The sequence below is a fragment of the Nocardioides sp. Z21_20 genome (assembly GCF_059766585.1).
Genome location: NZ_JCBAJX010000003.1, coordinates 112,349 through 167,576, shown reverse-complemented (window position 1 = coordinate 167,576; position 55,228 = coordinate 112,349). Strand labels below are relative to the sequence as shown.

The window sequence follows — 55,228 nt, the reverse complement described above, 5'->3', positions numbered from 1 at the left end:
CAGCGACTACGCGCTGGCGATCGCCGACACCGCCGGTGTCACCGACACCACCAAGATGCTCTACGTCCAGATCCCCAGCGCCCTGCGCTCCGGGTGGGGCCTGAAGACCAACCCCGCCCTGTTGGGGCGCCAGATCGACGTGACCGGCGCGCTCGCGGCGTACTTCTCGCGCCCGGGCCTGACCAGCGCGACGGCGTTCGCCTTCGCTGGCGGCACCGGTGGGGACGGCGGCTCCGGCGGTGGGCAGACGCCTCCGCCGGCCACCGGCGGCTCGACGGACTACGACGCCACCTACTACGCCTCCGCGCTCGGCAAGAGCGGCGCGGCGCTGGAGTCGGCGCTGCACACCATCATCTCCCGCGGCGTCACCAAGCTCTCCTACGACGCGGTGTGGAACGCCCTCAAGGTCACCGACCAGGATCCGTCGAACTCGGCCAACATCCGCACCCTCTACAGCGGGCTCTCGATGGCGAAGTCCAACAACGGCGGCGGGGTCGCCCAGTGGAACCGCGAGCACGTCTGGGCCAAGTCCCACGGCGACTTCGGGACCGCCACCGGCCCGGGCACCGACCTGCACCACCTGCGCCCCGAGGACGTGAGCGTCAACTCCGCGCGCGGCAACCTCGACTTCGACGCCGGTGGCACCCAGAACTCCGAGGCGCCGGGCAACTACGCCGACGCCGACTCCTGGGAGCCCCGCAACGCCATCAAGGGTGACGTGGCGCGGATGATCTTCTTCATGTCGGTGCGCTACGAGGGTGGCGACGGGTTCCCCGACCTCGAGGTCAACAACGTGGTCGGCAACGGCACCGCGCCGCTGCACGGCAAGCTCTCGGTGCTGCTGCAGTGGAACGCCCAGGACCCGCCGGACGCCTTCGAGAGGCGCCGCAACGACGTCATCTACGAGACCTACCAGCGCAACCGCAACCCGTTCATCGACCACCCGGAGTGGGCCGAGGCCATCTGGTGATCGCGCCCGGGTGCTGAGCGGGCGCGCCGGCGGCGGCCGGCGGCCCCCGCTTGACGCCTCCCTCGGGGCCGGGGCTATCGTTGACCTGTTCGAACACACGTTCGAGTCAGTCAGGGGTCGAGCCGACTGTCCAGGAGGCGGCCCCCCATGCCCGACCCGTTCCCGCACCTGCACGTGGCCTCCGGCTACTCCCTGCAGTACGGCGCGTCCCACCCGCACACGCTCGTCGAGCGGGCGGCCGAGCACGGGATGGACACCCTCGCGCTGACCGACCGGGACGGGACCTACGGCGCGGTGAAGTTCGCCAAGGCGTGCCTGGCCGGCGGGATCCGCCCCCTCCTGGGGGTGGATCTCGCCGTCGCCCCGCTGGACGCCCGCTGGGCGGGGCCGGGGGAGGAGGCGGCGCCGCCCACGCCCCTGCGGACCCCCGTGCGCGGCGGCGCCCACCGCGACCCCCGGCTGCCGCGGGTGACGCTCCTGGCCGTCGGCCGGTCCGGGTGGGCGCGGGTCTGCCGGCTGGTCTCGGCCACCCACCTGGCCGGCGAGCGGGGGAAGCCGGTGGCGACCCTCGACCTGCTCGCCCCCCACCTCGCCTCCGGTGAGGTGATGGTGCTGCTCGGGCCGGGCTCCGAGGTCGGCCGGGCGATCGCCAGTCGTCGCGACGACCTGGCGCTGCGGACCCTGGCCGCGTGGCAGGCGGTGGTGCCGCGCGAGAGCCTGCTCGTCGAGCTGGTCTCGCACCGGCTGCCCGCCGGCCGGGCCGGCTGGGGGCCGGGCAGCTCCCCGCACGCCGCCCGGATGGCCGGGGTGGCGCGCCGGGCGGGCGTGCCCACGGTGCTGTCCAACGCGGTGCGCTACGCCGATCGCCGCGACGCCCCGACCGTCGACGTCCTCGACGCCGCCCGACGGCTGGTCGCGCTGGACCGCCGCCACGTCGACCGGGTCAACGCCGAGGGGTTCCTCAAGTCCGGCAAGCAGATGGCCGAGGTCGCCGAGGAGGTGGTCCGCCTGGCCGGGCTGGGCAGCGACCCGGTGCGCGAGGCCCGCGCGCTGCTGGCCCGCACCCGCGCGGTGGCCGACCGCTGCGCCCTCGACCCGCGCGCCGACCTCGGGCTGGGCGAGGTGCACTTCCCGGAGTTCCGGCTGGCGTCCGCGGGAGCGGGCCTGGACCCGGCCGCGGCGAGCGCGGACGGGCTGCTGCGCGCGCGCTGCGAGGCGGCGATCGGCGCCCGCTACGGGTCGGCGCCGCGCCAGCGGATCTGGAAGCGCCTCGACGACGAGCTCGAGACGATCCGGCGGCTGGGCTACGCGTCGTACTTCCTGACCGTCGGCGACGTCACCGACCTGATCCGCGAGATGGGGGTGCGCTGCGCCGCCCGGGGGTCGGGCGCCGGCAGCCTGGTCAACTACCTGCTCGGGATCTCCGGCGTCGACCCGATCCGGCACGGCCTGCTGATGGAGCGCTTCCTCTCCCCGCTGCGCCGGGCGCTGCCCGACATCGACGTCGACGTCGAGTCCGCGCGCCGGCTCGAGGTCTACGAGGCGATCCTGGCGCGGTACGGCGGGGAGCGCTGCGTGTGCGTGTCGATGATGGACACCTACCGCGTGCGCCACGCCGTACGCGACGTCGGGGCGGCCCTGGGCATGCCGCCGGCGGAGACCGACGCGATCGCCAAGGCGTTCCCGCACATCCGGGCCCGCGACGCGCGGGCGGCGCTGCGCGAGCTGCCCGAGCTGCGCGCCAGCGGGCTGGGGCAGGAGCGCCTGGACCTGCTCTTCGGTCTCGTCGAGCGCCTCGACGGGCTGCCGCGCCACGTCGCGGTGCATCCGTGCGGGGTGCTGCTCTCGGACGCGACCCTGCTCGACCGGACGCCGGTGGAGGCGAGCTTCGCCGGCTTCCCGATGAGCCAGTTCGACAAGGACGACGTCGAGGACCTCGGCCTGCTCAAGCTCGACGTGCTCGGCATCCGGATGCAGTCCGCGATGGCCCATGCGGTGGCCGAGATCAAGCGGGTGGACGACCGGGAGGTCGACCTCGACGACGAGCGGCAGGTGCCCTTCGACGACCCGGTCACCTACGACCTGATCAGCTCGGCGAAGACCCTCGGCGTCTTCCAGATCGAGTCGCCCGGCCAGCGCGAGCTGGTCGGCAAGTCCGGGATCGAGTGCTTCGAGGACGTCATCACCGACATCTCGCTGTTCCGGCCCGGGCCGGTCAAGAGCGACATGATCCGGCCCTACCTCGAGGCCAAGCAGGGCTGGCGGGCGGCGTCGTACCTGCACGACGACCTGCGCCCGATCCTGGGACAGACCCGCGGCGTGGTGGTCTTCCACGAGCAGGTCATCGAGATGATCGCGCTCTTCGCCGGGATCGGCTACGCCGAGGCCGACGAGCGGCGCCGGGCGCTGGGGGACCCCGAGGGGATGGCCGACACCCGGCTCTGGTTCTTCCCGCGGGCCCTGGCCCGCGGCTACCCGCTGGCGGTGGTGGAGCGGGTCTGGGAGGTGCTGGCGTCCTTCGCGTCGTTCGGGTTCTGCAAGGCGCACGCGGCGGCGTTCGCGCTGCCGACCTTCCAGTCGGCGTGGCTCAAGGCGCACTGGCCGGCGCACTTCCTGGCCGGCGTGCTGACCCACGACCCGGGGATGTACCCCAAGCGGTTGATCCTCGACGACGCCCGCCAGCTCGGGATCACCGTCCTCGGCCTCGACGTGCAGGCCAGCGACCGGGCCTACACGGTGGAGCGGATCGGGGCCGGGCCCGCCGGCCCAGACGGGCAGGCCGAGCAGGGCGGGGACGGCGAGCCGGCCGGGTACGGCATCCGGCTCGCGCTCGCGGAGGTGAAGGGGATCAGCGAGGCGGAGGTCGGCCGGATCGTCGCGGCCCGGCCCTACCACTCGCTCGCCGACCTGTGGCACCGCGCGCGGCCCTCGCGGCCGGTCCTCGAGCGGCTGGTGCTCGCGGGCGCCCTCGACTCGGTCTACGGGATCGGCGTCGGCGAGGGCGCGAGCGGCGCGGGAGCCGGCGAGGTGCACCGGCGCGGCCGGATCACCCGACGCGACCTGCTGCTGCAGGTGGCCGAGCTCGAGCGGCAGGACCGGGCGCTGGCGCGCTCGACGCGCGGACGCCGCCGGCCGGTGGCGGCCGGGCACGCCGTCGGGGTGCGCGACCTCGCGGCCGCCCAGTCCCGGGCGACCCGGGCGCCGGACCCGGTCTCGTCGGTGCAGCTGACCCTCGAGCTGGGGGACGCGCCGGGGGAGGGGGAGCCCAGCGGCCTGCCCGAGATGAGCCCCGAGGAGCGGATGCGCGCCGAGCTGGAGGTGCTCGGGCTGGACGCCAGCCGGCACGTGATGGACACCTACGCCGCCTTCCTCGACGAGCTCGAGGTGGTGCGCAGCAAGGATCTGCTGACCCGGCGCAGCCGCAGCGAGATCCTGGTGGCCGGGGTCAAGGTGGCCACCCAGACCCCGCCGATCCGCTCCGGGCGGCGGGTGGTCTTCCTGACCGTCGACGACTCCACCGGCCCGGTCGACGCGACGTTCTTCGAGGACGCCCAGGGGCCCTACGCGAGGACGGTCTTCCACTCCTGGCTGCTCCTCGTGCGCGGCGAGCTGCGCCGTACCGGCCGGCGGGGCGTCTCGCTGCGGGCCACCGGGTGCTGGGAGCTGCCCGAGCTGTTCGGGCTGTGGCAGGCGGCGCCGACGTCCGCGCAGGGGATCGAGGCGGTGCGGGCGGCGATGGCGGTCACCCCCGCCGGGTCGGGGGAGGCGCCCGGTCCGCGGCGGGTGCTGGTCCACTCCAGCGGGTTCACGATGTCTCCCTACGCCGACATCAAGCCGGCCGGCGAGGAGACCAGGAACGTCGCCCGCAAGCTGTGGCACCGCAGCCCCGGGAGTCCCGGATGAGCACACTAGGGTGGTGCCCATGCCAGTCAGCGGGCCCGCGATGGGATCAGCCAGCGAACGACGCAGCGCCGCACGTACGGCGGTCGTGTGGGAGGCACTGGGAGACGTGCTGCCCGACCTCCGTGACGATGGCTCCGGTGCGGGTGGCTCCGGTGCGCTCGACGTGCTCGACATCGGGGGCGGCACCGGAGGGTTCGCGGTCGGCGTCGCCGGCCTCGGGCACCGGGTCGCCGTGGTGGACCCCAGCCCCGACGCCCTGGCCGCCCTCACCCGCCGGGCTGCCGAGAGCGGTGTGGCCGACCGGATCACCGGCCAGCAGGGCGACCTCTCGGCGCTGCTCGACGTGCGTGCGCCCGCCAGCGCCGACGTGGTGCTGTGCCACGGGGTCCTGGAGTACGTCGACGACCCGGCCGCGGCGCTCGGCATCCTCACCTCGGTGCTGCGTCCCGGCGGGGTGCTCAGCCTCCTGGTCGCCCAGCGGCACGCCGCCGTCGTGGCTCGGGCGATGGCCGGCCACTTCCAGCAGGCCCACGCGCTGCTCGACGAGACCGAGGCGACCGGCCGCTCGGGACGGCGCTTCACCCACGACGAGATCGTGCCGCTGCTCGTCTCCGCCGGCTTCGACGTCACCGGCGTGCACGGCGTACGCGTGTTCGCCGACCTCGTTCCCGGCTCCCTGCTCGACCTCGAGCCGGGTGCGGCCCAGTCGCTGGTCGACCTCGAGCAGGCCGTCGCCGGCCGTCCCGAGTTCTTCCCCCTCGCCGCTCAGCTGCACCTGCTCGCCCGCCGCTGAGGCCGGCGTACGGAGGGCGCCGTTTGGTCACAGACGGCGTCTCCGCGGGCCTTCCGGTCACCGTTTGGTCCCCAACGGCAGGCCTGGGCGCGCCCCCGGAGGCCCCCGATGACCGACCCCTCGACCGACTGCCCGGTGCTCCACGTCGACATGGACGCCTTCTACGCCTCGGTCGCGACGCGGGACCGGCCGGAGCTGGCCGAGGTCCCGGTCATCGTGGGAGGTGGGCACCGCGGGGTGGTGCTGTCGGCCAACTACCTCGCCCGCGAGTACGGCGTGCGCTCGGCGCTGCCGATGACCCGCGCCCGGCGGCTGTGCCCGCAGGCGGTGGTGATCGCGCCGGACTTCGAGCTGTTCGGGCGGGTGTCGTCGTCGGTGATGGAGAACTTCCGGCGGGTCACGCCGTTGGTGGAGACGCTCTCCCTCGACGAGGGCTTCCTCGACGTGCGGGGGAGCACCCGCCGGTTGGGCTCGCCCCTGCAGATCGCCGAGCAGCTGCGGGCCACGATCCACGACGAGCAGGGCATCACCTGCTCGGTCGGCGTCGCGGCCTCACCCTCGGTGGCCAAGATCGCGAGCCGCCGGGCCAAGCCGGACGGGGTGGTGGTGGTCCCGCCCGCGACGCTCACCTCGTTCCTGCACCCCCTCGACGTCGGAGAGCTGTGGGGGGTGGGGGAGAAGACCCGCGCGCAGCTGCACCGGCTGGGCCTCTTCACGGTGGGGGACATCGCCCACACCCCCGTGCGCACGCTGCAGCGGGCGGTGGGGGCGGCCACCGGGAGCCACCTGCACGAGCTCGCCTGGGGCACGGACCGGCGCACGATCACGCCGCGGCGCGGTGACGAGGACCCCGAGCGCAGCATGGGTGCCGACGAGACCTTCGCCCGCGACACCGACGACCGGGAGGTGATCGTGCGCGAGGTGCTCCGGCTGTCGGCGAAGGTGGCCGGGCGCATGCGCGGCGCCGAGGTGGCCGGCCGGACGGTCACCCTGCGGGTCCGGTTCGCCGACTTCACCACGATCACCCGCTCGCGCACCCTCTCCGAGCACACCGACGTCACCCAGGAGATCTACCGCACCGCCACCCGCCTGTACGACGCGCTCGGCCTGCAGCGGGCCAGGATCCGGCTGGTCGGGGTCCGGGTGGAGGGGCTGGTGCCCCGCGGTGAGGTCCAGCGCCAGCTCGTCCTGGGGGAGCGTGAGCGCGGCTGGTCCGAAGCCGACCGTGCGGTGGATCGTGCGACCCGTCGGTTCGGGCCCGCCGCGGTCCGTCCCGCCAGCCTGTTGTCATGAATTTCCGACGCCGCGCTACCGCCGTGCCCACCCCCTGCCTAGACTGTCCGAAGACGCCGTGGCGTCGTCGAATGACCCACAGCGCGGATTGATCCGGGGAGGAATCGTGCCGCTCTCGGAAGAGGAGCTCCGACTGCTCGAGCAGATGGAGCGTGCCCTGGTCGAAGAGGACCCCAAGTTCGCGTCGACACTGCGGGGCAGCTCGCTGCGCCATGCCGCTCGACGTCGAGCGATCCTGGCGGGAGTCGGCTTCGTGGCCGGCATCGCGGTGCTGATGGCCGGGGCCATCCTCCAGGTCACTCCGCTGGGCATCGTCGGCTTCGTCATCATGCTCGCGGCGGCCACCATCGGCGTGTCCGCGCTGCGCCAACGACCTGCCGCCGAGCCCATGGGCATGACGGTCCAGGAGGGGCGTCACGGGTTCACCGTCATCGAGGGCGGTCGCTCCCGACGCCGGGGGCGTTCCTCGTCGCGTGGCTCCGGCTCCTTCATGGAGCGCATGGAGGAGCGGTGGCGCCGTCGCCGCGAGCGGGGCTTCTGACCGGCTCCGCCCGGTCCACCGACTACCGGCAGATCGACTACCGGTAGACGCCCGGTCCACCGACTACCGGTAGACCCCCGCCGGCGTCTCCTCGTCACGCTCGTGGCGGTGGTCGCCCCCGCCGCGACCGTCGTACCGGTCCTCGCGCTCGAAGACCGAGCGCGGCCACCAGGTGGACTGCAGCCGGCTCGACCGGCCGGCCCCGGCCGCGAGCGACTCTGCACACCGCTCGGTGTCGCGACGCAGCGAGGCGCCGTCCACCGGGGCGGCCGCGCGGGCGTAACGGTGACGCTCGACCGCCTGCGTGAGCCGGTCCAACGCCCCGGCCGCGTCCGGCGCGGCCTCGGGCCCCCGGCGGGGACCCACCTGCGCCACCTGCGCCACCTGCGCGTCGGAGGGCGCGGGGACCGGGGCCAGCCACTGCGCCACCACGTCCCGGGTGGCGCGCGGAGACAGGCCCTCGGGCCACGGCAGGCGCAGGTCGAGCGCGCCGGCCCGCAGCTCGGTCCAGGCCGCGTCGGGGTCGCCGGCCTCCCAGCGCCGTGTGCGACGTACCCGGCGCAGGCCACGGGGCACCAGCAGCAGGACCGCCGTCAGCACCGTCGCGCCGATGCCGAGCACCGCCGCCCACGGGAAGCCCGCATCGGCCTCCGCGCTGGTCCCGACCTCGGGGAGCGGGGCATCGTCCGGCGCGGTCCGCGCCGAGGGCACCGGGCCGGGCGCCGAGCTCTCGGTGGGTGAGGGCTGCGTGGAGGGCTCGGGGGCGGAGGGGACCTCCTGGCGGGTGTACTCGGGGACGCTGGTGGCGCGGGTGGGGGGAGTGGGCTCGAAGCGCACCCAGCCGGCGCCGGGGAAGTAGAGCTCGGGCCAGGCGTGCATGTCCCAGCTGCTGTAGCGCCAGGTGCCCGGACCGATCTTGTCGGGCAGCAGGAAGCCGACGGCGACCCGGGCCGGGATGTCGAGGGCGCGCGCCATCACGGCCATGGCGGAGGCGAACTGCTCGCAGTAGCCCACCCGGCCGCCGTCGGCGGAGAGGAAGGCCTCCAGGGCGCTTCCCCCGTTGCCCGGCTCGGCGCGCTCGAGGGAGTAGGTGAAGCCGCCGTGGAGGCGGAACCAGCTCTGCAGGGCCACGGCCTTCTCGAAGCGGGTCCGGGCCTCGCGGGTCACGCTGTCGGCCAGGGAGGTGACCGTCTCGGGGAGGTCGGAGGGCAGATCGGTGAAGGTGTCGTCGACATCGTCGGCCCCGCCCGGAGCGGCGGCCAGGTCGCCGGCCTCGAGGCCGAGCTCGAGCGCGGTGGCGCTGTAGGTCAGCCGGCTGGTGTCCAGGCCGTCCTCGCTGGCGAGGAAGTCCATGGTGTCGAGGTCGTACTTCCAGGCGCCCTGGGCGGTGACCCGGCCGGCGAGCGGCGGGGTCGGCAGCCACGCCGAGCGGAACTCGTCCTCGACGCGGAAGTCGTAGTCGATCTCCCGGCGGGGCACCGAGGGGTCGACCCCGGCGGGGCCCGGCAGCTCGCCGTCCGCGCGCTGCTCGTCGGGGAGACTGCGGGTGCCGGAGGTCCAGGCTTCGCTGCTGAAGTTCGTGAGCACCGAGATGCGCAGGTACTGCGGTGCCGGGTCCGTGGTCTCGACCGTGATCAGTGGGACGTCGCCACCGCGCAGCAGGTCGCGGCGCAGGTCGGTCATCGGGTTCTCGAGCTTGATCTCGTCGTCGTCGCCGCCGCCCGGGCCCTGCCCCAGCACCGACAGCGAGAGCGTGGGGATCGCGAGGGGGACGGTCAGGGCGAGGACCGTGGCGATCGCCCCGATCAGCGTCGCGCTGGCCCGCAGCGGGGGACTGTCGACCACCGTCGGACGGGCCTGGTCCAGGGCGAGGTCGCCGCTGCCCCCGTGCGCGACCGGACGCCCCCAGCGGCCGATCTGCTCGCTGCCCTGCACGTAGAGCAGGGCGAGGAAGCCGACCGCCACCGCGACGAAGACCCACCAGTCGACCGAGTCGCCGAGGACGTTGAGCGGCAGCGAGTACGCACAGAGCAGGGGGAGCCCGGCCAGCGGCACCCGGCGCAGCGTGCAGGCCAGGAAGTCGACCAGCACGATGCAGACCAGGCCGGCGAGCATCAGCAGCGGGTGGATTCCGGCGACGTTGGCGGGCACCGGAGCCGCGTAGCGTCCGGCCGCGTCCACGGCTGCGCGCAGCGCCGCCTCCGCGTCGGCGAGGGCGGTGGGCGTGGGCAGGATCGAGCCGGTCAGCTCGCCGAGCAGGAGCACCGCCCCCAGCGCCAGCTGGGCGAGGAGCACGAGGACCGCGGGCAGCCGCAGCCGCCGCGCCAGGACACCGGTGAGCGTGATCAGCAGGCCGGCCATCACCAGCGGGACCAGGAAGTCGCCCGCGCGCTCGGTGAGGCCGCGCCAGGACAGGAGCGTGAGCCAGGTGGTGGCGAGCGCGACCAGTCCCATCACCAGCGCCGGGGGGCGCGAGCGCCCGGCGCTCATGGGGTCGCTCCCGTGCCCGCCGGCGAGACCAGGCGTCGGCCCAGCTCCTCCCAGACCGTCGGCAGCCGGTCGCGTGGCCCCAGGCGCGCCGCGCGCCAGCCCTGCTGGCCGAGCATCTCCGCGGACCGGGACAGGGGACCTGGCGAGGGGGACGGACCGGCCTGGGGTGCACCCGAGGGACGCCCGGGATCCCAGGCGTCGACGTCGAGGGTGAGCGCCATCGCCGAGCCGCCGTGGTGGCGCATCCGGCGCAGCACCGGCAGGTCGGAGCCGTCGAGGGCGCCCAGCACCGCCACCACCATCCCGTGCTGGGTGGTCTCCAGCAGCCAGCCGCTGTCGATGCGGTCCAGGGCGACCAGCGGGACCACCGCCAGCGCCTGCAGCAGCGGACCCGTCTCGAGGTCGACGTCGTGGGCGTGCCACCCGGTGCTGGGCTCCTCCCCGGCGGCGGTGACCAGGCGTACGGCGAAGCCGCGCCGCGCCATGTGGACCGCGATCGAGGCGGCGGCCGACACGGCGGTCTCGAAGGAGCTGGCCAGGCCGCGGCCCCGGTGGGCGCGGTGCCGGTTGTCCAGGAAGATCGTGGCGCGCGACTGCCAGGGCTGCTCCTCGCGGCGCACCATCAGCTCGCCCACCCGTGCCGAGCTGCGCCAGTGCACGCGCCGCAGGTCGTCGCCGAGCCGGTACTCGCGCACCGTCACGTCCTCGGCGCTGCCGGTGTTGAAGGAGCGCGGCCGGTTGTCGCCCGAGCCCGTCCAGGTGCCGCCCAGCGCGATGGCCGGCAGTGCCACGGTCCGCGGGGTCACGGTCAGCTCCGAGGTGGAGTGGAAGGAGCGTCCGAGCTCGACGAGGCCGAAGGGGTCGCTGACCCGCACCGACATCGGGCCGATCTCGTAGTGGCCGCGCACCTCGGAGCGCACCTGGTAGGTCACCTCGCGGTGCCACCCGCGCCCGACGCCCTCCAGCACGAAGCGAGGCCGGGTGCCCAGGACGTAGGGGACCTGGTCCTCCAGCAGCAGCGCCCCCTGAGGCGTGCGCCCGTCGTTGCGCAGCCCCAGCCGCACCACGGCCGGTTGTCCGGCGGGAACGAGCTCGGGCTGGACCGAACGGCGCAGCGAGAGCTGGTAGTGACCGCGGGCGAGGACCAGGCAGGTGACCAGCGGCAGGGCCATCACCAGCACGCCGACCCGGGTCAGCGCCGGCTGGCCCAGGGCGATGGCGCAGCCCACGGCAGTGGCGCCGGCGGCGAGGAACGAGCGCCCGCGCACGGTCAGCCCGCTCAGCGCGGTGCGGACGGTGGCGAGGGGCGGGTACCTCATCGGGTCTCCCTGGCTCAGGCGCCGCCGGTGGGCGGTGCCCCGACGGGGACGGGCACCGACGCCACGACGGAGTCGAGGATCGCGGCCGCGCTGCGCCCGCTCATGGCTGCCTCGACGCTCGGCATCAGCCGGTGTGCGAGGACGGGGGAGGCGAGCGCGGTGAGGTCGTCGGGCACCACGTAGTCGCGTCCGTGCATCGCGGCCCGCGCCTTCGCGGCCCGCACCAGGTGCAGGGTGGCGCGCGGAGAGGCGCCCAGCGTCAGCTCGCGCGAGCGCCGGGTCGCGGTGGTGAGGGCGACGGCGTAGCGCTGCACCGGCTCGGCGACGTACACCTGCGCGACGATGCTGATCAGCTTGCGCACCTCCGCCGCGTCGGTGACCGGCTCGAGGTCGTCGAGCGGGTTGCTCCCGGTGTGCGAGGAGAGCATCGCGATCTCCGCGCTCTCCACCGGGTAGCCCACCGAGAGCCGCGCCATGAATCGGTCCCGCTGCGCCTCCGGCAGGGCGTAGGTGCCCTCCATCTCGATGGGGTTCTGGGTGGCGATCACGATGAACGGCGTGTCGAGCTGGAACGTGGTGCCGTCGACGGTGACCTGGCGCTCCTCCATGCACTCGAGCAGCGCGGACTGCGTCTTGGGGGAGGCGCGGTTGATCTCGTCGCCGACCACCACGTTGGCGAAGATGCCGCCGGGGCGGAACTCGAACTCGCGGGTGTCCTGGTTGAAGATCGACACCCCGGTGACGTCCGAGGGCAGCAGATCGGGTGTGAACTGGATGCGCCGCACGGAGCAGTCGATGCTGCGGGCCAGGGCCTTGCTCAGCATCGTCTTGCCCACCCCGGGCACGTCCTCGATCAGCAGGTGCCCCTCGGCGAGGAGCACGACGAGCGCTGCGGTGACCACCTCGGGCTTGCCCTCGATGACCCGCTCGACGTTGGCCCGGACTCGGCCGGTCACCCGGGCCAGGGTCTCCAGGTCGGCGCTCTCCGGTGTCGCTGCAACCACGTGCGCTCCCTCCCCGTCCTCACGGCCCGGGGCCACGCCCGCACCTGCGCCCACGGTAGGCGGTGGCGGCAACCTACCCGCCCGTCCCCACCATCCGCCCCACTTCGCTCCACCCGGTTGCGCCACCAGCGCCGGATTCTCCCCACCGGCGCTCCACCCGAGGCCGGACCGGCCGGTGCGCACCCGGTCGAAGCCGCGCTGACCTGGGCAGACGCACATTCTGCCAGGGCTGGCCCCCGGTCGGCACCCCTCAGTCGGCGACCGGGCGGTCGCCCCGCCGACGGCCCCGACGGGCGGAAATCCGCCTCGAAACACGGTCGGAATGGTTGACGGTGGGGAAGGGTGGAGTATGGTGGAGCGCAGTGGAGGAAGAAGTGCTGACCTGTGGAGGTGGCCGATGTTCTTCGGCACCTACACACCGAAGCTCGACGACAAGGGACGGCTGTTCCTTCCGGCGAAGTTCAGGGAGGAACTGGCGGAGGGACTCGTGGTGACTCGTGGTCAGGAGCGGTGTCTGACGATCTGGTCGATGGAGGACTTCGGTCGTCTGACCGAGCGGCTCCGGGAGGCTCCGGTCACCAACAAGGGAACGCGGGACTACGTCCGGATGCTGTTCGCCGCCGCCTCGCAGGAGGTGCCGGACAAGCAGGGCCGGATCTCCATCCCGTCGGTACTGCGGGACTACGCCTCGCTCACCAAGGACGTGATGGTGATCGGCGCGATGAACCGGATCGAGATCTGGGACCCGGGCTCGTGGGAGACGTACTCGCAGGAGCAGGAGCAGAAGTTCGCCGAGCTCAGCGACGAGGTCTTCCCGGGGATCTGATCCCCACCAGCACAGCAACAAGCAGCACAGCAGTTAGCAGCACCGCAGTTAGCAGCACAGCAGCACCGCAGGACAAGAGAAGAACGAACTCGCAGGACGAGGTCTCGTGCCCGCTCCGACGGCGCCATCTGGGGCAACTTCCCCGGCTCCAGAGGGCCACTTCCCAATCCGGGGAGCGGGCAGGGACCTGGTCAGGCGAGTTCGTTCGTTCCACGTCCGGCACCAGCAGGACCAGCAGGACCAGCAGTGCCCATGAGGGGCAGGGAGCGCAGCAACGTCGTGGGGGTCGAGACCATGGGCATGACACCGGTGCAGGTGACGCCCGGCTCACGCCGGGTGCGCCACCAGGCGCGTGAGGCACTCGCGGTGATGGCGTTCAGCGCGGTGACCTCGCTGGTCCTCGCCGTCGCCCTGATGCTCGCGCTGAGCCTGGGGCGCTAGGTCCGACGATGAGTGATCCCCGACACGTCCCGGTCCTGCTCGACCGGGTCGTCGCCCTGCTGGCACCCGCGCTCGAGCGCGAGGGGGCCGTCCTCCTCGACTGCACCCTCGGCCTCGGCGGTCACAGCGAGGCGGTGCTGACCCGGATCCCCGGCGCCCGGGTCGTCGGCATCGACCGCGACCCGCAGGCCCTGGCGCTCGCCGGCGAGCGGCTGGCTCCCTTCGGGGACCGCTTCACCGGGGTGCACGCGGTCTACGACGAGATCCCCGCGGTCCTCGACGACCTCGCTCTGCGCACCGTCGACGCGGTGCTCTTCGACCTCGGCGTCTCCTCGATGCAGCTCGACGTGGCCGAGCGCGGCTTCGCCTACCGGGTGGACGCCCCGCTGGACATGCGGATGGACGGCAGCACCGGCCCGACCGCCGCCGACGTGCTCAACACCTACGACGCCCGCGAGCTGACCCGCGTCCTGCGCGAGTACGGCGAGGAGAAGTTCGCCTCGAAGATCGCCCGGGCGGTGGTGCGCGAGCGCGAGAAGGAGCCGTTCACGACCTCGGGGCGCCTCGTCGAGCTGCTCTACGCCGAGATCCCGGCCCCCGCCCGCCGTACCGGAGGGCACCCGGCGAAGCGGACCTTCCAGGCGCTGCGGATGGAGGTCAACGACGAGCTCGCCGTGCTGCGCCGCGCGCTGCCGGCCGCGATCGCCGCGATCGGCGTGGGCGGCCGGGTGGTGGTGGAGAGCTACCACTCCCTGGAGGACCGGATGGTCAAGCAGGCCTTCACCGAGGCCACCCGCAGCACCGTGCCGGTCGACATGCCGTTCGTGCCCGAGGGGATGGAGCCGGCGCTGCGCCTGGTCACCCGGGGCGCGGAGAAGGCCGACGAGCACGAGATCGCCGAGAACCCCCGTGCCGCCAGCGTCCGTCTGCGCGCCCTTGAACGCGTCCGTCCCACCGAAGGGGTCACCCGATGAGCAGCACGGCACCGCAGCCTCGTCCCCGCTCGACGCAGAGCGCCCTTCCCCGACTGGCGGGAGCGGGCCTGGAGCGCGCCCGGCTGAGCGTCGTCCCCGGGACCCGGCCGCAGGTCACCCGGGCGCCGTTCGTCGCCCTGGTGACGCTGTTGCTGCTCGGTGGCGTCGTCGGGCTGCTGCTGTTCAACACCTCGCTGCAGCAGAACTCCTTCGCCGCGACCGCGCTGGAGGCCCAGGCCAAGTCGCTGAGCGCGCGCCAGCAGACGCTGCAGATGGAGCTCGAGGAGCTGCGCAACCCCCAGCGGGTGGCCCGTGAGGCGCGTGGGCTGGGGATGGTGCTGGGGGCCTCGCCCACCTTCCTGCGGCTCGAGGACGCCGAGGTGATCGGTGCCGCGCCGGAGCCCGCCGCACCCGGCTCCGACGTCCGCATCGAGCCCCGCCCGCCGGTCAAGCCCTCCGTGCTCAACCCGCCGGTCCGGGTGGTCGAGGTGCCGGCGCCCGCGCCGGCCACCGAGCTGCCCACCGACGACACCCCGCGCGCCGGCGAGCGCGCCAAGCCGAAGTTCCGGGCGGACACGGCCCCGCGTTGAGCCGATCGGGCCCTCGCTGCCGGTAGAAATGGAGCGGCGGCGCACAGACCCCTGCGCCCCCGCTCGCCCCCGAACCAGACACGGAGACCCCGTTGCCAGCACCGCGCCCCCGGCCCACCGGCCGACCGACCGGATCCCGTGCCCCGCGCGGGAGGATGCGCCGCGGCTCGGCGCTGTTCCGGCTGCGGATCGGGTTCGTGCTGATCGCCATGGTGCTGTCGGTCTTCGGCGCGCGGCTGGTGCAGCTGCAGGGACTCGACCCGAAGGCGTACGCGGAGATGGCGGCGCAGGCCAACACCAAGGAGGTCACGCTGCCGGCGGATCGCGGGGCGATCCTGGACCGCAACGGCGTCGCGCTGGCCAGCTCGGTCGACGGCGTGATGATCATCGCCGACCCGATGCTGACCGCCGAGCACGCCCCCGAGCTGGCCAAGCTGCTCTCCACCCGCCTCGACGCCCGCTACGACGTCGACTACATCGACGTGCTCGAGAAGCTCCGCGCCGAGGGCCGACGCTACGAGTACGTCGCGCGCCGCATCCCCTCCGCGCTCGCCGAGGAGGTGCTCGAGGAGGCCGAGGAGCTGGGCTACCTGGGGCTGAGCACCGAGCGCGACCCGCTGCGCGACTACCCCAACGACGACGTGGCCGCCAACCTGGTGGGGTTCATGGGCACCGACGAGCCGCTGGCCGGGCTGGAGCTCACCTTCGACCACCTGCTGGCCGGCAAGGACGGCTCCACCCAGTTCGAGGGCGCCGGCGGCAACCGGCTGCCGCTGGGGGAGAGCAGCACCGTCGAGCCGGTCGACGGCACCGACCTCAAGCTGACCATCGACCGTGACGTGCAGTGGTACGTCCAGCGGGTGCTCCGCCAGACCGTGGAGGACTCCGGCGGCGAGTCCGGCGTGGCGATCGTGATGGACAGCCGCACCGGCGAGCTGATCGCGCTGGCCGACCACCCGACGTTCGACGCGAACTCGTGGCTGCTGGTGGACAAGGAGGACCGCGGCTCGCGCGCCGTCAGCGACGTCTACGAGCCCGGCTCGGTCGAGAAGGTGCTGACCGTGGCGGCGCTGCTGGACGCCGGGCGGGTCACCCCCCGGACCCGGATCGCGGTGCCCAGCCGGATCCCCAGCGGGGACCGCACCATCGGGGACTACTGGGAGCACGGTCCGCTGCGGCTGACCCTGGCCGGCACCCTGGCGAAGTCCTCCAACATCGGCACCGTCCTGGCCGCGGACAAGCTGAGCGCCGAGGAGCTGCACGGCTACCTGCGCGACTTCGGGCTCGGCCAGCGCACCGACGTCGGCATCCGCGGCGAGTCGGCCGGCATCCTGTCCGACGGGAGCCGCTGGGACGAGATGACCAAGGACCGGATCGCGTTCGGGCAGTCGATGTCGGTCAACGCCCTGCAGATGGTGACCGCGGTGAACACCGTGGCCAACAAGGGCGTCCGGGTCTCCCCGAGCCTGATCCAGGGCACGGCGACCACCGAGGACGGCGTGGAGGTGGGCTCGGGCACCACGCGCGCCGAGCGGGTGATCAGCGCCCGGGCCGCGACCCAGACCGCCCAGATGATGGAGCTGGTGCTCGACCCCGAGGACGGGGTGGCCCCGGGAGCGGCCGTGGACGGCTACCGGGTGGCCGGCAAGACCGGGACCGCCCAGCGTGTCGACGAGGAGTGCCAGTGCTACCGGCCGGGGGACAACACGGTGTCGTTCGCCGGCTTCGCCCCTGCCGACAAGCCCCGGTTCACCGTCTACGTGATGATCCAGAGCCCCAGCAACGGCGGCGGCGGCGGCTCGGTGGCGGGCCCGGCGTTCTCCAAGATCATGGGCCACGCGCTGCGGCGCTACGGTGTCCCGCCGACCGGGTCGCGAGCGCCCAGGCTGCCGGTGGAGTGGTGAGCCCAACGGGTAATCTCGCGCCGTGGTGAACCCAGCCTCCGACTCTGCCCCTGCCCACCCGATCAAGCCCTCCGGCCCCTCGGTCCGACCGCTCGACGTACGCCCGATCGCCCTGGCCGACCTGACCGCCTGGCTGGGGGAGCGCTCGGTCGTCGTCCGCGCCGAGAACGTCGCGGACGCGCTGGTGACCGGGATCTGCCTGGGCTCGCAGCGGGTCCAGGCCGGTGACCTGTACGCAGCGCTGCCGGGGGCGCGGGTGCACGGCGCCGCGTTCACCGCAGACGCGCTCGAGGCCGGTGCGGTCGCGGTGCTCACCGACGAGGCGGGTGCCGCGCAGGTCCCCGCGGGCGTGCCCCTGCTGGTGGTGGACAGCCCGCGCTCGGTCCTCGGCGCACTGGCCTCGCACGTGTACGGCGAGCCCACCGAGAGCCTGCGGATGATCGCGGTGACCGGGACCCAGGGCAAGACCACCACCACCCGGCTTGCCGAGTCGGGGCTGCAGCGCGCCGGAGTCCCGGCCGGGGTCGTCGGCACGGTCGGCACCCGCGTGGCGGGGCAGGACGTCCCCACCTCGCTGACCACGCCCGAGGCCCCCGACCTGCACGGCCTCTTCGCGATGATGCGCGAGCGCGGCGTGACGGCCTGCGCGATGGAGGTCTCCAGCCACGCGCTGGTGATGGGGCGCGTCGACGGCATCGTCTTCGACGTCGCGGTCTTCACCAACCTCGGCCGCGACCACCTCGACTTCCACGCCGACGTGGAGGACTACTACCGCGCCAAGGCCTCGCTCTTCACGCCGCAGCGGGCCCGGCGCGCCCTGGTCAACCTCGACGACGCCCACGGCCGGCGACTGGCCCGCGAGGCCCGGATCCCGGTGCGCACCTTCTCGCTGAGAGACCCCGCGGCAGATTGGCGCGCGGTCGACGTCGAGCTGGCCGCCGACGGCTCCCGGTTCACCGTCGAGGGCCCGGACGGGGTCCGGGTGGCCGCCGGGGTGCCCCTGCCCGGCGACTTCAACGTCGCCAACGCGCTGGCCGCGGTGGCCGCGTGCGCCGAGGCCGGCTTCGACCCGGGCGAGATCGCCGCCGGCATCGCCGAGGGCGCCGGCGTCCCCGGACGGCTGGAGCGGATCGACGCGGGCCAGGACTTCGAGGTGGTCGTCGACTACGCGCACAAGCCGGACGCCGTCGAGGCGACGCTGGCCACCCTGCGCCCGCTCACCGAGGGACGGCTGATCGTGGTGCTCGGGGCCGGTGGCGACCGCGACCCCGGCAAGAGGCAGCTGATGGGGGAGATCGCGGCCCGGCTGGCCGACGTCCTGGTGGTGACCGACGACAACCCGCGCGGCGAGGACCCCGCCGCGATCCGGGCGGCGGTGCTGGCCGGCGCGTCCGGACCCGGCGAGGTGCTGGAGATCGGCGACCGGCGCGCCGCGATCCGCGAGGCGCTGCGCCTGGCGGTGGCCGGCGACATCGTGCTGATCGCCGGCAAGGGCCACGAGACCGGCCAGGAGGTGGGCCAGGTGGTCCACGACTTCGACGACCGGGTGGTCGTGCGCGAGGAGCTGGTCGCGCGATGATCGCGATGTCCCTGACCGAGATCGCCGACGCGGTGGGCGGCGCGGTCCACGACGCCGGCAGCGCCGACGTCGTGGTGCACGGACCGGCGTTCGTGGACAGCCGGCGGGTGGAGCCCGGCGGGCTCTTCGTCGCCGTGCCCGGCGAGCAGGTGGACGGCCACGACTACGCGCGTGCCGCGGTCGGGGCCGGGGCCGCGGCGGTGCTCGGCACCCGCGCGACCGGAGTGCCGACGGTGGTCGTCGAGGACGCCGTGCTCGCCCTGGGGCGGCTGGCGCGCCACGTGCGCGAGCGCCTCACCGGCACCACCGTGCTGGCGCTGACCGGCAGCCAGGGCAAGACCGGCACCAAGGACTACCTCGCCCAGCTGCTGGCGACCCAGGGCCCCACGGTGGCCACCGCCGGCAACTTCAACAACGAGATCGGCGTGCCGCTCACGGTCCTGCGTGCGACGCCGGAGACGGCGTACCTGGTCGTGGAGATGGGGGCGCGCGGCCTCGGCCACATCGCCTACCTGTGCGACATCGCCCGCCCCAGCATCGCCGCGGTGCTCAACATCGGCTCCGCCCACCTCGGCGAGTTCGGCACGCGCGAGCGGATCGCGCAGGCCAAGGGGGAGATCCTCGAGGCGCTGCCCGCCGACGGGGTGGCGGTGATCAACGCCGACGACGACCTCGGCGCCGCGATGGCACCGCGCACCCGGGCCCGGGTGCTGCGCTTCGGGCGCGCCGCCGACGCCGACCTCAGCTGGTACGACGAGGAGGTCGACGACCTCGACCGCCCCGGCGCCGACTTCGTGCTGCGCACCGAGCGGCCCGAGCGCCGGATCCGCCAGCACCTGCGGCAGTCGGGCGCCTTCCAGCTGCACAACGCCGCCGCAGCGCTGGCGATGGCGGTGGCGGCGGGGATGGAGTTCTCGGCCGCGGTGTCCGCCCTGGGCGACGTCGTGGCCACCTCGCGGTGGCGGATGGAGGTGCACGAGCGCAGCGACACCACGGTCGTGCTCAACGACGCCTACAACGCCAACCCGGCCGCGATGCGCGCGGCGCTGTCCGCGCTGTCCTCGATCGGCCGGCGGCGCGGACGGCGCACGGTCGCGGTGCTGGGGGAGATGCGCGAGCTGGGGCCGGGTGCTGCCGCGGCCCACGCCGAGGTCGGCGCGGACGCGGCGCACGCGGGTGTCGACGTGCTGGTGGTCGTCGGCGAGGAGGCACGCGCCATCGCCGACGGCGCCCGGGACGTGCCTGGCTGGGGCGGCGTGGCCATCGTCACCACGTCACGTGACGAAGCGATCCGATGGGTGGGCGAGAATGTCTCGCCGGGCGACGTGGTGCTCGTCAAGGCCTCGCGCGGCGTGGGCCTCGAGCACGTCGCACAAGCACTTCTGGAACAAGGGAGCAATCCACGATGAGAGCGATCCTGCTCGGCGGCGGCCTGGCGCTGATCATCTCTCTTCTCGGCACGCGGGTCGCGATCACCGTGCTGTCACGCAAGGGCTATGGCCAGGAGATCCGCGACGACGGCCCCACCAGCCACCACACCAAACGCGGCACCCCCACCATGGGTGGCCTGGTGATCATCCTGGCGACGGTGGTGAGCTACTTCCTCGCCAAGCTGATCACCTACCCGGCGAACAAGGAGCTGCCCTCGGCGTCCGCGCTGCTGCTGCTTTTCCTATTCGTGGGGCTCGGCCTGGTCGGCTTCCTCGACGACTTCATCAAGATCTACAAGCAGCGCAGCCTCGGGCTGCGCAGCAAGGCGAAGATGATCGGGCAGACCCTGATCGCGGTCGTCTTCGCGCTGCTGGCCCTCTCCCCGTGGATGGAGGACGAGCGGGGCCGGACCCCGGCGTCGAACCACATCTCGTTCATCCGCGACATCGACTGGCTGGGTCTGCCGCTGATCCTCGCGGTGCTGCTGATCTGGCTGATCATCGCCGGGACCAGCAACGCGGTGAACCTCACCGACGGACTCGACGGACTGGCCACCGGAGCCTGCGCGATGGTGTTCGCGGCCTACACGCTGGTGAACATCTGGCAGTTCAACCAGGCGTGCGGCATCGAGCCGGGCCCGACCTGCTACGAGGTGCGCGACCCGCTGGACCTCGCCGTGGTCGCCGCCTCGATCACCGGTGCCTGCTTCGGCTTCCTGTGGTGGAACGCCTCCCCGGCCCAGATCTTCATGGGCGACACTGGCTCGCTCTCGCTGGGCGGGGCCCTGGCCGGACTCGCCATCCTGACCCGCACCGAACTGCTGCTGGTGATCCTGGGCGGCCTGTTCATCATCGAGACCCTCTCGGTGATGATCCAGGTGGGCTACTTCAAGCTCTCCAAGGGGCGGCGCGTCTTCCGGATGGCGCCGCTGCACCACCACTTCGAGATGCTCGGCTGGGAGCAGGTGACGGTCGTCATCCGGTTCTGGATCATCACCGGCATCTGCGTCGTCGCCGGGCTCGGCATCTTCTACACCCAATGGGTGGCCAGCACGTGACGCCCGCCGAGGTCGATGCGCTCGGGCGCACCAGCCGCTGGTCCGGGGTCCGGGTCGTCGTCGCCGGCTTCGGGCGCGACGGGTTCGCCTGCGCCGACAACCTCAACCATCTCGGCGCGGACGTGCTCGCCCTCGACGAGACCGCGGGGGAGGACCGCGCGGAGCCGGCCGAGCTGCTCGAGGTGCTCGGCGCCCGGGTCCGCCTGGGCGAGGGTGCGGCCGACGCGCTGCCCGAGGACACCGACCTGCTCGTGGTGACTCCGGGCTGGCACCGCGAGGGCCCGCTGCTGGAGCAGGCCCGCGCCCGCGGCGTGCCGGTCTGGGGTGAGGTCGAGCTGGCCTGGCGGCTGCGCGATCCCGCGCACCACACCCCCTGGCTGGTGGCCGCCGGCGACGGGGACACCGAGCCGGTCGTGGAGATGCTCGCCTCGATCCTGCGCGCCAGCGGCCGGCGCACCGACGTCGTCGGCGTCTCCGGTCTGCCGGTCGTGGAGGCGGTGATGGACACCGAGCGCTACGACGCCCTGGTGGTCCGCCTGGACGCCACCCGGTTGCGCCACTGCCGCTCGATGAGCGCGCAGGCGGCGGTGGTCCTCGGGGCCCACGACGGCGTCGAGGACCTGGCCCGCGCCTACGAGAACGTGCAGGTGGCCTGCGTGTACGACGCGGCCGACCCGGACGTGGAGATGCTGGTGCGCGAGGCGGACGTCGTGGAGGGCGCCCGTGCCGTCGGCTGCACCCTGGGGATGCCCGCGGTGGGGATGCTCGGGCTGGTCGAGGACATCCTCGCCGACCGCGCGTTCATCGAGGCGCGCCACACCAGCGCCGCCGAGCTGTGCACGGTCGGGGACCTCCCCGACGGCGAGCCCCGCACGGTGGCCGCGGCGCTGAGCGCCGCGGCGCTGGCCCGTGCCCACGGCGTCGCGCGCGGCGCCGTACGCGACGGGCTGCGCGGGTACGTCCCGCCCCACCGGGAAGGGTGACCCTGCTCGCCCTTGCGGCGACACGCGCCGGATGTCCCGGTCATCGGCGCGACGGCCGGGGAGACTCGTGGCGACGTCGTCCCACCGGGGACGCGCAGGGCCGGGAGGAGCGTGAGGGGCCGCGATGACGACCGTCCCGCCGGACACCCGACGGCGCTCGCGCCCGACGGACGCCGAGCCGGACCCGGCACCGCGCTCGGGGCTCCTGGACACCCTGCGGGAGGCGCGCACCACGGTGCAGCACACCGCCAGCGGCATCCGCCACGCGCTGGACCGGCCGCTCACGTCGTACTACCTGCTGCTGGGCGCCTCCGCGCTGCTGCTGACCATCGGGTTGATCATGGTGCTCAGCTCCTCGAGCGTCTACGCCTACGAGCACATGGACAACTCCTACGGGATCGTCGAGCGCCAGCTGGTGTGGGTGCTCATCGGCCTGCCCTGCGCTTGGATCGCCTCCCGGCTGTCGTACCGCTTCCTGTGGGTGATCAGCTGGCCGGCGATGGTGATCGCGATCGTGATGCTCGCGCTGACCAAGACCTCGCTCGGCGTCGAGGTCAGCGGCAACACCAACTGGCTCGCGCTCGGCCCGGTCCAGCTACAGCCCTCGGAGATCGCGAAGCTGGCGATCGTGCTGTGGGCCGCGGGCGTGTACGCGCACAAGGAGCAGCTGCTGGACCGGCTCAGCCACGTGTTCCTGCCGGTCGTGCCCGGCCTGCTGCTGGTGATCGGGCTGGTGCTGTGGCAGGGCGACCTGGGCACCGCGCTGGTGCTCGGCGCCATCCTGATGGCGCTGCTGTGGGTGGTCGGCGCGCCGGCCCGCTTCTTCGTCGCCGCGGTGGTGGCCGCCGGCGTGGCCCTGGCCGCGCTGGCCTCGACCAGCCCGGAGCGCCTGGACCGGATCCGGAACTTCGTCGACCCGTTCAAGGACTACCAGGACGCCGGCTGGCAGCCCGCGCACGGGCTGTTCGCGCTGTCCTCGGGCAGCTTCTTCGGCCGCGGCATCGGCGCCAGCCAGCAGAAGTGGGGCGACCTGCCCGAGGCCCACACCGACTTCATCTTCGCCGTCCTCGGCGAGGAGCTCGGCCTGGTCGGCACGCTGCTGGTGCTCGCCCTGTTCTTCACCATCGCCTACGCCGCCATCCGGGTCGCCCTCACCACCACCGAGCCGTTCGTGCGCTACGCGACGTTCGCGATCGTGGTGTGGCTGCTGGGCCAGGCGATGATCAACATCGGTATGGTGCTGGCCCTGCTCCCCGTCATCGGCATCCCGCTCCCGCTGGTGTCGTACGGCGGGTCGGCGCTGCTGCCCTCGCTGGTGGCGCTCGGCCTGCTGATCGGCTTCGCCCGGCGGGAGCCGGAAGCCGCGCGCGCCCTCGCCGCGCGGCGTCGCACCCGGACGGCCGGGCGCTCCGCCCCGTGGTCGTCGCGTCGGGGCCGATAGATTCGGTCCTCGGAAAGGTCCTTCATGCGCGTTCTTCTCGCCGGCGGTGGCACCGCCGGACACACCTCCCCCCTGCTCGCGACCGCCGACGCCCTGCGTCGGCTCGCGCCCGACACCGAGGTCACCTGCCTGGGCACCTCCCGGGGCCTGGAGACCCGGGTGGTGCCGGAGGCCGGCTACCGCCTCGAGCTGATCCCGCCGGTGCCGCTGCCGCGCCGGCCCTCGGGCGAGCTGCTGCGGGTCCCGGGCCGGCTGCGCGCCGCGGTGCGCGAGACCCTCGCCGTCTTCGACCGGGTCCGCCCCGACGTCGTCGTCGGCTACGGCGGCTACGTCTCGATGCCGGCCTACCTGGCCGCCCGCCGTCGGCGCGTGCCCCTGGTCGTGCACGAGCAGAACGCCCTGCCCGGGCTGGCCAACAAGGTCGGCGCCCGGCTCGCGCAGCACGTCGCGGTCAGCTTCCCCGACACGCCGCTGCCCCACGCCCGCTACGTCGGGTTGCCGGTCCGCTCGCTGATCTCCAGCCTGGACCGGTCCGCCGCACGTGCCGAGGGCCGAGCCTTCTTCGGGCTCGATCCCGACCGGCCCACGCTGCTGGTCACCGGAGGCTCCCAGGGCGCCCGGCGGATCAACGAGGCGATCACCGGTGCGGCGACGACGCTGGCCGAGGCCGGCGTGCAGGTGCTGCACGTGGTCGGGCCCAAGAACGAGCTCCCCGACTCCCCGGACGCGCAGGTGCCCTACGTGGTGGTGAACTACGTCGACCGGATGGACCTCGCCTACGCCGCGGCCGACCTGGTGGTCTGCCGCGCCGGCGCCTCGAGCGTCACCGAGGCCGCCGCCGTCGGCCTGCCCGCGGTCTTCGTCCCGCTGCCGATCGGCAACGGCGAGCAGGAGCACAACGCGCGCCCCGTGGTCGACGCCGGGGGAGCGCTGCTCGTCTCCGACCAGGCGCTCACCCCGGAGTGGGTCGCGGCCACGGTGCCCGGCCTGCTCGCCGACCCCGACCGGCTCGCGGCGATGGGGGCGGCCGCCTCCGCGCTGATCCCGCGCGACGCGGACGAGCAGCTGGCCCGGATCGTGCTGGGGGCCGCCCGATGAGGATCCCCGTACCCGAGGTGCTGCTGCCCGCCGACCAGCTGGGCCGGGTGCACTTCGTCGGCATCGGCGGAGCCGGCCTCTCCGGGATCGCCCGGATCATGCTCGAGCGCGGGATCGCGGTCAGCGGCTCCGACGGGGCCGACTCGCCGGTGCTCGACGACCTGCGCGCGCTCGGGGCCCGGGTGCACGTGGGCCACGCCGCCGAGCACGTCCACGACGTCGACACCCTGGTCGTCTCCACCGCGGTGCGCGAGACCAACCCCGAGGTCGTCGAGGCCCGGGCCCAGGGGCTGCGCCTGCTGCCCCGCTCGGCGGCCCTGGCCGCGGTGATGCACGGACGGCGCACCCTCGCGGTGGCCGGCACCCACGGCAAGACCACCACCACGTCGCTGCTCACCGTCGCCCTGCAGCGGGCCGGTGCCGACCCGACGTACGCCATCGGCGGGACGCTGAGCGCCACCGGCACCAACGCCCACGAGGGCTCCGGCGACCTCTTCGTGGCCGAGGCCGACGAGAGCGACGGCGCGTTCCTGGTCTATCGCCCGCACGCCGCGATCGTGACCAACGTCGAGGCCGACCACCTCGACGTGTGGGGCACCGAGGAGGCCTACCGCGCCGCGTTCGTGGAGTTCCTCGACCGGATCGACCCCGACGGCTTCCTGGTCTGCTGCCTCGACGACCCCGGCGCCGCCGAGCTCGCCGAGCGGGCGCGCGAGCGGGGGATGACGGTCGTCGGGGTCGGCGAGTCGGCCCAGGCCGACCTGCGGGCCAGCGACCTGAGCTTCGTGGGCACCACCTCGACCTTCACCGTCCACGACGCCGGCCGCGAGCTGGGGCAGGTGCGGTTGCAGATCCCGGGGCGTCACTACGTGCTGGACGCGCTCGCCGCGCTGGCCGTCGGCCTGCGCCTCGGGTTCCCCTTCGCAGCCCTGGCCGAGGGGCTCGGCTCGTTCACCGGCACCCGCCGGCGCATGGAGCTCAAGGGCGAGGCCGCGGGCGTGCGGGTCTACGACAGCTACGCCCACCACCCCAAGGAGATCGACGGGGACCTGCAGGCCGCCCGCGCGGTGGCCGGGGACGGCCGGCTGGTGGTCGCCTTCCAGCCCCACCTGGTCTCGCGTACCCGGATCTTCGGCGAGGCGATGGGCCGCGCGCTGGGCGCCGCCGACGAGGTCGTGGTCCTGGACGTCTACCTCGCCCGCGAGGACCCCGACCCCGCGGTCACCGGACGGCTCGTCGCGCAGGCGGTGCCACTGGCCGGCGATCGGGTGGCCTTCGTCCCGGCGTTCGACGAGGTCCCCGGCGAGCTGGCGGCCCGCGCCCGACCCGGGGACGTCGTGCTGACCCTCGGTGCCGGAGACGTGACGGTCCTGGGGCCGCGCCTGCTCGAGCTCCTGGGCAGCCGCTGATGGTGCGCGACCCCTCGCGTGCGCGGACCGGTGCGGGCGCCGGTGCGAGCTCCGACCCCGGTGCCGAGCGCACCCGGCAGCGCTTCGAGCGCCGCCAGCGCGCCCGTCGCTGGCGGACGTGGCGGGTGGTCCTGGCCGGGGCCGGGCTCGCCGTCGCGCTCGGGCTCGGGGTCTGGCTGGTGATGTTCTCCTCGGTGCTGGCCGTGCACGGTGTCAGCGTGGAGGGCAACGCCCTGCTCGAGGACGACGAGGTGCGCCGGGTCGCGGACGTGCCGTCGGGGGAGCCGCTGGCCCGCCTCGACCTGGACGCCGTCCGCGCGCGCGTCGCCGCGCTCGCCGCCGTCCGCTCGGTCGACGTCTCGCGGCAGTGGCCCGACGGCGTCGTGGTGCGCGTGGTGGAGCGCGAGGCGATCGCCGTCGTGCCCGCCGGCGATCGGTTGCGGGGGATGGACGAGGAGGGGGTGCTGTTCCGGACCTTCGCCCGCGAGCCCGGTGACCTGCCCCGCCTGGAGCTCGCCGCGGGGATCCGCAGCGAGGCGATGCTCGAGGCCGCCCAGGTGGTCTCCGCCCTGCCCGCCGACCTGCTGGCCGACGTCGACCACGTCGCGGTCGCCACCGTGGACCAGATCGTGCTCGAGCTGCGCGACGGGCGCACCGTGGACTGGGGGAGCGCCGAGCAGTCGACGGACAAGGCCCGCGTCCTCGACGCCCTGCTCCAGGCGCGCGAGGCGCGCCACTACGACGTGAGCGTGCCGGGGCAGCCCACCACCAGCGACGTCGACTGAGCGCCTCGACGCCGAATTTCTCGATCCGCCACTCGGTGCTGGGCGTGTCGGTTGGACCTGAGTCCTGCGGTTGCCTACCTTCGTCTGCAACGCGAGGTTGACATAACTATAACCCTCAGGTTGAGGGTTAGGGTCTTCCGGCTCGATCGGTGGCCTCGCAGCACGCGGTTCGAAGAACCCAACCGCACGATCCTCATACGAAGCAGCACCCGGATGTCCGGGCCGACGTCGGCCGGGACTCGATCAGCGAAGGGCTTGAGCAGCCGTGGCAGCAGCGCAGAACTACCTGGCCATCATCAAGGTCGTGGGTATCGGTGGTGGCGGGGTCAACGCCGTCAACCGCATGATCGAGGTAGGGCTCAAGGGTGTCGAGTTCATCGCGATCAACACCGACGCCCAGGCCCTCCTGATGAGCGACGCCGACGTCAAGCTGGACATCGGTCGTGACCTGACGCGCGGCCTCGGTGCCGGCGCGGACCCGAGCGTGGGCGGCCAGGCGGCCGAGGACCACGCCGACGAGATCGAGGAGGTCCTCAAGGGCGCCGACATGGTCTTCGTGACCGCCGGCGAGGGAGGCGGCACCGGCACCGGCGGCGCGCCGGTCGTGGCGCGCATCGCTCGCTCGCTGGGCGCCCTGACGATCGGCGTGGTGACGCGGCCGTTCGCCTTCGAGGGGCGTCGCCGGGCCAACCAGGCCGAGGAGGGCATCTCGCAGCTGCGCGACGAGGTCGACACCCTCATCGTCATCCCCAACGACCGGCTGCTCTCGATCAGCGACCGCAACGTGTCGATCCTCGACGCCTTCAAGCAGGCCGACCAGGTGCTGCTGCAGGGTGTCTCGGGCATCACCGACCTGATCACCACCCCCGGCCTGATCAACCTCGACTTCGCCGACGTGAAGTCGGTGATGGCGAACGCGGGCTCGGCCCTGATGGGCATCGGCTCCGCGCGCGGTGAGGACCGTGCGGTCGCCGCCTCTGAGATGGCGGTCTCCAGCCCCCTGCTCGAGGCGTCCATCGACGGCGCCCACGGCGTCCTGCTCTCCATCGCCGGCGGCTCCGACCTCGGCCTGTTCGAGATCAACGAGGCTGCCGCGATGGTGGCCCAGGCCGCCCACCCCGAGGCCAACATCATCTTCGGTGCCACCATCGACGACGCGCTCGGCGACGAGGTGCGCGTCACCGTGATCGCCGCCGGCTTCGACGGCGGAATGCCGAAGAAGCGCGACGAGGGCACGGTGCTGCGGCGCGCGCCCGCTCAGCAGAGCCAGGAGGAGACCCGCGCGGCCGCCCAGCAGCTCGCCCAGCAGCAGCGCCAGGCTCCCGCCCAGCAGGCGCCGCGCCAGCCTGCTCCCGCCGTGCCCGCCGGTCAGGGGCTGCGTGGTGGCCAGAGCCAGTCGGCCCCCAGCCAGGGGCAGTACGGGGGCAACCAGGGCGGCCAGAACCAGGGCGGTCAGAACCAGGGCGGCCAGAACCACGGCCAGAGCCAGGGCGGCCAGAGCCAGGGCCAGGGTCAGGCCCCGGCGCAGGAGCGTCGCCCCGTCGCCCCGCAGCCCACGCGCCCCACGCGCCAGGTCGAGTTCGACGACGACGAGCTCGACGTCCCCGACTTCCTGAAGTGAGTCGTGTTCGCGTTCCGTGACCGGCGTGGTGCGGTGGAGGTCGCCTTCACCGATCGCCACGCCGGTGACGGCCGCTGCCTCAATCTCAGCCTCGTGCGTGACGGCGCCCCGGTCACCGGGCCGGCCGACTCGCCGGGCCTCACCGAGGTCGCCGAGGCGTTCTGCCCCGGGCGCACCCCGGTCGGGCTGACCCAGGTGCACGGCGGCGCGGTCGAGGTCGTGGACGAGAGCTGGGCGGGGGAGGAGATCGTGGCCGACGGCCTGGTCACCGCCGCGCCGGGTGTCCCGCTGCTGATCCGGACCGCGGACTGCGTCCCGGTGCTGCTGGCCGGCTCCGGCGTGGTCGGGGCAGCCCATGCCGGGCGACCCGGGCTGGTGGCCGAGGTGGTGCCTGCGGTGGTGGCGCGGATGCGTGCGCTGGGCGCCACGGATCTGCACGCCTGGGTGGGGCCGCACGTGTGCGGGCGCTGCTACGAGGTGCCCGAGCAGATGCGCCGCGACGTCGCCGACGTCGTGCCGCAGGCATGGGCGCAGACCTCGTGGGGCACGCCCGCCCTCGACATCGGTGCCGGGGTGCGCGCGCAGCTCGACGCCCTCGGCGTGACCAGCCTCGCTGCGGGCCGGTGCACGCGCGAGGACCCCGACCTGTGGTCGCACCGCCGTGAGGGCGCGCGAGCCGGTCGGCTCGGCGCCCTGGTGATGAGGACGGGATGAGCAGGCTCGATCAGCTCGCCGCCAACCTCGACACCGTGCACTCCCGGATACGCACGGCCTGTCGCGACGCCGGACGCGAGGCGGACGAGGTCACCCTCGTGGTGGTCACCAAGTTCTTCCCCGCCTCCGACGTGCGCGCGCTGGCCGAGCTCGGCGTGCGCGACGTGGCGGAGAACCGGCACCAGGAGGCCCAGGAGAAGTGGCAGCAGTGCGCGGACCTGGGCCTGCGCTGGCACTTCGTCGGGGGCCTGCAGAGCAACAAGGCGGCCGCGGTCGCGTCGTACGCGGACGTGGTGCAGTCGGTCGACCGCCCACGGCTGGTCGGGGGACTGGTCAAGGGAGCCGCCCAGCGGGGCACGGTGCTGGACTGCCTGGTGCAGGTCAGCCTGGATCCGCCGGGCACGGGGCAGGGCCGCGCCGGCGCGCCGCCGGACCAGGTGCTCGCCCTGGCCCACGAGGTGGCCTCGCACCGCGAGCTGCGACTGCGCGGGCTGATGGCGGTGGCCCCGCTCGGGGAGGACCCCCAGGCGGCCTTCGCACGGCTCGCCCGGCTGCGCGCGGAACTGCTGCAGAGCCACCCGGAGGCCACCTGGCTCTCGGCGGGGATGAGCGGCGATCTGGAACAGGCGGTGGCCGCCGGCGCGACACACGTGCGCGTCGGGAGCGCCATCCTCGGCGAGAGGCCGGTGATCAAGTAGTGTCAACCATCAACACAGCGTCCCTTCAGGGGCGCAGGAGTTCCGGAGGACGACAGTCATGAGCGGCGCGATGCGCAGGATCGGCGAGTACCTCGGCCTGCTCGAGGACACCGGTCGGTACGACGAGTACGAGGGCGAGTACGACGAGACGCCGGCCGAGCGCGCGCCCGCGCCCCGGCCCGGCAAGGTCGCCCCCGTGGAGCCGCGGCCGGTCTCCGACCTCTCCGAGCGTCGTCGTCCGACGCCGGTGGCGACCGGGGTGGTGGCCGAGCTGTCCCGGATCACCACGCTCCACCCGCGCACCTACAACGAGGCGCGCACGATCGGTGAGAACTTCCGCGAGGGGGTGCCGGTGATCATGAACCTCTCCGAGATGGACGACTCCGACGCCAAGCGCCTGGTCGACTTCGCCGCCGGTCTCGTCTTCGCCACCCGCGGGACCATCGAGCGGGTGACCAGCAAGGTGTTCCTGCTCTCGCCCGCCAACGTCACGGTGGCGGCCGAGGACAAACAGCGCATCGTCGAGGGCGGTTTCTTCAATCAGAGCTGACAGCTGAGATGCAGATACTCGGACAGGTCATCGAAGGCCTGCTGTGGGCGTTCATCGCCCTGCTGTGGGTGCGCTTCGTCGTGGACTGGGTGCAGGTCTTCGCCCGCTCCTGGTCGCCGAGCGGCCCGCTCCTGGTCGTGCTGGAGATCGTCTACTCCATCACCGACCCCCCGATCTTGGCGCTGCGCCGGGTCATCCCGCCGCTGCGCCTGGGGTCCGTGGCCCTGGACCTGAGCTTCATCCTGGTCCTGCTGATCGCGTACCTGCTGAAGTACCTGAACGCTGCGCTGCTGCTGAGCTAGCCAGCCCCTACTGTCTGCCGCCTGGGCCGCTAACCCGGATCAGGGGCCAGGCGCTACAGTTCGACCGAAAGCCGAGAAGTATGCCGACTAACGAATGGGTGAGGTCATGCCGCTGACGCCTGAGGACGTGAGTAACAAGCGTTTCACTCCCGTCCGCCTGCGCGAGGGTTACGACATGGGGGAGGTCGACCAGTTCCTCGATGAGGTGGAGGCCGAGCTTGCTCGCCTCACGAAGGAGAACGAGGAGCTTCGCTCCAAGCTCGCCGCCGCCCAGTCGGGTGGCAAGAGCGCATCTCCCGCGCCGTCGTACGAGAAGCCGGCCCCCGCGCCGGTGGAGGACAAGCCCGCTCCGGCTCCGGCCCCCGCTCCTGTCGCGGCTGCGCCCGCGGCTCCGGCGGAGACCATCCGGGTGGAGACGGTCCCGCAGGCGTCCAACGCTGCGGCTCGCCTGCTCGAGCTGGCCACGCGCAACGCCGACGAGCTCGTCGACGAGGCCAAGAACGAGGCCGACAAGATCGTCGGCGAGGCCCGCACCAAGGCCGAGCGCCTGGAGTCCGAGGCCAAGAGCAAGGCCGACCGGCTCGAGGCGGACGCCCGGACCCGTTCGCAGATGCTCGACTCCGAGACCGCGGAGCGTCGTCGTCAGATGTTCGGCGACCTCGAGAAGGAGCGCGACAAGCTCAGCAGCGAGGTCGAGACGCTGCGCTCCTTCGAGCGTGAGTACCGGGCCCGGCTCAAGAGCTACTTCAGCCAGCAGCTGGAGGCGCTCAGCGGCTCCCCGGAGACGGCTGCCCCCTCGGGGGACAGCGCTCCGGCTCCCAAGCGCCTGCGCTCGATCCTGGGCGACGAGCAGGACTGAGACAGGCCGGCTCGCGCCGGACGATCTCACACGACGGCCGGATCCCTGCGGGGGTCCGGCCGTCGTCGCGTCCGGGCCCGGCTGGGCGTGGTCGATTGAGTCCCCCCGAAGAAGTCGCTACTCTCCCGACACCCGGCGTGGTTCTCCGATCACGTGGTGCAGTCCGAGGAGGAGCAGCAGTGGACAAGGCTTCGGCAAGACGGCCAGCCCCGACCAAGGCGAAGAAGGCACCCGTGAAGAAGACCGCCACCAAGAACGGCACCCAGCAGGTCGAGCGCAACGACGGCGTGGCTTCGCTCGTGGTCAAGGAGGGCGAGCAGCCCTGGACCACAGCGGAGCTCGACGAGGTCCTGGTCGAGTTGCACGATCACCGCGACCGGCTCGTCCAGCACCTGCACGACCAGGAGGTCGAGCTGGCCGGGCTGATGAAGGACGCCGGTGACGGGGCCGGCCACGACCAGGCGGACATGGGCGCGACGAGCTTCGAGCGCGACCACGAGCTCGCGGTGGTCAACCACGAACGGGAGATGCTGGCGCAGATCGACCGGGCGCTGGCCCACATCGACGACAGCTCCTACGGGGTGTGCGAGTCGTGCGGGCAGGCGATCGGCAAGATGCGGCTGATGGCTTTTCCGCGTGCGACACTGTGCATGTCATGCAAGCAGCGCGAGGAACGTCGCTGAGTCACAGCGACCCCACTGGTCCAGTTCCCCCATCCACCCGAGGCCGCCTCAGACTGCTGTTCGTCGCGGTCGCGCTGGTGGCCTACGCGGTGGACGTCGTCTCGAAGATCGTGGCCGTCGAGAAGCTCACCGGGCGCCCCGACGTCGAGCTGGTCGGCAGCTGGTTCACCCTGCACCTGATCCGCAATCCCGGAGCCGCGTTCAGCGCCGGCACCGAGTACACGGTGGTCCTCAGCTGCATCTCGATCGCCGCCGCCTGCGTTGTGCTGCTGCTGAGTCGGCGGCTCGGCAGCCCGCTGTGGTCGGTCGGTCTCGGCCTGCTGATGGCGGGCATCCTCGGCAACCTCACCGACCGGCTGCTGCGCGCGCCGGGCCCCCTGCGCGGGCACGTGATCGACTTCCTCCGCCTGCCCAACTGGCCGATCTTCAACTTCGCCGACATCTTCATCAACGTGGCAGCGGGCGTGATCATCCTGCAGGCGATCCGCGGGATCAGGCTCGACGGGGGCCGCACCGACGACCACGACCGGCCCGACGGCGACGAGGGCGAGGGGGCCGACCCCGAAGGCCCGGACGGGCCGACGGCCCAGGAGGACAAGCAGTGAGCGTTCCCGCAGACCACCGGGTCGTGTGGGTGCCCGACGGGCTCGCCGGCGAGCGGGTCGACATCGCCATCGCCCGGATGTTCGGGTTCTCCCGGACCCGGGCCGCCGAGCTGATCGTCCAGGGCCACGTCCAGGTCGACGGCGCCACCCCCGGCAAGTCCGACCGGGTCGACCCGGGCGCGATGCTGGACGTCACGATCCCCGCGGTCGTCGACCAGCTGGCGATCGTCCCCGAGGTCGTCGAGGGCATCAAGATCATCCACGACGACGACGCCATCGTGGTGATCGACAAGCCCGTCGGCGTCGCGGTCCATCCCTCGCCGGGCTGGTCGGGCCCCACCGTGGTCGGGCACCTGGCCGGCGCCGGGTTCCGGATCTCCACCAGCGGTGCCTCCGAGCGCCAGGGCATCGTCCAGCGCCTCGACGTGGGGACCTCCGGGGTGATGGTGATCTGCAAGTCCGAGCGCGCCTACTCCGTGCTCAAGAACGCCTTCCGGCACCGCACGGTCGACAAGACCTACCACGCGTTGGTCCAGGGGCATCCCGATCCTCTCGAGGGCACCGTCGACGCGCCGATCGGGCGTCACCCCAAGGCGGACTACAAGTTCGCGGTGATGGCCGACGGCAAGCACAGCATCACCCACTACCAGACCCTCGAGGCGCACCGCTTCGCCAGCCTCCTCGAGGTGCACCTGGAGACCGGGCGCACGCATCAGATCCGGGTGCACATGTCGGCCCTGAAGCACCCCTGCGTGGGCGACCTCACCTACGGGGCGGACCCCACGCTGGCCAAGCGGGTCGGACTGGAGCGGCAGTGGCTGCACGCCGTACGGCTGGGCTTCGAGCACCCGGACTCCGGGGAGTACGTCGAGTACGAGTCGCCCTACCCCGACGACCTGGCGGCGGCGCTGGAGACCATCCGTGACGAGCGATGAGGACGCGCTGACGCTGCGTCCGGCAGTCGCCGAGGACCTCGGACCTCTGGGCGACCTCTACCTGCGCGTGCGCGCCGCCGCGATCCCGGCGATGCCGGCGCAGGTGCGCCCGATCGCGCAGGTGCGCGCCTGGTTCGCCGGCTGGGACCTGACCGTGCGCGAGACCTGGGTGGCGCAGCGCGCCGACGGCGCCCTGGTGGGCTACGCCGTGCTCGAGGGGGACTGGCTGGACTCGCTCTACGTCGCTCCCGAGGTCGCCGGGCAGGGGATCGGCTCGGCGCTGCTGGACCTGGTCAAGCAGCTGCGCCCCGGGGGCTTCGGCCTGTGGGTCTTCGAGAGCAACCTCCCGGCCCGGCGCTTCTACCGCCACCACGCGCTGGTGGAGCTCGAGCGCACCGACGGCTCGGAGAACGAGGAGCGCTCGCCGGACCTGCGGCTGGCCTGGGCGGGGGAGCGCGCTGTCGGTGGTGTCGACCATGATCGACAGTAGCGGTCGCGTAGGCTGGCGTCCTTCCCCACGACGACGCCCGGTGCCCGCGCCGAGGCCGCTGAGGCATGCCGTTTCACCGTGTAAAGCTCGACCGTTCCACCCGATTCCCTGAGGAGCATCCCCGACGATGGCGACTGGTTCCGACGGCTTCGCGCACCTGCACGTCCACACCGAGTACTCGATGCTCGACGGCGCCGCGCGCCTGGGCGAGATGTTCGAGCGCACCGCCGAGCTCGGCATGGACACGATCGCGATGACCGACCACGGCAACGTCTTCGGAGCCTTCGACTTCTACTCCAAGGCCAAGGCGGCCGGGGTGAAGCCGATCATCGGGATGGAGGCCTACCTCACCCCGAACACGCCCCGCGGCGAGCGCAAGCGGGTCCGCTGGGGCGACGGCGGCGGCGACGACGTCTCGGGCAGCGGCGCGTACACCCACATGACGCTGCTGGCCAGCTCGACCGCCGGGATGCACAACCTGTTCCGGCTCTCCACCCGCTCCTCGCTGGAGGGCTTCTTCTACAAGCCCCGTGCCGACCGTGAGCTGCTCGCGCAGTACGCCCCCGGCCTGATCGGGACCACCGGCTGCCCCTCCGGCGAGATCCAGACCTGGCTGCGGCTGGGCAACTACGAGAACGCCCGGGCCTCGGCCGGCGACTTCCAGGACATCTTCGGCGCCGAGAACTTCTTCCTCGAGCTGATGGACCACGGCCTGTCCATCGAGAACCGGGTGCGCGACGACCTGCTGCGGCTGTCCAAGGACCTCAACATCCCGCCGATCGCCACCAACGACTCGCACTACACGATGCCGGGGGACGCGAAGGCCCACGAGCACCTGCTCTGCGTCTCCTCCGGCTCCACGATGGCCGACCCCAAGCGGTTCCGCTTCGACGGCGACAGCTACTACATCAAGTCGCCCGCCGAGATGCGCGACCTGTGGCAGCACAAGTACGGCCTCAAGGAGGCCTGCGACAACACGCTGCTGATCGCCGAGCGCTGCGAGGTCGAGTTCACCGAGGGCAACGGCACGTTCATGCCCCGCTTCCCCTGCCCCGAGGGCGAGGACGAGACCTCGTGGCTGGTCAAGGAGGTCGAGAAGGGCCTGCACTTCCGCTACCCCCAGGGCATCCCGGACAAGGTCCGCAAGCAGGCCGACTTCGAGGTCGGCGTGATCACCCAGATGGGCTTCCCCGGCTACTTCCTGGTGGTCGCGGACTTCATCAACTGGGCCAAGAACAACGGCATCCGGGTCGGCCCCGGCCGCGGCTCGGGCGCCGGCTCGATGGTCGCCTACGCGATGCGCATCACCGACCTCGACCCGCTCGAGCACGGGCTGATCTTCGAGCGCTTCCTCAACCCCGACCGCGTCTCGATGCCCGACTTCGACATCGACTTCGACGAGCGTCGGCGCAGCGAGGTGATCCGCTACGTCTCGGAGAAGTACGGCGACGACCGCGTCTCCTACATCGTCACCTACGGCACCATCAAGGCCAAGCAGGCCGTCAAGGACTCCAGCCGGATCCTCGGCTACCCCTTCGCGATGGGCGACCGGATCACCAAGGCGATGCCCGCCGCGGTGATGGGCAAGGACGTGCCGCTCAAGGAGCTGTTCGACCCCGCGCACAAGCGCTACGGCGAGGGCGGCGAGTTCCGCTCGCTCTACGAGGCCGACAACGACGTCAAGCAGGTCGTGGACACCGCGATCGGCATCGAGGGCCTCAAGCGGCAGTGGGGCGTGCACGCGGCCGGCGTGATCATGTCCAGCGAGCCGCTGATCGACGTGATCCCGCTGATGAAGCGCGAGCAGGACGGCGCGATCATCACGCAGTTCGACTACCCGACCTGCGAGCGCCTCGGCCTGATCAAGATGGACTTCCTGGGCCTGCGCAACCTCACCGTCCTCGACGACGCGCTGATCAACATCCGGCGCAACCGCGGCGAGGAGGTCGTCCTCGAGGACCTCGAGCTCACCGACGAGACCACCTACCGGCTGCTCCAGCGCGGCGACACCCTGGGCGTCTTCCAGCTCGACGGCGGGCCGATGCGCGCGCTGCTGCGCTCGATGCGCCCGGACACCTTCGAGGACATCTCGGCCGTGGGCGCGCTCTACCGCCCGGGCCCGATGGGCGCCGACTCGCACAACAAGTACGCCCGCCGCAAGACCGGGCGCGAGCCGGTGGAGCCGCTGCACCCCGAGCTGGCCGACGCGCTGGCCGAGATCCTGGGCGAGACCTACGGGCTGATCGTCTACCAGGAGCAGGTGATGGCGATCGCCCAGCAGCTGGCCGGCTACACGCTGGGCCAGGCCGACCTGCTGCGGCGCGCGATGGGCAAGAAGAAGAAGTCCGAGCTGGACAAGCAGTTCGCGACCTTCTCCGCCGGCATGAAGGAGCGCGGCTTCTCCGCGCAGGCGATCAAGGCGCTGTGGGACACCCTGCTGCCGTTCTCGGACTACGCGTTCAACAAGGCGCACTCCGCGGCGTACGGGCTTGTCTCCTACTGGACGGCCTACCTCAAGGCCAACTTCCCGGCCGAGTACATGGCCGCGCTCCTGACGTCCGTCAAGGACGACAAGGACAAGATGGCCATCTACCTCAACGAGTGCCGCCGGATGAAGATCCAGGTGCTTCCCCCCGACGTCAACGAGTCCGAGGCGACCTTCACCCCGGTCGGCACCGACATCCGCTTCGGCCTGACCGCGATCCGCAACGTGGGCGCCCACGTGGTCGAGGGGATCGTCGCGGCCCGCGCGGAGAAGGGCAACTACACCGACTTCAACGACTTCATGGAGAAGGTCCCCGCCAACGTCTGCAACAAGCGGGTGATCGAGTCGCTGGTCAAGGCCGGCGCCTTCGACGAGATGAAGCACCGGCGCCGGGCGCTGGTGGCGATCCACGAGTCGGCCGTCGACCAGTACGTCGACATCAAGCGCAACGAGGCGATCGGGCAGGACTCGCTCTTCGGGGGCCTGGACGAGGAGTCCGGGGGCGGGTTCGGGATCTCGGTGACCATCCCGGACATCGACGAGTGGGACAAGATGACGCTGCTCGGCCACGAGCGCGACATGCTCGGCCTCTACGTCTCCGACCACCCGCTCTTCGGTCTCGAGCACGTGCTGTCCAACGGCACCGACTGCACCATCGGTCAGCTGATGCTCGACGAGGACCGTCCCGACGGCTCCACGATCACCATCAGCGGCCTGGTCACCTCGGTGCAGCGCAAGATCACCAAGCGCGGTGACGCCTGGGCGATGGTGACGCTCGAGGACCTGGACGGGGCCATCGACGTGCTGCTGTTCCCCAGCTCCTACCAGCTGGCGAGCCCCTACCTCACCGAGGACGCCATCCTCACCGTGAAGGGCCGACTCTCGCGCAGCAAGGACCAGCCCGAGCTGCACGGCCAGGAGGTCTCGGTCCCCGACCTGTCCGAGGGCCCGGCCGGGCCGGTCGTGATCAGCCTGCCCTCGACGCGGTGCACCGCCCCCGTCGTGGAGCAGCTGCGCGACGTGCTCGGCACCCACCCGGGGATGACCGAGGTCCAGCTGCGCCTGCTGACCCGCAGCTCCACCACGCTGATGCGCCTCGACGACCGGCTCCGGGTGACCCCCAGCCCTGCCCTGTTCGCCGACCTCAAGCAGCTGCTGGGCCCCGGATGTCTGACCAGCTGAGCCAGCCGTGGGGCGCGCGGCCCGACCGGTCGGGTGCCCGCGGCGCACGCTCACCCCGGACGCTCTCGCGGGCGCTGGCGCTGGTCGGCGCCGTGATCGTGCTCTACGTCGTGGTGGCGGCCGGCGCGGGCTGGCTGTGGGAGCGGTGGTGGACGCCGCCGGAGGGCCTCGTCTACGAGGGGACCTGGGGCCTGCCGAGCGTTCAGCAGCCGCGCGTCTTCGACGGCACCGGCGGCTATGTGCTGCTCGCCGTGGTGGCCGGGCTCCTGCTCGCGGTCGTGCTGGGCCTGGTCGTGACCCACCACGAGCTGGCGGTGCTGGCCGGGGTGGTGGTGGGCTCCTGCCTGGCCGCCTACGTGATGGCCGTGGTGGGGCACTCGCTCGGCCCCGCGGACCCGGCCACGCTGGCCGCGGACGCACCCGACCTGACCACCCTGCCCGGCGAGCTGCAGGTCAGCGGCCGCAGCCCCTGGCTGGCCTTCCCGCTGGGGTCGCTGACCGGGCTGCTGGCGGTGTGGCTGCTCGTCAGTCGCCCGCGCGGCCGGCGCCAGGGCCACGACCGGACCCCGCCGATCCCCGGCTGATCGGCGCGATGAGCGCGCCGGTGACCGCGACCAGGTCGCGCGGCGCCAGCTCCACCTCCAGGCCGCGCCGACCGGCCGAGACGTGGATCGCTGCGTGGCGCAGGGCGGAGTCGTCGAGCACCGTGGGCAACGCCCGGCGCTGCCCGACCGGGGAGATGCCGCCGGTGACGTAGCCCGTGGCGCGCTCCGCACGCGCCGGGTCGGCCATCACCGCCTTGGCGCACCCCAGGGCGCGGGCGAGCGCCTTCAGGTCCAGCTGCCCCGAGACCGGCACCACCGCGACCGCGAGGTCGCCGTCCGCGGCGACGAGCAGGGTCTTGAACACCCGCTCGGGGTCGACCCCCAGCGCCTGCGCCGCCTCCTGGCCGTACGACGCGGCGCGCGGGTCGTGGGCGTAGGCGTGCACCGTGTGGGCGATCCCGGCCCGGGTCAGTGCCACCGTCGCCGGCGTCGCGCCGGCCTGCCTCCGGGCCATCGCCTGCACCCTCAGTTGGGGGACCAGCCGGTGCGGGCCACCTGGGTGGCCGGCAGCGAGGGGATCACGTTCATCGCGCGCAGCTCGGCGCGGAACAGGTCGGTGACCAGGGTCAGGCGCAGCGCGGTGCTCTCGGCCTCGAGCAGCGCTTGGCGGTCGGGCAGGGGGAGCGGCGCGATCGAGGCCAGGGTCCAGGCCAGCCAGGCGGGGTCCTTGGGCAGCGCGCCGGGGTGCGGGTCGCCGCGGAAGCCGATCAGCGACGCGCGGTAGGCGGTGAAGGTGGCGCGGGCCCGCTCCGCGATCGCGGCGGGCACCGGGTCGTCGGCCTCGCCGAGCACCTCCACCTCGCCGCGGGGGAAGGGGCCGGTGACGTCGAGCCCCTCGAGCCGGATCCGGTCGCGGCCCACCGCGACGATGTCGAAGGTGCCGTCGGGGTGCGGCTGCACCTCGGTGAGCTGGAGACGACAGCCGACCCGGTACAGCGACTGGGTGCCGTGGTCGCCCACCTCGTAGCCCTCCCGGATCGCGACCGACGCGAACAGCCGCCGCGCCGGGTCGGGCTCGCGCAGCAGGTGGTGGACCAGCGCCCGGTAGCGGTCCTCGAAGACGCGCAGCGGCACCGAGACACCGGGGAACAGCACGGTGTTCAGTGGGAACATCGGCAGCGTGGTGGGCTCGGCTCCGGCCATGGCGTGGAGCATAGACCGCGCGACCCCGTCGCCCGGGCACCGCGGGCGTCCACGCCATCGCGGCGATTCTGGGGCGTAGGCGCGCCGCACTAGAATCACACCCATGATTCGCCGGATCGACCTCCGGGGCGCCGCCACCTCCGCCGCCCCCTTCGACTACCGGACCGCCGTGCCGCGGGCCGACTTCGACATCGAGGCTGCGATCCCCGTCGTGCATCCGATCTGCGAGGCCGTGCGCGAGCGCGGCGTCGAGGCGATCGCCGAGTTCTCCGCGAAGTTCGACGGTGTCCAGCGCAGCGACATCGCCGTCCCGGCCGAGGCGCTCGGCGACGCCCTCGAGCGGCTCGACCCCCAGGTCCGCGCCGGGCTGGAGGAGTCGATCCGCCGGCTGCGCGCGACCTGCGAGGCCGAGCTCGAGCAGGACGTGGTCACCGACCTCGGCCCCGGGGCGCGGGTCACCCACCGCAAGGTGCCCGTCGGCCGGGTCGGGCTCTACGTGCCCGGCGGGCTGGCGCCGCTGGTCTCCAGCGTGATCATGAACGTGGTGCCGGCCCAGGTGGCCGGCGTCGGCTCGATCGCGCTGACCTCGAGCCCGCAGAAGGAGCACGGGGGACTGCCGCACCCGACGATCCTGGCCGCCTGCGCGCTGCTCGGCATCGACGAGGTGTACGCCGTCGGTGGCGCCCAGGCGATCGCGATGTTCGCCTACGGCGCCGGCCCGTGCCGCCCGGTCGACCTGGTCACCGGGCCCGGCAACATCTACGTCGTCTCCGCCAAGCGGCTGCTCAAGGGCGTCGTCGGCATCGACTCCGAGGCCGGGCCGACGGAGATCGCGATCCTCGCCGACGACACCGCGGTGCCCTCCCACGTGGCCGCCGACCTGATCAGCCAGGCCGAGCACGACCCGTTGGCGGCCTCGGTGCTGGTCACGCCGTCCCTGCGGCTGGCCGACGAGGTGGAGGCCGAGCTCGACAAGCAGGTCGCCCGGACCCGCCACGTCGAGCGGGTCCGCACCGCGCTGTCGGGGCGCCAGTCCGCGATCGTGCTGGTCGACGACGTCGAGCAGGGCCTGGCGGTGGTCGACGCCTACGCCGCCGAGCACCTCGAGATCCAGACCGCCGACGCCGAGGCGGTGGCCGCCCGGGTGAACAACGCCGGCGCCATCTTCGTCGGCCCCTACGCGCCGGTCTCGCTGGGCGACTACTGCGCCGGGTCCAACCACGTCCTGCCGACCGCGGGCTGCGCCTGTCACTCCTCGGGGCTGTCGGTGCGCGCCTTCACCAAGTCCGTGCACGTGGTGGCCTACGACCGTGCGGCGCTCGCCGAGGTCGCCGACCACGTGGTGACGCTGGCCGACGCCGAGGACCTGCCCGGACACGGCGACGCGGTGCGCGCCCGCTTCGAGGAGCGGTGAGCACGCTGGAGACCTGGCTGCCGCTGCGCGAGGAGCTGCGCGGCATCGAGCCGTACGGCGCGCCGCAGCTCGACGTCCCGGTCCAGCTCAACGTCAACGAGAACCCCTACGGCCCGTCCGAGGCGGTGGTCGCCGACGTGGCCGCCTCGGTCGCGGCGGTGACCGGCACGCTGAACCGCTACCCCGACCGGGAGTTCAGCGAGCTCCGGGTCGCGCTCGCGGACTACCTCGGGCACGGGGTGCGCCCCGAGCAGGTCTGGGCGGCCAACGGGTCCAACGAGGTGATGCTGCAGCTGCTCCAGGCCTTCGGCGGGCCCGGGCGCCGCGCGCTGTCGTTCGCCCCGACGTACTCGATGTACCCCGAGTACGCCCGGGACTCGGTCACCGAGTGGGTCGTGGGACGCCGCGAGAGCGACTTCTCCCTCGACCTCGAGGCCGCCCGCCTGCTGGTGCTCGAGCAGCGCCCCAGCGTGGTGCTGCTGCCCTCGCCCAACAACCCGACCGGCACCGCGCTGCCGCCCGAGGCGGTCACCGTGCTGTGCGAGGCGGCCGCGAGCTACCAGCCCGGCGGCATCGTGGTGGTCGACGAGGCCTACGGCGAGTTCCGCCGTACCGGCACACCCAGCGCGCTGGAGCTGCTCGAGCGGCACCGCAACCTGGTGGTCTCGCGGACGATGAGCAAGGCGTTCGCGCTGGCCGGGGCCCGGGTCGGCTACTTCGCCGCGGCGCCGGAGATCTGCGACGCCATCCGGGTGGTCCGGCTGCCCTACCACCTCTCCGCGGTCACCCAGGCCGTGGCGCTGGCGGCGCTGCGCCACGCGCCGGAGCTGCTCGGCCGGGTCGACGACCTGCGCGCCGAGCGGGACCGCACCGTGCAGTGGCTGGCCGAGCAGGGGCTGCAGGTCGCCGAGAGCGACGCGAACTTCGTGCTGTTCGGCCGGTTCGCCGACCGGCACGCGACCTGGCAGGCTCTCCTCGACCGCGGGGTCCTGATCCGCGAGACCGGCCCCGAGGGGTGGCTGCGCGTCTCGATCGGCACCCCGGAGGAGATGACAGCATTCAAGAACGCACTGACCGAGGTCATGGAAGAGGGACAGCGATGAGCCGTACGGCCACGATCGATCGAGCGACCAAGGAGTCGAAGGTCCACGTCGAGGTGGACCTGGACGGCACCGGGCGCCACGAGGTGTCCACCGGGGTGGGCTTCTACGACCACATGCTCTCGGCCTTCTCCCGGCACTCGCTGGTCGACCTGGTGGTGCGCACCGAGGGCGACATCCACATCGACGCCCACCACACCGTCGAGGACACCGCGATCGTGCTCGGTCAGGCCCTCGGCCAGGCGCTGGGGGACAAGCGCGGGATCCGGCGCTTCGGCGACGCCCTGGTGCCTCTCGACGAGGCGCTCGTCCAGTGCGCCGTCGACGTCTCGGGGCGGCCCTACTGCGTGCACGTCGGCGAGCCCGAGGGACAGGTCTTCGTGGCGATCGGCGGCGACTACCAGGGCTCGCTGACCCGCCACGTCTTCGAGACGATCTCCTTCCACGCCCAGCTGGCGCTGCACGTGCGGGTGATCTCCAGCCGCGACCCGCACCACCTGGTCGAGGCGCAGTTCAAGGCCTTCGCGCGGGCCTTCCGCGACGCCGTCGCCCTCGACCCGCGTGAGAGCGGCGTGCCGTCCACCAAGGGGACGCTCTGAGCGCCGACGCGGGGGAGCCGACCCCCCGCCGTCCCCACGTCGTGGTGCTCGACTACGGCTCGGGCAACCTGCGCTCCGCGGTGCGCGCGATGGAGCGCGCGGGCGCGGAGGTCGAGCTCACCGCCGACCGCCGAGCCGCCGAGGAGGCCGACGGCCTGCTGGTCCCCGGCGTCGGTGCGTTCGCCGCCTGCATGGAGGGCCTGCGCGCCGTCAAGGGCCACGAGATCATCGGCCGGCGGCTGGCCGGCGGCCGCCCGGTGCTGGGCATCTGCGTGGGCATGCAGATCCTGTTCTCGCGCGGCGTCGAGCACGGTGTCGAGACCGCCGGCTGCGACGAGTGGCCCGGCGTGGTGGAGCGGATCCAGGCGCCGGTCGTCCCACACATGGGCTGGAACACCGTCGAGGTGCCCGAGGGTTCCACGCTCTTCGCCGGCATCGAGCACGAGCGGTTCTACTTCGTGCACAGCTACGGCGTGCGCGAGTGGAGCCTGGTCACCAACGACCGGACCCGGGCACCGCTGGTGACCTGGGCCGAGCACGGCGGCGACCGGTTCGTCGCCGCGGTGGAGAACGGGCCGCTCACCGCCACCCAGTTCCACCCCGAGAAGTCCGGCGACGCCGGCGCGGCGCTGCTGCGCAACTGGGTCGCCTCCCTGCCCACCCGCTGAACCTGCCGCCGACCCCCCTCTGCCCGGGCGGCGTCCACCGCCGCCCAGCCCCTGTGAAAGGCCGTCATGTCCTCCTATCTCGAGCTCCTTCCCGCCGTCGACATCGCCGGCGGCCAGGCCGTCCAGCTGGTCCAGGGCGTCGCCGGCTCGGAGAAGCGCTTCGGCGACCCCGTCGAGGCCGCCCTGCGCTGGCAGGAGGCCGGCGCCGAGTGGCTGCACCTCGTGGACCTCGACGCGGCCTTCGGGCGGGGCGAGAACCGTGAGCTGCAGGCCCGGATCGTCGGCGCCCTCGACATCAAGGTCGAGATGAGCGGCGGGATCCGCGACGACGAGTCGCTCGAGGCCGCGATGGCCACGGGCTGTCGCCGCGTGAACATCGGCACCGCCGCGCTGGAGCACCCCGAGTGGTGCGCCCGGGCGATCGCGACGTACGGCGACCGGGTGGCCGTCGGGCTGGACGTGCGCGGGCGGACCCTGGCGGCCCGCGGCTGGACCCGCGACGGCGGCGACCTCTACGACGTGCTCTCCCGCCTCGACGCCGAGGGCTGCGCGCGCTACGTGCTCACCGACGTGAACAAGGACGGGATGCTGCAGGGCCCCAACCTGCAGCTGCTGCGCGACGTGTGCGCGGCCACCGACCGCCCGGTGGTCGCCTCGGGCGGGATCACCGAGCTGGCCGACCTGGAGGCCCTGCAGTCGCTGGTGGGCGAGGGCGTCGAGGGCGCGATCATCGGCACCGCGCTCTACGAGGGCCGGTTCACCCTCGAGGAGGCGCTCGCGCTGACGCTGCCCTCCCAGGCCGGCGCATGAGCCTCGCCGTACGGGTGATCCCGTGCCTGGACGTGGACGCCGGGCGGGTGGTCAAGGGGATCAACTTCCAGGAGCTGCGCGACGCCGGCGACCCGGTGGAGCTGGCCCGCACCTACGACGCCGAGGGCGCCGACGAGCTCACCTTCCTCGACATCTCCGCCTCCCACGAGGGACGCGCCACCACGATGGAGATCGTGTCGCGCACCGCCGAGGAGGTCTTCATCCCGCTCACCGTCGGGGGTGGCATCTCCTCGGTCGCCGACGTGGACCGGCTGCTGCGCGCGGGCGCGGACAAGATCGCGGTCAACACCGCCGCCATCCGGCGCCCCGAGCTCGTCGCCGAGATCGCGGACCGGTTCGGCAACCAGGTCCTGGTGCTCTCGGTGGACGCGCGCCGCGCCACCGACACCGAGTCCGGCTTCGAGGTGACCACGCACGGTGGGCGGCAATCGGCGGGGCTGGACGCGATCGGCTGGGCGGTGCGCGCCGCCGAGCTGGGCGCCGGCGAGATCCTGCTCAACGCCATGGACGCGGACGGCACCCAGGACGGCTTCGACCTCGAGCTGCTGCGTGCCGTGCGCCGCGAGGTGAGCATCCCGGTGATCGCCTCGGGCGGGGCCGGTGCGCTCGAGCACTTCGCGCCGGCGGTGCAGGCCGGGGCCGACGCGGTGCTCGCCGCGACCGTGTTCCACTTCGGCACGCTGCGCGTCGGCGAGGTCAAGCAGACGCTGGCCGCAGCCGGTCACCCGGTCCGCTGACGCGCCTGCCTCACCGACGGGGGCTCACAGCCCCCGGTCCGCGGCCCGCAGCCGGGTGACCCGCGCGGCCGGCCCCTCGAAGACGAGCCCCTCGCTGGGGCGCCCGAACGCGAACAGCAGCAGCTCCGAGGGCAGCCCGCTCACCCGCACCGGGTCCTCGCCGCGGCGCAGCGTCGCCGTCGCGCCCGGCCCGGCGGCGCGGTCGGTGCGCCGTACCTCCACCGGCACCCCGGCTGGGCGGACCAGGGCGGGCCCCATCGCGCGCAGCGCGCCCCACAGCGCGGACTCGGCGTCCGCGGACAGCTCGCGGGGCTGCCAGGACGGGACCGCGCGACGCAGGTCCTCGTGGTGGACGAAGAACTCAGCCGTGTTCGCCACCCGGTCCAGCGGGCCCACCAGCCGGAAGGGCAGGGCCGGACGGCGCAGCCTGGCCACCAGCGTGGCGAGCTCCTGGGTCCGGAGCCTGTCCATCCCACGCTCGGTGAGCCCGGACAGCGGCGCCACCATGATGCCGGCGGCGGCCAGCGGCCGGTGCTCGCGCAACACCAGGTGGGCGACGAGGTCGTGCGTGGTCCAGGACCCGCTGCAGGTGGGCGCCGTGGGGCCGCGCTCGAGGGCCAGGTCGCACAGCGCCGCACGCTCGGCGCGCGCCAGCCGAGGTTCGGCGGGGACGTGGTCGGGTCCCCGCCCGGTCGTGGGATTCGGGCTCATGCGAGCCGAGCATACGGGCGCCGCCCGGGCACGGGGGGCTGTCGGCGCCCGGGAATAGGCTGACGGGCGCTGCGGGTTGGCCCCGGAGCAGCCGTGCCCGCCCGGGCACGCGCCGCACGCAGCGAGTGGGAGCAGGTGGCACACAGGTGACGAGGACCGACCGCGGGTCGACCATGCGCGAGGGCTTCGCGGTCCTCGGGGTGGCGATCCGGCGTGAGCCCTGGATCTTCACGCTGTCGACGCTGGGCAGCGTGCTCTTCGGGGCGCTGACGGTCGCCGACGCGTGGGTGCTGGGCTGGGCCACCGACCACGTGGTGCTGCCGGCCTTCCGGGACGGCGAGATCGGCGCCGGGATGCTGTGGGCGGTGCTGGGCCTGTTCCTCGGCGTCGCGATCCTGCGCGCGGTGGGCATCGTGGCGCGCCGGCTCGGCGCCGGCATCATGCAGTACCGGATGCAGGCCCACTACCGGCGTGCCGTCACCCGGCAGTACCTCTCCCTGCCGATGGAGTGGCACCAGCGCCACCCGACCGGTCAGCTGCTCTCCAACGCGAACGCCGACGTGGAGGCGGCCTGGGGGCCGATCGCGCCGCTGCCGATGGCCGTGGGGACGGTGGCGATGATGGTGATCGCGGTCGCCCAGATGCTGGCCGCCGACCTCGTCCTCGCGGGCGTGGGGCTGCTCGTCTTCCCGGCCGTGATCCTCGCCAACCTGGCCTACCAGCGCTACGCGTCGCCGCTGATCACCCGCGCCCAGGCACTGCGCGCGGAGCTCAGCGAGATCGCCCACGAGTCCTTCGACGGCGCGCTGGTCGTCAAGACGCTGGGCCGTGAGGGGGAGGAGACCGAGCGCTTCGGCGCGAAGGCCGCCGAGCTGCGCGACGTGATCATCAAGGCCGGCCGGATCCGGGCGGCCTTCGACCCGGCGCTGGCGGCGCTGCCCAACATCGGCGTCCTGGTCGTGCTGGCCCTCGGGGTGTCCCGGGTGCTCGCCGGCCAGACCGACGCCGGCGCCGTGGTGACCGTGGCCTACCTGCTGACGATCGTGTCCTTCCCGATCCGCTCGATCGGCTGGCTGTTGGGGGAGCTCCCGCGCAGTGTGGTCGGCTTCCGCCGGGTCACCGCGGTGCTCGAGGCCACCGGCGAGATGCAGTACGGCGAGCGCGTCGTGCCGCGCCCGGACGCAGCCACCGGCGCCCGCCTCGACGTCGAGCACCTGGCCTACTCCTACGTCCCCGACGAGCCGCTGCTGCGCGACCTGGACTTCTGCGTCGAGCCCGGCCGCACCGTCGCCATCGTGGGCGCCACCGCGTCCGGCAAGAGCACGATCACCACCCTGCTCACCCGGTTGGTCGACCCCGACCGGGGCCGGATCCTCATCGACGGCGAGGACGTGCGCGAGCTGGCCCACGGCGAGCTGGCCGAGACCGTCGCGGTGGTCGCCCAGACGGCCTTCCTCTTCGACGACACGGTGCGCGGCAACATCGCGCTGGGCGCCGACGTCAGCGACGAGGAGATCTGGGCCGCGTTGCGCGCCGCCCAGGCCGACGGGTTCGTCGCCGCGCTGCCCGGCGGCCTCGACGCCCAGCTCGGCGAGCGGGGCACCTCGCTGTCGGGTGGCCAGCGCCAGCGGATCTCGCTGGCGCGCGCACTGGTGCGTCGTCCCCGGCTGCTGATCCTCGACGACGCCACCTCCGCGGTCGACCCCGAGGTGGAGGCCCGGATCCTCGAGGCGCTGCGCGGCTCGGGCGCCGGCACGACGCTGGTCGTGGTGGCCTACCGCAAGGCGACCATCGCCCTGGCCGACGAGGTGGTCCATCTCGAGGACGGCCGGGTCGCGGACCGGGGCACCCACGCCGAGCTGCTGGCCCGCAGCCCGTCGTACTCCCGGCTGGTCAACGCCTACGAGCACGACCTCGACGGCGAGCCGGGCCCCGGCGGCCCGGGTGCCGAGCTCGCCTCCAGCACCACCACAGGAACCACGACCGGTACCACGACCGGCACCACGATGGGAGAGCAGCGATGAGCGCCAGCACGCAGCCGGTGCGCGCCGCGGGCGTCTCCGGCACCCGGATGGAGACCGGCGAGGACATCTCGATGCTCGCCACCCTGCGCCGCGGCATCCACCACTCCCCGGAGCTCAAGGACGGCATCGTCGCCACGATGCTGCTCGCGCTGCTCTCCACCCTGGGCCAGGTGGTCGTGCCGATCGCGGTGCAGCAGACCCTGGACAAGGGCATCAACGGCCCCGGTGGCCCGGACGTCGGCTTCACCGTCCGGATGGGGCTGCTGGCCGGGCTCGCGGTGGTGGTGACCGGCGTGGCGACCTTCGCGATGACGGCCCGGCTCTACGCCAGCGCCGAGCGGGGCCTGGCCACGCTGCGCACCAAGGCCTTCCGCCACGTCCACGACCTCCCGCTGCTCACCCAGAACACCGAGCGGCGCGGCTCCCTGGTCTCGCGCGTCACCAGCGACGTGGACCAGGTCAGCCAGTTCCTGGTCTTCGGCGGGATCCTCTTCATCGTCAGCGTCGGGCAGGTCCTGGTGGCGACCGTGGTGATGGTCGTCTACAGCTGGCAGCTCGCGCTGGTCGTGTGGATCTGCTTCGCGCCGCTGTTCGCGTCGCTGCGCTTCTTCCAACGCAAGCTCTCCGACGCCTACGGCGTGGTGCGCCGCCAGGTCGCGACGATGCTCTCGGCCATCTCCGAGCCCGTGGTGGGAGCGGCCGTCGTCCGGGCCTACGCGGTGCAGGGGCGCACCCAGGCACGCATCGACCAGGCGATCGAGCGTCACAAGGCGGCCAGCACCAAGGCGCAGGGCTTCACCGCGGTCTCCTTCTCCCTGGGCGGCGTCTCGGCCGGTCTGGCCAACGCCGGAGTGCTCATCGGCGGCATCTGGCTCGGCTTCGCCGGCGACATCACCGCCGGGGAGGTGCTCGCCTTCGCGTTCATCGTGACCCTGTTCGTCGGCCCGGTGCAGATGGGCACCCAGATCCTCACCGACGCCCAGAGCGCCATCGCCGGCTGGCGCCGCGTGATCGGGATCCTGGACACCCCCGCCGACCTGGTCGACCCCGGAGAGCGGGGGCACGTGCTGCCGGCCGGGCCCATCGACGTCTCCTTCGACCAGGTCAGCTTCGCCTACCCCGGCGGCCCGCCGGTGCTGCGCGAGGTGAGCCTGGACATCGCCGCCGGCACCCGGGTGGCGATCGTGGGGGAGACCGGCTCGGGCAAGTCCACCTTCGCCAAGCTGCTCACCCGGCTGATGGACCCCTCCCAGGGCGCCGTCCTGCTCGACGGCATCGACGTGCGCGACATCAGCCAGACGTCGTTGCGCAGCAGCGTGGTGCTGGTGCCGCAGGAGGGCTTCCTCTTCGACGACACGATCACCGCCAACGTGCGCTACGGCAGGCTGGACGCGACCGAGGCCGAGATCCTCGCCTCGGCAGGCGAGCTCGGCCTCGCCGACTGGGTGGCCGCGCTGCCGCGCGGACTGGAGACCCGGGTGGGCCAGCGCGGGGAGTCACTGTCGGCCGGCGAGCGCCAGCTCGTGGCGCTCCTGCGCGCCCACCTGGCCGACCCCGACCTGCTGGTGCTCGACGAGGCGACCAGCGCGGTCGACCCGGCGCTGGAGATGCGCATCGGGCGGGCGCTCGAGCGGTTGATGGGCGGGCGGACCTCGGTCACCATCGCGCACCGCCTGTCCACGGCCGAGAAGGCGGACGAGGTGATCGTGGTCGACCAGGGGCGAGTGGTCCAGCGCGGTCCGCACCGCGAGCTGGTCGGCCAGGAGGGGGTCTACGCGGGGCTGCACTCGTCCTGGGTCGCGCAGCAGGGGAGAATGGAGGCGTGATGAGCACTCTGGATCCCACGATCGCCGCCCGTCTCAAGCTCACCGCCGAGGGTCTCCTGCCGGCCGTGGTCCAGCAGCACGACACCGGCGAGGTGCTGATGCTGGGCTGGATGGACGAGGACGCCCTGGCCCGCACGCTGACCACCGGCCGGGCCACCTACTGGAGCCGCAGCCGCCGCGAGTACTGGGTCAAGGGCGAGACCTCCGGGCACCGCCAATGGGTCAAGGAGGTGCGCCTGGACTGCGACGGCGACACCCTGCTGGTCAAGGTGGACCAGGAGGGCGCCGCGTGCCACACCGGCGACCGCACCTGCTTCGACGCCATCCTGCTCGAGCAGGACGCCCCGTTCGCCGGCGAACCCGCCTGATGGGCGGCTCGCCGTCCCCGCGTCGCACCTTCGGTCCGGTCGTGCTGCTCGGGCTCGCCGCCGGCACCCTGGCCGCGGTGGCCTCCACCAAGACCTGGGCCGAGGTGAGCGAGAGCCAGGGCGCCGCGATGATCGGCGCCGGCCTGGACCAGGGAGGCGGGCAGATGCCGCTGGCCTCCGCGCTGAGCCTGGTCGTGCTGGCGGCCTGGGGGGTGCTGCTCGTCACCCGGCGCCGGGTGAGGCGGCTGGTGGCGGTGATCGGCCTGCTGGCGAGCCTCGGGACGCTGGCGACCGTCGTGGCCGGCTGGTGGCAGGTCCCCGACTCGCTGGAGCGCCGCTACGCCGACGTGGGCGTCACCCAGATCGACGTCTCCTTCACCGGCTGGTACCCGGCCGCGCTGATCGGGGCGCTGCTGTGCGTGCTGACCACCGGGCTCGCCCTGCGCTGGCTGGGGCGCTGGCCCGAGATGGGCAGTCGCTACGACGCCCCCGGCGCGTCCTCGGGTCCCCGGACCCAGGTCCCGCCGCAGGAGCGCAGCAGCCTCGACCTGTGGAAGTCGCTGGACGAGGGGCGCGACCCGACCGACTGAGCCGGGCCCTAGACTGTGCCCCGACGCATTCGCCTGACCCGAACGAGGAGCACTCAGCAGATGGCTGACAACCACGGCAACACCCCCGCGGCCTGGACCGGCGTGACGGTGGCATTCCTGGGATTCCTCGTCGGCAGCATCGCCTGCCTGTTCGACCCGGTCAACATCCCGCTGCTGTGGGTGGGCATCGGGCTGGGGCTCGCCTCGCTGCTCGTCTTCGCCGTGATGGTGAAGATGGGGCTGCACGACTCCGGACACTGAGTCCGCGATGGCCGCGGCGCAGGCGCGACCCGGGCCGGGAGGCCTCCTCGGGTCCGGGCAGCCGCTGCCGCCACGCTCGCGCCGGATGCTGGCGCCGCTCGCGAGCGGCGCAGCCGTCGGCGCTCTCACCTACGCCCTGCACCTGCGTGACCCCAACCGGCAGGGAAGCTGGGGGATCTGCCCCTTCTCCTGGGGCACCGGCCTCGACTGCCCCGGCTGCGGTGCCCTGCGCGCCGTCCACGCGCTGACCGACCTCGACCTGGCCGCCGCGGCCTCGAGCAACCTGGTCCTGGTCGTGACCGCGCCGCTGCTGGTGGCCCTCTGGATCGGATGGGCACGCCAGCAGTGGCGCGGAGACGCCGAGCCGATGGTGAGCTCACGGACCCGGCTGCGCATCGGCACGGTCGTCATCGCCGCGCTGCTGGCCTTCGCGGTGCTGCGCAACCTGCCCGGCCTGGAGTGGCTCGCCTCCTGAGGGTCAGGAGGTGGTGACCTCACCCTCGAACATCGCGTTGCCGGTCGCGAAGAGCACGATCCCCGCCAGGATGCCGAGCACCGTCAGGATGATCGCGATCAGGCCGCAGATCTTGCCGGCCCGGGCCATCCCGGCTCCGCCGATCGTCCCGCCGGACGCCTCGATCTCCCGGAGCGCCTTGTTGCCGATGATGTACGCCGCGATGCCCACGGGCCCGCAGCAGACCAGCCCCACGATCCCCAGGATCAAGGACAGCATCGCCCTCGGGTGGTCGCCCTGCGGCTGGCCGGCTCCGTAAGGCTGCTGACCGTAGCCGGACGGAGGCGGCGGTGCGTTGTAGCTCATGTGTTCCCCTGTCGCTCGATGGATGTTTGCGCGAGACCCTATCCACGCGGGCCGCGGCAGACGCACCGGGCGCCCGCAACCGCGCGAAGCCGGCCGTGCCCACCCCCGGACGCAGCGCCGTGCCGGCTGGGCCGCCGTGAGAGGCTGTGGGCGTCCCCGCACACCGTCCCGGAGGTTCTATGTCTGTGCTCGCCGACATCGTTGCCGGCGCGAGGCTCGACCTCGCCCGCCGCGAGGCGGAGGTGAGCCTGGCCGACCTGCGCGCGGCTCTGGCAGACGTCGACGCCCCCCGTGACCCGATGCCGGGCTTCCGGGCGTCTGGCTCGAGCGTCATCGCGGAGGTGAAGCGCGCCAGCCCGAGCAAGGGCGCCCTGGCCGACATCCCGGATCCGGCCCTGCTCGCGGCGGCCTACGCCCGCGGGGGTGCCGCCGCGATCAGCGTGCTCACCGAGGAGCGCCGCTTCGGTGGCAGCCTGGCCGACCTGCGCGCCGTCCGCGCCGCCGTCGACGTGCCGCTGCTGCGCAAGGACTTCATCGTCACCGGCTACCAGCTGGTGGAGGCGCGTGCTGCCGGCGCCGACCTGGCGCTGCTGATCGTGGCCGCCCTCGACGACGACGAGCTGCGCCGCCTGTACGACGAGGCGCGCGAGCTGGGGCTGACGCCGCTGATCGAGGTCCACGACGAGGCCGAGACGGAACGGGCGGTGAGCCTGGGCGCCGAGCTGATCGGGGTCAACGCACGCAACCTCAAGACGCTGGCCATCGACCCGGACGTCTTCGGCCGGCTGGCGCCGCTCATCCCCGACGACCGGGTCAAGGTCGCGGAGTCGGGCATCTTCGGCCCCGACGACGTCGCCCGCTTCGTCGGCCAGGGGGCCCGCGCGGTACTCGTGGGCGAGGCCCTCGTCCGCGACGGCGACCCCGAGAGCGCGGTCCGGGCCATGTCGGGGATCGTCGCGCAGCACGCACAGTCAGGAGCACAGCAGAGATGACCGTGGACCACGGGGCCGACGAGCGCGGCTTCTTCGGCGACTTCGGTGGCCGGTTCATGCCGGAGGCGCTGGTCGCGGCGCTCGACGAGCTCACCGTGGCCTGGGAGGAGGCGATGGCCGACCCCGGGTTCGTGGGGGACTTCGAGACGATCCTGCGCGAGTACGCCGGCATCCCCAGCCCGCTGTACGAGGCGACCCGGCTCTCCGAGCGGGTCGGCTGCCGGATCCTGCTCAAGCGCGAGGACCTCAACCACACCGGCGCCCACAAGATCCGCAACGTGATGGGCCAGGCGCTGCTCACCAAGCGGATGGGCAAGACCCGCGTGATCGCCGAGACCGGCGCCGGCCAGCACGGCGTCGCCAGCGCCACGGCCGCCGCCTACTTCGGCCTCGACTGCACCGTCTACATGGGCGCGGTCGACACCCGGCGGCAGGCGCTGAACGTTGCGCGCATGCACCTGCTGGGCGCGAAGGTGGTGCCGGTCGAGTCCGGCAGCGCGACGCTCAAGGACGCGATCAACGAGGCGCTGCGCGACTGGGTCGCCAGCGTCGACCACACCGCCTACCTGTTCGGCACCGCCGCCGGCCCGCACCCGTTCCCGAGCATGGTGCGCGACTTCACCCGCGGCATCGGCGACGAGGCCCGCCAGCAGTGCCTGGAGCGCTACGGCCGGCTGCCGGACGCGGCCGCGGCGTGCGTCGGCGGCGGCTCCAACGCGATCGGCATGTTCGCGGCGTTCCTCGACGACGCCGACGTCGCGCTCTACGGCTTCGAGGCGGGCGGTGAGGGCGTCCACACCGGACGCCACGCGGCCACCATCGGCGCCGGGGACAGCGGCGTCCTGCACGGGGCACGCACCTACGTCCTGCAGGACGAGGACGGGCAGACCGTGGAGTCGCACTCGATCTCCGCCGGCCTGGACTACCCCGGCGTCGGCCCCCAGCACGCGCACCTCGCGGCGACCGGCCGGGCGACGTACCTGCCGGTGACCGACGCCGAGGCGATGGACGCGCTGGCGCTGCTGAGCCGCACCGAGGGGATCATCCCGGCCGTCGAGTCCGCCCACGCGATCGCCGGTGCGCTGCACGTCGCCGAGCGGCTGGCGCAGGAGAAGGGGCCCGAGGCGCAGATGCTGATCTGCCTGTCCGGGCGTGGCGACAAGGACATGGAGACCGCGATCGAGTGGTTCGGTCTCGGCGACCCCGACCGCGTCACCGCGGCGCCGGCCGGCGACCCCGACACCGACCCACGGTCACAGAGCAGCGAGACGGAGGTGGCACGGTGAGCGTCAAGCGTGCCTTCGACGCGACCCGCGCGCAGGGCCGCGCGGCCCTGGTCGGCTACCTGCCGGCCGGGTTCCCCGACGTGACGGGGTCGATCGAGGCCCTCAAGGCCATGGTCGACGCGGGCGTCGACGTGGTCGAGGTGGGTCTGCCCTACAGCGACCCGGTGATGGACGGACCCACGATCCAGGCGGCCGCCCAGCAGGCGCTGGAGGGCGGGGTCCGCACCAGCGACGTGCTGCGCACCGTCGAGGCGGTGGCCGCCACCGGCGTCCCGACCGTGGTGATGACCTACTGGAACCCGGTGGAGCGCTACGGCGTCGAGCGCTTCGCCGCCGACCTCGCCGCGGCCGGGGGAGCGGGCCTGATCACGCCCGACCTCACCCCCGACAGCGGCGCGGAGTGGATCGCGGCGGCCGACGCGCACGGGCTCGACAAGATCTTCCTGGTCGCGCCGTCCTCCACGCCGGAGCGGATCGCGATGACCACGGCCGCGTGCCGGGGCTTCGTCTACGCCACCGCGGTGATGGGCGTGACCGGCGCCCGCGCCACCACCAGCGACCTGGCCGGGCCGCTGGTCGCGCGCACCCGCGCGGTCACCGACCTGCCCATCGGCGTGGGCCTCGGCGTCTCCAACGGCGACCAGGCCGCCGAGGTTGCCGGCTACGCCGACGGCGTCATCGTGGGCTCGGCGTTCGTGCGCACGCTGCTGGACCACCCGCACGACCGAACGGCCGGGCTGAAGGCGCTCACCGCGCTCACCGAGGACCTCGCCGCGGGGGTGCGCCGTGGCTGAGCGTCGCCGCGGACGGGCGCTGGCCACCGGCGTGCTGGCCGCGGCCCTCGGTCTGGGCCTCGCCGGCTGCGCGGTCGGCACGCCCGACGACCGGGCCGCCACGGTGGCCGGCGGGCAGGACGACGACGGGATGCACGGCACCGTGCTGGACGACCCCTACGTGGTGCCCCCCGCCGCGCTGCGCGACACCGAGGGCGCGTCGTACTCCCTGGTCGAGGACACCGAGAAGCCGCTCACGCTGGTGTTCTTCGGCTACACCAGCTGCCCCGACATCTGCCAGATGGTGATGGCGTCGATCTCCTCGGGACTGACCCGGCTCGACGACGCCCAGCGCGAGCAGGTCGACGTGGTCTTCGTGACCACCGACCCGGCCCGCGACGACGCGCAGGTGCTGCGGCGCTACCTCGACAACTTCGGCGACGACATCGTCGGGCTGACCGGCGAGCTGGACACCATCCTCGAGGTGGCCAAGGGGCTGCACGTGGCCGTCGAGCAGGGGGAGGA

At 73.2% G+C, this 55,228-nt stretch carries 53 protein-coding genes (2 of these 53 cut by a window edge); 46 read left to right on the top strand and 7 right to left on the bottom strand.

Features of this window, described 5'->3' with window-relative positions:
- From AC6EH9_RS07265 to AC6EH9_RS07245, 5 genes are all read left to right on the top strand, one after another.
- Nucleotides 1-970, top strand: the 3' portion of a protein-coding gene (locus AC6EH9_RS07265) for an endonuclease (RefSeq protein WP_498421838.1). 263 nt of this gene lie to the left of the window's left edge; only the last 970 of its 1,233 coding nucleotides appear in the window; its start codon lies off the left edge, out of view; its stop codon occupies nt 968-970.
- A gap of 147 nt (nt 971-1,117) precedes the next feature.
- Nucleotides 1,118-4,873: a DNA polymerase III subunit alpha gene (locus AC6EH9_RS07260; RefSeq protein ID WP_498421837.1), complete on the top strand. Its 3,756-nt coding sequence runs from the start codon at nt 1,118-1,120 to the stop codon at nt 4,871-4,873.
- Between the two features lie 19 nt (nt 4,874-4,892).
- Nucleotides 4,893-5,666 (top strand): methyltransferase, encoded by a 774-nt coding sequence (locus tag AC6EH9_RS07255; protein WP_498421836.1) that lies wholly within the window; start codon nt 4,893-4,895, stop codon nt 5,664-5,666.
- Between the two features lie 108 nt (nt 5,667-5,774).
- Nucleotides 5,775-6,959 carry a DNA polymerase IV gene (gene dinB, locus AC6EH9_RS07250; RefSeq protein ID WP_498421835.1) on the top strand — a complete coding sequence of 395 codons (1,185 nt, stop codon included), beginning with the start codon at nt 5,775-5,777 and terminating at the stop codon, nt 6,957-6,959.
- Nucleotides 6,960-7,065: 106 nt separating this feature from the next.
- Complete coding sequence (locus AC6EH9_RS07245) at nt 7,066-7,500, top strand: SCO2097 family morphological protein (RefSeq protein ID WP_498421834.1); 435 nt, start codon at nt 7,066-7,068, stop codon at nt 7,498-7,500.
- 63 nt (nt 7,501-7,563) lie between these two features.
- Here the strand turns inward: AC6EH9_RS07245 and AC6EH9_RS07240 are convergent, their stop codons facing one another.
- Genes AC6EH9_RS07240 through AC6EH9_RS07230 form a run of 3 tightly spaced genes read right to left on the bottom strand, consistent with a single transcriptional unit; the run spans nt 7,564 to nt 12,313 of the window.
- Nucleotides 7,564-9,990, bottom strand: a complete 2,427-nt coding sequence (locus AC6EH9_RS07240; protein ID WP_498421833.1) for a transglutaminase TgpA family protein — start codon at nt 9,988-9,990, stop codon at nt 7,564-7,566.
- Entirely contained in the window at nt 9,987-11,309 is a 1,323-nt protein-coding gene (locus tag AC6EH9_RS07235; RefSeq protein ID WP_498421832.1) for a DUF58 domain-containing protein, read from the bottom strand. The genes AC6EH9_RS07240 and AC6EH9_RS07235 overlap by 4 nt, the downstream gene beginning before the upstream one ends.
- A gap of 14 nt (nt 11,310-11,323) precedes the next feature.
- Nucleotides 11,324-12,313: an AAA family ATPase gene (locus tag AC6EH9_RS07230; RefSeq protein ID WP_498421831.1), complete on the bottom strand. Its 990-nt coding sequence runs from the start codon at nt 12,311-12,313 to the stop codon at nt 11,324-11,326.
- 397 nt (nt 12,314-12,710) lie between these two features.
- Here AC6EH9_RS07230 and mraZ point away from each other — a divergent pair, with 397 nt between their 5' ends.
- The 25 genes from mraZ to AC6EH9_RS07105 all read left to right on the top strand — a co-directional run bounded on the left by mraZ (nt 12,711) and on the right by AC6EH9_RS07105 (nt 38,539).
- On the top strand, nt 12,711-13,139 hold the full coding sequence (mraZ, locus tag AC6EH9_RS07225) for a division/cell wall cluster transcriptional repressor MraZ (protein ID WP_498421830.1): 429 nt from the start codon (nt 12,711-12,713) through the stop codon (nt 13,137-13,139).
- A 252-nt stretch (nt 13,140-13,391) separates the two neighbouring features.
- Nucleotides 13,392-13,580, top strand: a complete 189-nt coding sequence (locus tag AC6EH9_RS07220) for a hypothetical protein (RefSeq protein WP_498421829.1) — start codon at nt 13,392-13,394, stop codon at nt 13,578-13,580.
- 8 nt (nt 13,581-13,588) lie between these two features.
- Entirely contained in the window at nt 13,589-14,554 is a 966-nt protein-coding gene (gene rsmH, locus AC6EH9_RS07215) for a 16S rRNA (cytosine(1402)-N(4))-methyltransferase RsmH (RefSeq protein ID WP_498421828.1), read from the top strand.
- Nucleotides 14,551-15,144: a cell division protein FtsL gene (gene ftsL / locus AC6EH9_RS07210; protein WP_498421827.1), complete on the top strand. Its 594-nt coding sequence runs from the start codon at nt 14,551-14,553 to the stop codon at nt 15,142-15,144. The genes rsmH and ftsL overlap by 4 nt, the downstream gene beginning before the upstream one ends.
- 155 nt (nt 15,145-15,299) lie before the next feature.
- Nucleotides 15,300-17,048, top strand: coding sequence for a peptidoglycan D,D-transpeptidase FtsI family protein (locus AC6EH9_RS07205; protein ID WP_498421826.1), 1,749 nt, complete (start codon nt 15,300-15,302; stop codon nt 17,046-17,048).
- Between the two features lie 25 nt (nt 17,049-17,073).
- On the top strand, nt 17,074-18,627 hold the full coding sequence (locus AC6EH9_RS07200) for a UDP-N-acetylmuramoyl-L-alanyl-D-glutamate--2,6-diaminopimelate ligase (RefSeq protein WP_498422258.1): 1,554 nt from the start codon (nt 17,074-17,076) through the stop codon (nt 18,625-18,627).
- The gene (locus AC6EH9_RS07195) at nt 18,624-20,036 is read left to right on the top strand and encodes a UDP-N-acetylmuramoyl-tripeptide--D-alanyl-D-alanine ligase (RefSeq protein ID WP_498421825.1); all 1,413 of its coding nucleotides are present in this window, start codon (nt 18,624-18,626) and stop codon (nt 20,034-20,036) included. Before AC6EH9_RS07200 ends, AC6EH9_RS07195 begins: the two co-directional genes overlap by 4 nt.
- Nucleotides 20,033-21,115 carry a phospho-N-acetylmuramoyl-pentapeptide-transferase gene (gene mraY / locus AC6EH9_RS07190; RefSeq protein WP_498421824.1) on the top strand — a complete coding sequence of 361 codons (1,083 nt, stop codon included), beginning with the start codon at nt 20,033-20,035 and terminating at the stop codon, nt 21,113-21,115. Before AC6EH9_RS07195 ends, mraY begins: the two co-directional genes overlap by 4 nt.
- Entirely contained in the window at nt 21,097-22,098 is a 1,002-nt protein-coding gene (locus AC6EH9_RS07185; RefSeq protein ID WP_498421823.1) for a Mur ligase family protein, read from the top strand. Before mraY ends, AC6EH9_RS07185 begins: the two co-directional genes overlap by 19 nt.
- A gap of 124 nt (nt 22,099-22,222) precedes the next feature.
- Nucleotides 22,223-23,539 (top strand): putative lipid II flippase FtsW, encoded by a 1,317-nt coding sequence (gene ftsW / locus AC6EH9_RS07180; protein ID WP_498421822.1) that lies wholly within the window; start codon nt 22,223-22,225, stop codon nt 23,537-23,539.
- 24 nt (nt 23,540-23,563) lie between these two features.
- On the top strand, nt 23,564-24,637 hold the full coding sequence (gene murG / locus AC6EH9_RS07175) for an undecaprenyldiphospho-muramoylpentapeptide beta-N-acetylglucosaminyltransferase (protein WP_498421821.1): 1,074 nt from the start codon (nt 23,564-23,566) through the stop codon (nt 24,635-24,637).
- Nucleotides 24,634-26,046 (top strand): UDP-N-acetylmuramate--L-alanine ligase, encoded by a 1,413-nt coding sequence (gene murC, locus AC6EH9_RS07170; RefSeq protein ID WP_498421820.1) that lies wholly within the window; start codon nt 24,634-24,636, stop codon nt 26,044-26,046. The genes murG and murC overlap by 4 nt, the downstream gene beginning before the upstream one ends.
- Nucleotides 26,046-26,831, top strand: a complete 786-nt coding sequence (locus AC6EH9_RS07165) for a cell division protein FtsQ/DivIB (RefSeq protein WP_498421819.1) — start codon at nt 26,046-26,048, stop codon at nt 26,829-26,831. The genes murC and AC6EH9_RS07165 overlap by 1 nt, the downstream gene beginning before the upstream one ends.
- A gap of 265 nt (nt 26,832-27,096) precedes the next feature.
- The gene (ftsZ, locus tag AC6EH9_RS07160; protein ID WP_498421818.1) at nt 27,097-28,452 is read left to right on the top strand and encodes a cell division protein FtsZ; all 1,356 of its coding nucleotides are present in this window, start codon (nt 27,097-27,099) and stop codon (nt 28,450-28,452) included.
- Nucleotides 28,453-28,455: 3 nt separating this feature from the next.
- Entirely contained in the window at nt 28,456-29,166 is a 711-nt protein-coding gene (locus AC6EH9_RS07155; protein ID WP_498421817.1) for a purine nucleoside phosphorylase YfiH/LACC1 family protein, read from the top strand.
- Nucleotides 29,163-29,864: a YggS family pyridoxal phosphate-dependent enzyme gene (locus tag AC6EH9_RS07150; RefSeq protein WP_498421816.1), complete on the top strand. Its 702-nt coding sequence runs from the start codon at nt 29,163-29,165 to the stop codon at nt 29,862-29,864. The genes AC6EH9_RS07155 and AC6EH9_RS07150 overlap by 4 nt, the downstream gene beginning before the upstream one ends.
- A 58-nt stretch (nt 29,865-29,922) precedes the next feature.
- A complete protein-coding gene (locus AC6EH9_RS07145) occupies nt 29,923-30,414 on the top strand; it encodes a cell division protein SepF (RefSeq protein WP_498421815.1) in 492 nt (163 codons plus the stop codon).
- Nucleotides 30,415-30,422: 8 nt separating this feature from the next.
- Complete coding sequence (locus tag AC6EH9_RS07140; RefSeq protein WP_498421814.1) at nt 30,423-30,716, top strand: YggT family protein; 294 nt, start codon at nt 30,423-30,425, stop codon at nt 30,714-30,716.
- Between the two features lie 94 nt (nt 30,717-30,810).
- A complete protein-coding gene (locus AC6EH9_RS07135) occupies nt 30,811-31,575 on the top strand; it encodes a DivIVA domain-containing protein (protein WP_498421813.1) in 765 nt (254 codons plus the stop codon).
- A gap of 233 nt (nt 31,576-31,808) precedes the next feature.
- A complete protein-coding gene (locus AC6EH9_RS07130) occupies nt 31,809-32,258 on the top strand; it encodes a TraR/DksA family transcriptional regulator (protein WP_498421812.1) in 450 nt (149 codons plus the stop codon).
- 77 nt (nt 32,259-32,335) lie between these two features.
- Entirely contained in the window at nt 32,336-32,863 is a 528-nt protein-coding gene (locus tag AC6EH9_RS07125) for a signal peptidase II (protein WP_498421811.1), read from the top strand.
- Nucleotides 32,860-33,798: an RluA family pseudouridine synthase gene (locus AC6EH9_RS07120; protein ID WP_498421810.1), complete on the top strand. Its 939-nt coding sequence runs from the start codon at nt 32,860-32,862 to the stop codon at nt 33,796-33,798. The genes AC6EH9_RS07125 and AC6EH9_RS07120 overlap by 4 nt, the downstream gene beginning before the upstream one ends.
- A complete protein-coding gene (locus tag AC6EH9_RS07115; RefSeq protein WP_498421809.1) occupies nt 33,785-34,288 on the top strand; it encodes a GNAT family N-acetyltransferase in 504 nt (167 codons plus the stop codon). Before AC6EH9_RS07120 ends, AC6EH9_RS07115 begins: the two co-directional genes overlap by 14 nt.
- A gap of 127 nt (nt 34,289-34,415) precedes the next feature.
- On the top strand, nt 34,416-37,955 hold the full coding sequence (dnaE, locus tag AC6EH9_RS07110; RefSeq protein WP_498421808.1) for a DNA polymerase III subunit alpha: 3,540 nt from the start codon (nt 34,416-34,418) through the stop codon (nt 37,953-37,955).
- Complete coding sequence (locus AC6EH9_RS07105) at nt 37,940-38,539, top strand: hypothetical protein (RefSeq protein ID WP_498421807.1); 600 nt, start codon at nt 37,940-37,942, stop codon at nt 38,537-38,539. Before dnaE ends, AC6EH9_RS07105 begins: the two co-directional genes overlap by 16 nt.
- Here the strand turns inward: AC6EH9_RS07105 and ybaK are convergent.
- Nucleotides 38,481-39,014 (bottom strand): Cys-tRNA(Pro) deacylase, encoded by a 534-nt coding sequence (ybaK, locus tag AC6EH9_RS07100; protein WP_498421806.1) that lies wholly within the window; start codon nt 39,012-39,014, stop codon nt 38,481-38,483. The two genes, AC6EH9_RS07105 and ybaK, sit on opposite strands and share 59 nt — an antisense overlap.
- Nucleotides 39,015-39,025: 11 nt before the next feature.
- Nucleotides 39,026-39,703 (bottom strand): LON peptidase substrate-binding domain-containing protein, encoded by a 678-nt coding sequence (locus AC6EH9_RS07095; protein WP_498421805.1) that lies wholly within the window; start codon nt 39,701-39,703, stop codon nt 39,026-39,028.
- A gap of 103 nt (nt 39,704-39,806) precedes the next feature.
- Here AC6EH9_RS07095 and hisD point away from each other — a divergent pair, with 103 nt between their 5' ends.
- From hisD to hisF, 6 genes are all read left to right on the top strand, one after another.
- Entirely contained in the window at nt 39,807-41,117 is a 1,311-nt protein-coding gene (gene hisD / locus AC6EH9_RS07090) for a histidinol dehydrogenase (RefSeq protein ID WP_498421804.1), read from the top strand.
- Nucleotides 41,114-42,220 (top strand): histidinol-phosphate transaminase, encoded by a 1,107-nt coding sequence (locus AC6EH9_RS07085; RefSeq protein ID WP_498421803.1) that lies wholly within the window; start codon nt 41,114-41,116, stop codon nt 42,218-42,220. The genes hisD and AC6EH9_RS07085 overlap by 4 nt, the downstream gene beginning before the upstream one ends.
- Complete coding sequence (gene hisB / locus AC6EH9_RS07080) at nt 42,217-42,816, top strand: imidazoleglycerol-phosphate dehydratase HisB (RefSeq protein ID WP_498421802.1); 600 nt, start codon at nt 42,217-42,219, stop codon at nt 42,814-42,816. Before AC6EH9_RS07085 ends, hisB begins: the two co-directional genes overlap by 4 nt.
- 41 nt (nt 42,817-42,857) lie before the next feature.
- Complete coding sequence (hisH, locus tag AC6EH9_RS07075; protein ID WP_498421801.1) at nt 42,858-43,484, top strand: imidazole glycerol phosphate synthase subunit HisH; 627 nt, start codon at nt 42,858-42,860, stop codon at nt 43,482-43,484.
- 66 nt (nt 43,485-43,550) lie between these two features.
- Nucleotides 43,551-44,294 (top strand): bifunctional 1-(5-phosphoribosyl)-5-((5-phosphoribosylamino)methylideneamino)imidazole-4-carboxamide isomerase/phosphoribosylanthranilate isomerase PriA, encoded by a 744-nt coding sequence (gene priA, locus AC6EH9_RS07070; protein WP_498421800.1) that lies wholly within the window; start codon nt 43,551-43,553, stop codon nt 44,292-44,294.
- The gene (gene hisF / locus AC6EH9_RS07065; RefSeq protein ID WP_498421799.1) at nt 44,291-45,052 is read left to right on the top strand and encodes an imidazole glycerol phosphate synthase subunit HisF; all 762 of its coding nucleotides are present in this window, start codon (nt 44,291-44,293) and stop codon (nt 45,050-45,052) included. Before priA ends, hisF begins: the two co-directional genes overlap by 4 nt.
- 24 nt (nt 45,053-45,076) lie before the next feature.
- On the opposite strand, the gene AC6EH9_RS07060 is transcribed toward hisF, so the two are convergent.
- Nucleotides 45,077-45,763, bottom strand: coding sequence for a TIGR03085 family metal-binding protein (locus AC6EH9_RS07060; protein ID WP_498421798.1), 687 nt, complete (start codon nt 45,761-45,763; stop codon nt 45,077-45,079).
- A 146-nt stretch (nt 45,764-45,909) separates the two neighbouring features.
- Between AC6EH9_RS07060 and AC6EH9_RS07055 the strand changes: the two genes are divergently transcribed.
- The 6 genes from AC6EH9_RS07055 to AC6EH9_RS07030 are packed head-to-tail and all read left to right on the top strand — an operon-like array spanning nt 45,910 to nt 51,307.
- Nucleotides 45,910-47,787 carry an ABC transporter ATP-binding protein gene (locus tag AC6EH9_RS07055; protein ID WP_498421797.1) on the top strand — a complete coding sequence of 626 codons (1,878 nt, stop codon included), beginning with the start codon at nt 45,910-45,912 and terminating at the stop codon, nt 47,785-47,787.
- A complete protein-coding gene (locus AC6EH9_RS07050; protein WP_498421796.1) occupies nt 47,784-49,613 on the top strand; it encodes an ABC transporter ATP-binding protein in 1,830 nt (609 codons plus the stop codon). The genes AC6EH9_RS07055 and AC6EH9_RS07050 overlap by 4 nt, the downstream gene beginning before the upstream one ends.
- On the top strand, nt 49,613-49,981 hold the full coding sequence (gene hisI / locus AC6EH9_RS07045; RefSeq protein WP_498421795.1) for a phosphoribosyl-AMP cyclohydrolase: 369 nt from the start codon (nt 49,613-49,615) through the stop codon (nt 49,979-49,981). The genes AC6EH9_RS07050 and hisI overlap by 1 nt, the downstream gene beginning before the upstream one ends.
- Complete coding sequence (locus tag AC6EH9_RS07040; RefSeq protein WP_498421794.1) at nt 49,981-50,571, top strand: Trp biosynthesis-associated membrane protein; 591 nt, start codon at nt 49,981-49,983, stop codon at nt 50,569-50,571. Before hisI ends, AC6EH9_RS07040 begins: the two co-directional genes overlap by 1 nt.
- A 60-nt stretch (nt 50,572-50,631) precedes the next feature.
- Nucleotides 50,632-50,832 carry an HGxxPAAW family protein gene (locus AC6EH9_RS07035; RefSeq protein WP_498421793.1) on the top strand — a complete coding sequence of 67 codons (201 nt, stop codon included), beginning with the start codon at nt 50,632-50,634 and terminating at the stop codon, nt 50,830-50,832.
- A 7-nt stretch (nt 50,833-50,839) separates the two neighbouring features.
- A complete protein-coding gene (locus tag AC6EH9_RS07030; RefSeq protein WP_498421792.1) occupies nt 50,840-51,307 on the top strand; it encodes a DUF2752 domain-containing protein in 468 nt (155 codons plus the stop codon).
- Nucleotides 51,308-51,310: 3 nt separating this feature from the next.
- On the opposite strand, the gene AC6EH9_RS07025 is transcribed toward AC6EH9_RS07030, so the two are convergent.
- Nucleotides 51,311-51,652 (bottom strand): DUF4190 domain-containing protein, encoded by a 342-nt coding sequence (locus AC6EH9_RS07025; RefSeq protein ID WP_498421791.1) that lies wholly within the window; start codon nt 51,650-51,652, stop codon nt 51,311-51,313.
- A gap of 179 nt (nt 51,653-51,831) precedes the next feature.
- Between AC6EH9_RS07025 and trpC the strand changes: the two genes are divergently transcribed.
- The 4 genes in view from trpC to AC6EH9_RS07005 are tightly spaced (each overlapping or abutting the next) and all read left to right on the top strand, a layout consistent with a single transcriptional unit that may run on beyond the window.
- Nucleotides 51,832-52,644 (top strand): indole-3-glycerol phosphate synthase TrpC, encoded by an 813-nt coding sequence (gene trpC / locus AC6EH9_RS07020; protein WP_498421790.1) that lies wholly within the window; start codon nt 51,832-51,834, stop codon nt 52,642-52,644.
- Complete coding sequence (gene trpB / locus AC6EH9_RS07015; RefSeq protein WP_498421789.1) at nt 52,641-53,930, top strand: tryptophan synthase subunit beta; 1,290 nt, start codon at nt 52,641-52,643, stop codon at nt 53,928-53,930. The genes trpC and trpB overlap by 4 nt, the downstream gene beginning before the upstream one ends.
- Entirely contained in the window at nt 53,927-54,724 is a 798-nt protein-coding gene (gene trpA / locus AC6EH9_RS07010; RefSeq protein WP_498421788.1) for a tryptophan synthase subunit alpha, read from the top strand. Before trpB ends, trpA begins: the two co-directional genes overlap by 4 nt.
- Nucleotides 54,717-55,228: the 5' portion of an SCO family protein gene (locus tag AC6EH9_RS07005; RefSeq protein WP_498421787.1), read on the top strand. The gene runs 142 nt beyond the window's last position; the window shows 512 of its 654 coding nt (coding positions 1-512); the start codon lies at nt 54,717-54,719; its stop codon lies beyond the right edge, outside the window. Before trpA ends, AC6EH9_RS07005 begins: the two co-directional genes overlap by 8 nt.

Excerpts from the sequence above, each read along its gene's own strand:
- AC6EH9_RS07260 (WP_498421837.1), top strand. The coding sequence starts at position 1,118 with ATGCCCGACCCGTTCCCGCACCTGCACGTGGCCTCCGGCTACTCCCTG.
- AC6EH9_RS07255 (WP_498421836.1), top strand. The coding sequence starts at position 4,893 with ATGCCAGTCAGCGGGCCCGCGATGGGATCAGCCAGCGAACGACGCAGC.
- dinB (WP_498421835.1), top strand. The coding sequence starts at position 5,775 with ATGACCGACCCCTCGACCGACTGCCCGGTGCTCCACGTCGACATGGAC.
- AC6EH9_RS07240 (WP_498421833.1), bottom strand. The coding sequence starts at position 9,990 with ATGAGCGCCGGGCGCTCGCGCCCCCCGGCGCTGGTGATGGGACTGGTC.
- AC6EH9_RS07235 (WP_498421832.1), bottom strand. The coding sequence starts at position 11,309 with ATGAGGTACCCGCCCCTCGCCACCGTCCGCACCGCGCTGAGCGGGCTG.
- mraZ (WP_498421830.1), top strand. The coding sequence starts at position 12,711 with ATGTTCTTCGGCACCTACACACCGAAGCTCGACGACAAGGGACGGCTG.
- AC6EH9_RS07220 (WP_498421829.1), top strand. The coding sequence starts at position 13,392 with ATGAGGGGCAGGGAGCGCAGCAACGTCGTGGGGGTCGAGACCATGGGC.
- rsmH (WP_498421828.1), top strand. The coding sequence starts at position 13,589 with ATGAGTGATCCCCGACACGTCCCGGTCCTGCTCGACCGGGTCGTCGCC.
- ftsL (WP_498421827.1), top strand. The coding sequence starts at position 14,551 with ATGAGCAGCACGGCACCGCAGCCTCGTCCCCGCTCGACGCAGAGCGCC.
- AC6EH9_RS07205 (WP_498421826.1), top strand. The coding sequence starts at position 15,300 with ATGCGCCGCGGCTCGGCGCTGTTCCGGCTGCGGATCGGGTTCGTGCTG.
- AC6EH9_RS07195 (WP_498421825.1), top strand. The coding sequence starts at position 18,624 with ATGATCGCGATGTCCCTGACCGAGATCGCCGACGCGGTGGGCGGCGCG.
- mraY (WP_498421824.1), top strand. The coding sequence starts at position 20,033 with ATGAGAGCGATCCTGCTCGGCGGCGGCCTGGCGCTGATCATCTCTCTT.
- AC6EH9_RS07185 (WP_498421823.1), top strand. The coding sequence starts at position 21,097 with ATGGGTGGCCAGCACGTGACGCCCGCCGAGGTCGATGCGCTCGGGCGC.
- ftsW (WP_498421822.1), top strand. The coding sequence starts at position 22,223 with ATGACGACCGTCCCGCCGGACACCCGACGGCGCTCGCGCCCGACGGAC.
- murG (WP_498421821.1), top strand. The coding sequence starts at position 23,564 with ATGCGCGTTCTTCTCGCCGGCGGTGGCACCGCCGGACACACCTCCCCC.
- murC (WP_498421820.1), top strand. The coding sequence starts at position 24,634 with ATGAGGATCCCCGTACCCGAGGTGCTGCTGCCCGCCGACCAGCTGGGC.
- AC6EH9_RS07165 (WP_498421819.1), top strand. The coding sequence starts at position 26,046 with ATGGTGCGCGACCCCTCGCGTGCGCGGACCGGTGCGGGCGCCGGTGCG.
- AC6EH9_RS07150 (WP_498421816.1), top strand. The coding sequence starts at position 29,163 with ATGAGCAGGCTCGATCAGCTCGCCGCCAACCTCGACACCGTGCACTCC.
- AC6EH9_RS07145 (WP_498421815.1), top strand. The coding sequence starts at position 29,923 with ATGAGCGGCGCGATGCGCAGGATCGGCGAGTACCTCGGCCTGCTCGAG.
- AC6EH9_RS07140 (WP_498421814.1), top strand. The coding sequence starts at position 30,423 with ATGCAGATACTCGGACAGGTCATCGAAGGCCTGCTGTGGGCGTTCATC.
- AC6EH9_RS07135 (WP_498421813.1), top strand. The coding sequence starts at position 30,811 with ATGGGTGAGGTCATGCCGCTGACGCCTGAGGACGTGAGTAACAAGCGT.
- dnaE (WP_498421808.1), top strand. The coding sequence starts at position 34,416 with ATGGCGACTGGTTCCGACGGCTTCGCGCACCTGCACGTCCACACCGAG.
- AC6EH9_RS07105 (WP_498421807.1), top strand. The coding sequence starts at position 37,940 with ATGTCTGACCAGCTGAGCCAGCCGTGGGGCGCGCGGCCCGACCGGTCG.
- ybaK (WP_498421806.1), bottom strand. The coding sequence starts at position 39,014 with ATGGCCCGGAGGCAGGCCGGCGCGACGCCGGCGACGGTGGCACTGACC.
- AC6EH9_RS07095 (WP_498421805.1), bottom strand. The coding sequence starts at position 39,703 with ATGGCCGGAGCCGAGCCCACCACGCTGCCGATGTTCCCACTGAACACC.
- hisD (WP_498421804.1), top strand. The coding sequence starts at position 39,807 with ATGATTCGCCGGATCGACCTCCGGGGCGCCGCCACCTCCGCCGCCCCC.
- hisB (WP_498421802.1), top strand. The coding sequence starts at position 42,217 with ATGAGCCGTACGGCCACGATCGATCGAGCGACCAAGGAGTCGAAGGTC.
- priA (WP_498421800.1), top strand. The coding sequence starts at position 43,551 with ATGTCCTCCTATCTCGAGCTCCTTCCCGCCGTCGACATCGCCGGCGGC.
- hisF (WP_498421799.1), top strand. The coding sequence starts at position 44,291 with ATGAGCCTCGCCGTACGGGTGATCCCGTGCCTGGACGTGGACGCCGGG.
- AC6EH9_RS07060 (WP_498421798.1), bottom strand. The coding sequence starts at position 45,763 with ATGAGCCCGAATCCCACGACCGGGCGGGGACCCGACCACGTCCCCGCC.
- AC6EH9_RS07050 (WP_498421796.1), top strand. The coding sequence starts at position 47,784 with ATGAGCGCCAGCACGCAGCCGGTGCGCGCCGCGGGCGTCTCCGGCACC.
- hisI (WP_498421795.1), top strand. The coding sequence starts at position 49,613 with ATGAGCACTCTGGATCCCACGATCGCCGCCCGTCTCAAGCTCACCGCC.
- AC6EH9_RS07040 (WP_498421794.1), top strand. The coding sequence starts at position 49,981 with ATGGGCGGCTCGCCGTCCCCGCGTCGCACCTTCGGTCCGGTCGTGCTG.
- AC6EH9_RS07035 (WP_498421793.1), top strand. The coding sequence starts at position 50,632 with ATGGCTGACAACCACGGCAACACCCCCGCGGCCTGGACCGGCGTGACG.
- AC6EH9_RS07030 (WP_498421792.1), top strand. The coding sequence starts at position 50,840 with ATGGCCGCGGCGCAGGCGCGACCCGGGCCGGGAGGCCTCCTCGGGTCC.
- AC6EH9_RS07025 (WP_498421791.1), bottom strand. The coding sequence starts at position 51,652 with ATGAGCTACAACGCACCGCCGCCTCCGTCCGGCTACGGTCAGCAGCCT.
- trpC (WP_498421790.1), top strand. The coding sequence starts at position 51,832 with ATGTCTGTGCTCGCCGACATCGTTGCCGGCGCGAGGCTCGACCTCGCC.
- trpB (WP_498421789.1), top strand. The coding sequence starts at position 52,641 with ATGACCGTGGACCACGGGGCCGACGAGCGCGGCTTCTTCGGCGACTTC.